Annotated in this window: 45 protein-coding genes (2 of these 45 cut by a window edge); 9 read left to right on the top strand and 36 right to left on the bottom strand. The window is 47.1% G+C overall.

The window, feature by feature from the left end:
- The 4 genes in view from B7991_RS12855 to B7991_RS12840 are tightly spaced (at most 18 nt apart) and all read left to right on the top strand, a layout consistent with a single transcriptional unit that may run on beyond the window.
- Positions 1 to 329, top strand: the end of a protein-coding gene (locus B7991_RS12855) for a TDP-N-acetylfucosamine:lipid II N-acetylfucosaminyltransferase (RefSeq protein WP_088631183.1). Its footprint begins 799 nt before the window's first position; the window shows 329 of its 1,128 coding nt (coding positions 800-1,128); its start codon lies beyond the left edge, outside the window; it ends in the stop codon at positions 327 to 329.
- A gap of 9 nt (positions 330 to 338) precedes the next feature.
- Positions 339 to 1,271 carry a glycosyltransferase family 2 protein gene (locus tag B7991_RS12850; RefSeq protein WP_088631182.1) on the top strand — a complete coding sequence of 311 codons (933 nt, stop codon included), beginning with the start codon at positions 339 to 341 and terminating at the stop codon, positions 1,269 to 1,271.
- 18 nt (positions 1,272 to 1,289) lie between these two features.
- Positions 1,290 to 2,414, top strand: a complete 1,125-nt coding sequence (glf, locus tag B7991_RS12845; protein ID WP_088631181.1) for a UDP-galactopyranose mutase — start codon at positions 1,290 to 1,292, stop codon at positions 2,412 to 2,414.
- Between the two features lie 17 nt (positions 2,415 to 2,431).
- Complete coding sequence (locus B7991_RS12840; RefSeq protein WP_088631180.1) at positions 2,432 to 3,304, top strand: DUF4422 domain-containing protein; 873 nt, start codon at positions 2,432 to 2,434, stop codon at positions 3,302 to 3,304.
- Between the two features lie 18 nt (positions 3,305 to 3,322).
- Here B7991_RS12840 and B7991_RS12835 read toward each other — a convergent pair whose 3' ends face one another.
- The 7 genes from B7991_RS12835 to B7991_RS12800 form a co-directional block, all read right to left on the bottom strand.
- Complete coding sequence (locus B7991_RS12835; RefSeq protein ID WP_088631179.1) at positions 3,323 to 5,362, bottom strand: polysaccharide lyase family 8 super-sandwich domain-containing protein; 2,040 nt, start codon at positions 5,360 to 5,362, stop codon at positions 3,323 to 3,325.
- Between the two features lie 29 nt (positions 5,363 to 5,391).
- Positions 5,392 to 6,330 (bottom strand): glycosyltransferase family 2 protein, encoded by a 939-nt coding sequence (locus B7991_RS12830; protein WP_088631178.1) that lies wholly within the window; start codon positions 6,328 to 6,330, stop codon positions 5,392 to 5,394.
- Entirely contained in the window at positions 6,324 to 7,397 is a 1,074-nt protein-coding gene (locus B7991_RS12825; protein ID WP_088631177.1) for a glycosyltransferase family 4 protein, read from the bottom strand. The genes B7991_RS12830 and B7991_RS12825 overlap by 7 nt, the downstream gene beginning before the upstream one ends.
- Positions 7,398 to 7,406: 9 nt before the next feature.
- Entirely contained in the window at positions 7,407 to 8,270 is an 864-nt protein-coding gene (locus B7991_RS12820; protein WP_088631176.1) for a glycosyltransferase, read from the bottom strand.
- On the bottom strand, positions 8,267 to 9,391 hold the full coding sequence (locus B7991_RS12815; RefSeq protein WP_217898065.1) for an O-antigen ligase: 1,125 nt from the start codon (positions 9,389 to 9,391) through the stop codon (positions 8,267 to 8,269). Before B7991_RS12815 ends, B7991_RS12820 begins: the two co-directional genes overlap by 4 nt.
- Before the next feature lie 226 nt (positions 9,392 to 9,617).
- Positions 9,618 to 10,682 (bottom strand): glycosyltransferase family 4 protein, encoded by a 1,065-nt coding sequence (locus B7991_RS12805; protein ID WP_088631173.1) that lies wholly within the window; start codon positions 10,680 to 10,682, stop codon positions 9,618 to 9,620.
- A gap of 25 nt (positions 10,683 to 10,707) precedes the next feature.
- A complete protein-coding gene (locus B7991_RS12800; protein WP_088631172.1) occupies positions 10,708 to 12,525 on the bottom strand; it encodes an alginate lyase family protein in 1,818 nt (605 codons plus the stop codon).
- A 148-nt stretch (positions 12,526 to 12,673) separates the two neighbouring features.
- On the opposite strand from B7991_RS12800, the gene B7991_RS12795 reads away from it, so the two are divergent.
- Together B7991_RS12795 and B7991_RS12790 are read left to right on the top strand one after the other, a co-directional pair.
- Positions 12,674 to 15,451, top strand: a complete 2,778-nt coding sequence (locus tag B7991_RS12795; RefSeq protein WP_088631171.1) for a TIGR02171 family protein — start codon at positions 12,674 to 12,676, stop codon at positions 15,449 to 15,451.
- Entirely contained in the window at positions 15,448 to 16,455 is a 1,008-nt protein-coding gene (locus tag B7991_RS12790; protein WP_088631170.1) for a CotH kinase family protein, read from the top strand. Before B7991_RS12795 ends, B7991_RS12790 begins: the two co-directional genes overlap by 4 nt.
- Before the next feature lie 419 nt (positions 16,456 to 16,874).
- On the opposite strand, the gene B7991_RS12785 is transcribed toward B7991_RS12790, so the two are convergent.
- The 13 genes from B7991_RS12785 to B7991_RS12725 all read right to left on the bottom strand — a co-directional run bounded on the left by B7991_RS12785 (position 16,875) and on the right by B7991_RS12725 (position 34,673).
- Positions 16,875 to 18,086: a glycosyltransferase family 4 protein gene (locus B7991_RS12785; protein ID WP_088631169.1), complete on the bottom strand. Its 1,212-nt coding sequence runs from the start codon at positions 18,084 to 18,086 to the stop codon at positions 16,875 to 16,877.
- Positions 18,087 to 18,091: 5 nt separating this feature from the next.
- A complete protein-coding gene (locus B7991_RS12780; protein ID WP_088631168.1) occupies positions 18,092 to 19,405 on the bottom strand; it encodes a nucleotide sugar dehydrogenase in 1,314 nt (437 codons plus the stop codon).
- 22 nt (positions 19,406 to 19,427) lie between these two features.
- Positions 19,428 to 20,798 carry a nucleotide sugar dehydrogenase gene (locus B7991_RS12775; protein WP_088631167.1) on the bottom strand — a complete coding sequence of 457 codons (1,371 nt, stop codon included), beginning with the start codon at positions 20,796 to 20,798 and terminating at the stop codon, positions 19,428 to 19,430.
- Positions 20,799 to 20,888: 90 nt separating this feature from the next.
- Positions 20,889 to 23,666 carry a CotH kinase family protein gene (locus tag B7991_RS12770; protein WP_235002884.1) on the bottom strand — a complete coding sequence of 926 codons (2,778 nt, stop codon included), beginning with the start codon at positions 23,664 to 23,666 and terminating at the stop codon, positions 20,889 to 20,891.
- Positions 23,667 to 23,784: 118 nt separating this feature from the next.
- A complete protein-coding gene (locus tag B7991_RS12765) occupies positions 23,785 to 24,618 on the bottom strand; it encodes an EamA family transporter (RefSeq protein ID WP_088631165.1) in 834 nt (277 codons plus the stop codon).
- Positions 24,619 to 24,621: 3 nt separating this feature from the next.
- The gene (locus B7991_RS12760) at positions 24,622 to 26,901 is read right to left on the bottom strand and encodes a transglycosylase SLT domain-containing protein (RefSeq protein WP_088631197.1); all 2,280 of its coding nucleotides are present in this window, start codon (positions 26,899 to 26,901) and stop codon (positions 24,622 to 24,624) included.
- 20 nt (positions 26,902 to 26,921) lie between these two features.
- Positions 26,922 to 28,754 (bottom strand): phosphoenolpyruvate--protein phosphotransferase, encoded by a 1,833-nt coding sequence (ptsP, locus tag B7991_RS12755; protein ID WP_088631164.1) that lies wholly within the window; start codon positions 28,752 to 28,754, stop codon positions 26,922 to 26,924.
- Positions 28,726 to 28,998: an HPr family phosphocarrier protein gene (locus tag B7991_RS12750; protein ID WP_088631196.1), complete on the bottom strand. Its 273-nt coding sequence runs from the start codon at positions 28,996 to 28,998 to the stop codon at positions 28,726 to 28,728. Before B7991_RS12750 ends, ptsP begins: the two co-directional genes overlap by 29 nt.
- Before the next feature lie 7 nt (positions 28,999 to 29,005).
- A complete protein-coding gene (locus B7991_RS12745; protein WP_088631163.1) occupies positions 29,006 to 29,926 on the bottom strand; it encodes an MlaD family protein in 921 nt (306 codons plus the stop codon).
- A 61-nt stretch (positions 29,927 to 29,987) separates the two neighbouring features.
- A complete protein-coding gene (locus B7991_RS12740; RefSeq protein ID WP_088631162.1) occupies positions 29,988 to 30,644 on the bottom strand; it encodes an RNA methyltransferase in 657 nt (218 codons plus the stop codon).
- Between the two features lie 3 nt (positions 30,645 to 30,647).
- Positions 30,648 to 31,730, bottom strand: a complete 1,083-nt coding sequence (locus B7991_RS12735) for a hypothetical protein (protein WP_088631161.1) — start codon at positions 31,728 to 31,730, stop codon at positions 30,648 to 30,650.
- A 20-nt stretch (positions 31,731 to 31,750) separates the two neighbouring features.
- The gene (locus tag B7991_RS12730; protein ID WP_088631160.1) at positions 31,751 to 33,271 is read right to left on the bottom strand and encodes a pitrilysin family protein; all 1,521 of its coding nucleotides are present in this window, start codon (positions 33,269 to 33,271) and stop codon (positions 31,751 to 31,753) included.
- A gap of 373 nt (positions 33,272 to 33,644) precedes the next feature.
- On the bottom strand, positions 33,645 to 34,673 hold the full coding sequence (locus tag B7991_RS12725; RefSeq protein WP_088631159.1) for a VWA domain-containing protein: 1,029 nt from the start codon (positions 34,671 to 34,673) through the stop codon (positions 33,645 to 33,647).
- A gap of 273 nt (positions 34,674 to 34,946) precedes the next feature.
- Between B7991_RS12725 and B7991_RS12720 the strand changes: the two genes are divergently transcribed.
- Complete coding sequence (locus tag B7991_RS12720) at positions 34,947 to 36,068, top strand: GGDEF domain-containing protein (protein WP_254917972.1); 1,122 nt, start codon at positions 34,947 to 34,949, stop codon at positions 36,066 to 36,068.
- 155 nt (positions 36,069 to 36,223) lie between these two features.
- On the opposite strand, the gene B7991_RS12715 is transcribed toward B7991_RS12720, so the two are convergent.
- The 4 genes from B7991_RS12715 to B7991_RS12700 all read right to left on the bottom strand — a co-directional run bounded on the left by B7991_RS12715 (position 36,224) and on the right by B7991_RS12700 (position 39,361).
- Positions 36,224 to 37,327 (bottom strand): VWA domain-containing protein, encoded by a 1,104-nt coding sequence (locus B7991_RS12715; protein ID WP_088631157.1) that lies wholly within the window; start codon positions 37,325 to 37,327, stop codon positions 36,224 to 36,226.
- Between the two features lie 397 nt (positions 37,328 to 37,724).
- The gene (locus B7991_RS12710; protein ID WP_088631156.1) at positions 37,725 to 38,045 is read right to left on the bottom strand and encodes an AzlD domain-containing protein; all 321 of its coding nucleotides are present in this window, start codon (positions 38,043 to 38,045) and stop codon (positions 37,725 to 37,727) included.
- The gene (locus tag B7991_RS12705; RefSeq protein WP_088631155.1) at positions 38,042 to 38,752 is read right to left on the bottom strand and encodes an AzlC family ABC transporter permease; all 711 of its coding nucleotides are present in this window, start codon (positions 38,750 to 38,752) and stop codon (positions 38,042 to 38,044) included. The genes B7991_RS12710 and B7991_RS12705 overlap by 4 nt, the downstream gene beginning before the upstream one ends.
- 165 nt (positions 38,753 to 38,917) lie before the next feature.
- Positions 38,918 to 39,361 carry a hypothetical protein gene (locus B7991_RS12700; RefSeq protein WP_088631154.1) on the bottom strand — a complete coding sequence of 148 codons (444 nt, stop codon included), beginning with the start codon at positions 39,359 to 39,361 and terminating at the stop codon, positions 38,918 to 38,920.
- Positions 39,362 to 39,394: 33 nt separating this feature from the next.
- On the opposite strand from B7991_RS12700, the gene mltG reads away from it, so the two are divergent.
- A complete protein-coding gene (mltG, locus tag B7991_RS12695) occupies positions 39,395 to 40,471 on the top strand; it encodes an endolytic transglycosylase MltG (RefSeq protein WP_088631153.1) in 1,077 nt (358 codons plus the stop codon).
- 277 nt (positions 40,472 to 40,748) lie between these two features.
- Here mltG and B7991_RS12690 read toward each other — a convergent pair whose 3' ends face one another.
- From B7991_RS12690 to B7991_RS12655, 8 genes are all read right to left on the bottom strand, one after another.
- Positions 40,749 to 43,004 (bottom strand): patatin-like phospholipase family protein, encoded by a 2,256-nt coding sequence (locus B7991_RS12690; RefSeq protein WP_088631152.1) that lies wholly within the window; start codon positions 43,002 to 43,004, stop codon positions 40,749 to 40,751.
- Positions 42,976 to 43,983 carry an ATPase, T2SS/T4P/T4SS family gene (locus B7991_RS12685; protein ID WP_088631151.1) on the bottom strand — a complete coding sequence of 336 codons (1,008 nt, stop codon included), beginning with the start codon at positions 43,981 to 43,983 and terminating at the stop codon, positions 42,976 to 42,978. The genes B7991_RS12690 and B7991_RS12685 overlap by 29 nt, the downstream gene beginning before the upstream one ends.
- Before the next feature lie 11 nt (positions 43,984 to 43,994).
- Positions 43,995 to 45,641: a type IV pilus twitching motility protein PilT gene (locus tag B7991_RS12680; RefSeq protein WP_088631150.1), complete on the bottom strand. Its 1,647-nt coding sequence runs from the start codon at positions 45,639 to 45,641 to the stop codon at positions 43,995 to 43,997.
- Positions 45,638 to 46,441, bottom strand: coding sequence for an ABC transporter permease (locus tag B7991_RS12675; protein WP_088631149.1), 804 nt, complete (start codon positions 46,439 to 46,441; stop codon positions 45,638 to 45,640). The genes B7991_RS12680 and B7991_RS12675 overlap by 4 nt, the downstream gene beginning before the upstream one ends.
- A complete protein-coding gene (locus B7991_RS12670; RefSeq protein WP_088631195.1) occupies positions 46,428 to 47,339 on the bottom strand; it encodes an ABC transporter ATP-binding protein in 912 nt (303 codons plus the stop codon). The genes B7991_RS12675 and B7991_RS12670 overlap by 14 nt, the downstream gene beginning before the upstream one ends.
- Before the next feature lie 20 nt (positions 47,340 to 47,359).
- Positions 47,360 to 47,677: a hypothetical protein gene (locus B7991_RS12665; protein ID WP_088631148.1), complete on the bottom strand. Its 318-nt coding sequence runs from the start codon at positions 47,675 to 47,677 to the stop codon at positions 47,360 to 47,362.
- Positions 47,678 to 47,887: 210 nt separating this feature from the next.
- The gene (locus tag B7991_RS12660) at positions 47,888 to 48,412 is read right to left on the bottom strand and encodes an FISUMP domain-containing protein (protein ID WP_073423721.1); all 525 of its coding nucleotides are present in this window, start codon (positions 48,410 to 48,412) and stop codon (positions 47,888 to 47,890) included.
- Positions 48,413 to 48,594: 182 nt separating this feature from the next.
- Entirely contained in the window at positions 48,595 to 49,956 is a 1,362-nt protein-coding gene (locus B7991_RS12655; protein WP_088631147.1) for an RNA-binding domain-containing protein, read from the bottom strand.
- Positions 49,957 to 50,499: 543 nt separating this feature from the next.
- Here B7991_RS12655 and B7991_RS14710 point away from each other — a divergent pair.
- Complete coding sequence (locus tag B7991_RS14710) at positions 50,500 to 52,068, top strand: FISUMP domain-containing protein (RefSeq protein ID WP_141099879.1); 1,569 nt, start codon at positions 50,500 to 50,502, stop codon at positions 52,066 to 52,068.
- Between the two features lie 130 nt (positions 52,069 to 52,198).
- Here the strand turns inward: B7991_RS14710 and B7991_RS12645 are convergent, their stop codons facing one another.
- The 4 genes from B7991_RS12645 to B7991_RS12630 all read right to left on the bottom strand — a co-directional run.
- Positions 52,199 to 52,954: a geranylgeranylglyceryl/heptaprenylglyceryl phosphate synthase gene (locus tag B7991_RS12645; RefSeq protein ID WP_088631146.1), complete on the bottom strand. Its 756-nt coding sequence runs from the start codon at positions 52,952 to 52,954 to the stop codon at positions 52,199 to 52,201.
- Positions 52,955 to 53,194: 240 nt separating this feature from the next.
- Positions 53,195 to 54,946 (bottom strand): FISUMP domain-containing protein, encoded by a 1,752-nt coding sequence (locus B7991_RS12640; RefSeq protein WP_088631145.1) that lies wholly within the window; start codon positions 54,944 to 54,946, stop codon positions 53,195 to 53,197.
- An 8-nt stretch (positions 54,947 to 54,954) separates the two neighbouring features.
- Positions 54,955 to 55,785 carry a TIGR02147 family protein gene (locus B7991_RS12635; protein WP_088631144.1) on the bottom strand — a complete coding sequence of 277 codons (831 nt, stop codon included), beginning with the start codon at positions 55,783 to 55,785 and terminating at the stop codon, positions 54,955 to 54,957.
- 399 nt (positions 55,786 to 56,184) lie between these two features.
- Positions 56,185 to 57,671, bottom strand: the 3' portion of a protein-coding gene (locus tag B7991_RS12630; RefSeq protein ID WP_088631143.1) for an FISUMP domain-containing protein. It continues 304 nt past the right edge of the window; the window shows 1,487 of its 1,791 coding nt (coding positions 305-1,791); the start codon falls outside the window, past its right edge — the gene reads right to left on this strand; it ends in the stop codon at positions 56,185 to 56,187.

Here is a 57,671-nt window from a genome sequence, read left to right as displayed (position 1 = left end):
TTCCAAAAGAAGAATACTTTAAAATCATTGACGAATGCAGTGTCGCCATATTCGGGCATATCCGCCAGCAAGCAGTCGGGAATATATTCAGGATGCTCTACACCGGAAAGAAAATCTTGATGTACAAGGACTCCGTTGGCTATAATTACTTTAAGCAGCACAATGTAAAAATTTTCAATATCGAAGATGACCTACATCAAGACTTTTTCGAAAAACCTCTCGATATTGAGTCTCAAAAAGCAAATTACACTTTTGTTCTTAATGATGAAAATTTCGAAACCTATATAAAATCGTTGCAAGGATTTTTCGACAACATCACCAAGGTTTAAACAGAGCTTATGCAATATAATTTTTCCATTATTATCCCGCACTACAACATCCCGCAGTTGCTAATGCGCTGTATAAGCTCCATTCCACAGCAAAACGATATACAGGTTCTCGTCGTTGACGATTGCAGCAATTCCGATTCCGTCGCAAAACTTAAAGAAATGGAATCGCAATTTCCGTGGATCCAGTTCATTTACCAAAACAAAAATCTTGGCGGGGGCGCCGCAAGAAACAAAGGGCTTTCTTTAGCCACAGGCAAGTACGTTCTTTTTATTGACGCCGACGATTATTTCAACTACTGCATCCGTGATGTTTTCCAGCAGTATAAAGACAGCGATAACGATATTATTTTCTTCAACGCCATTTCGATAGACTCTGATTTGTACACACAAACCTATCGGTGCAGCCACATCAACAAGATTTTCGAGCTCTACAAAAAAGACCCCGCCAAAGCAGAATTCCAAATGCGCTATGCATACGGGGAACCCTGGGGAAAACTGATCCGCCGAGATTTCATAGAAGAGCACGACATCAGATTTGAAGAAACAAAAATCCATAACGACACCCAGTTCTCGTACATGGCCGGCTATTACGCAAAGAAAATCGCCGTAGACATGCGAGCACTCAACTGCATTACAAGCCGCGAAGGAAGCGTTTCCAAACAAATTTCCAATGACCGCCTCGAAACAAGAGTTCAGGTTTTTGCAAAGCAATTCCAGTTCTTGCACCAGAACCATATTGAATATTTGGACGATCGCATATTCCTCACCTTTGATTACTGTGAACAAAACCACTTGAAAGACGAAGAACAGGCATGTTACAAGATTGCAGAGGAGTTCGGATTAAGCAAGAGCATTCTGCAAAAAAAGCACCGTCGCATAAAGCTCAAAAGGAAAATCAAATCCCTGAAAAAGCGACTGTCCAAAATAAAGAAAATCATTTAAAAAGCTATATTGCCTATTATGAATCATTTCGACTACCTCATTGTCGGTTCCGGTCTTTATGGCGCGACATTCGCCTACCGTGCCGCCAAAGCCGGGAAAAAAAGCCTTGTCATCGACAAACGCCCGCATTTGGGTGGGAATGTTTACTGCGAAAATATTGAAGGAATCAACGTACACAAGTACGGAGCCCACATTTTCCATACTTCAAATAAGCGCGTATGGGACTTCGTAAATTCCATTGTCGAGTTCAATCGATATACAAACAGCCCCGTCGCCAATTACAAAGGCAAGCTTTATAATCTGCCGTTCAACATGAACACTTTCTACCAGATGTGGGGTGTCACGACACCGGCAGAAGCTTTGGCAAAAATCGAGGAACAGAAAGCAGATGCCCTCGCCGCACTGAACGGCCGCGAGCCAGCCAATCTCGAAGAACAGGCGCTCACGCTTGTCGGCAAGGACATTTTTGAAAAGCTCATCAAGGAATATACCGAAAAACAGTGGGGCCGCAAATGCACGGACCTGCCCGCATTCATCATCAAGCGCCTTCCGGTCCGTTTAACATTCGACAACAATTACTTTAACGACAAATACCAGGGAATTCCCATCGGGGGCTACAACAAGCTCATTGACGGGATGCTCCAGGGAATCGAGACTCTTACTGGCGTAGACTTTTTCAAGGAATACAAGGACAACTGGCGAAACATCGCAGACAAGCTCGTCTTTACAGGAGCCATTGACGAATTCTTTGATTACAGATTCGGCAAGCTCGACTGGCGAACCGTTAGTTTCAAGACCCGTAGCGAAGACACGCCGAATTTTCAGGGAAATGCGGTTGTCAACTACACTTCGCATGACCAGCCCTACACACGCATCATAGAGCACAAGCATTTCGAAATGTTCGGTAACGACGTCTACGCTTGCCCCAAGACCGTCGTATCGGAAGAATATTCCACGGAATACAAAGAAGGCATGGAGCCATACTATCCCGTGAATGACGAGCGCAATAACAAGCTGGCTGAGGAATACCGCAAGCTTGCCGAAAAAGAACCGGATATCATTTTCGGTGGACGCCTCGGGCAATACAAATACTTTGACATGGCGCCCGTCATTGAACAGGTGCTGAATATCGAAAACATTTAATAATTGCAGAAAACCACATGACCCACGCAAATGTCAAAATTCTTGTCTGTTGCCACAAAAAAGATATCATGGCAACCGAAGCGCCCTATTTCCCGATCCACGTTGGAAAAGCTCTTTCTGACAAGGATTTAAGCATACAGCCCGACAATGAAGGCGAAAACATTAGCCACAAGAACCAAAGCTATTGCGAACTGACCGGGATGTACTGGGCTTGGAAAAATCTCAAGAATGTAGACGTCATTGGTCTTTGCCATTACCGCCGCTATTTCGACTTCCATAATCAATGTCGAAAAGGCTTTCCACAAACAAATTTCCCGACCGAAAAGTTTGAATCCCTGGACTTGTCAATTCCTCAAAAATACATCGACAAGGTAAGCGAAGGGAAAGTCATCGTTGCAAAGCCAAAACTTTACACCAGGACGCTTGTCGACGACTACTGTTTCAATCACATCAGTGAAGACTTGCGAACGCTAGAAAAAATAATCGTCGAAACGCAACCTGAAAATATCCGAAGAGCCTATTTCAATATCATGATTCAAGGCCATAAGCTAAGGCACTTCAACATGTTCATTATGAAATGGCAGGATTTCGATCAGTACTGTTCCTGGCTCTTTCCGCTTTTAAAATCCATCGAAGAAAAAACGGACATCAGCCATTACGACAGCGTTCAAAAAAGAATTTACGGCTACATTGCAGAAAGGCTTTTCAACGTATGGCTGGAAGCCCAGAAAAAAGATCTCGTTGAACAGCCCGTCATCTGGTTTACCGAAGCAAAAGACAATTTGCTCCACTACAACATCATCTCTTATAAGTTAAAGGAGTTGAAGAATTCCTTGGCATTCAAGTTGCTGTTGCCAAGGTTTCCGCCCAAATCCTTTAACCTAAAGTGATTTTCGTTCCGTCAAAAATTACAGTTCAAACCAAGCGTTTACGCTTTTCCCGGCCTCAAGATTTTGCGGGAAATTCACGATAACAGAGTAAGCCAAAGAAGGCTTGCTCTTTGTTATTTTTTCAACGGTAATCTTCATATTCTGCAGGTTCTTTGTCGGATCGGCCAATACAAAATGCATTTCCGAACCGTTCTGTCTCATCAAGAATGTGCAAGGAGCCGAGAAGCTGATACGATGCGATTTCAGTTCGATCGTCTGCGGTTCATACAAGGTGCCTGCGACATAAGATTTCGGAGTATAGCGAATCACTTGCGCTTTTGAATCATTGGCAAGAACTTCAATATCTTTCTTATTTATCCATTTCGGGAACTGTTTGCTTCCGACATTCATTTCGATGGCATAAGCGTAGCTCTCGTCCTTGGGCGTTACACCATGCACACGCACAATAGTAATAAGAGAATCGCTTTCATCACCCTTTTGCGTGCCAATGTTTTTCCAAGAGCCCTTTCGATTCTGAGTCTTTACGTAGATGGGCTTTCCATCCAAGCTCTTATAGCCAATGCTATCGTGCCACACCGCATTAAAACTATAGACAGAATCCGTGACCTTGGTCAATTTTTTATCGCCCAGGACCGCCGTTCTAAAATAGCGCTGGTCCAAGGTCGTCAAGACTTCATTGTCTAAATTGCTTTTGATGTCTGCACCAAGAGCCACGACTTTATTGTCCAAAAAGATCCAGCTTTTGCGCCCTTCCAGTCCCGGCCTTTTACTTTCCATCGATGCAACGCCAATGTTTTCATCGCCAAGACCGCCAACAAATTCAGACTTGTTCGTCAGCTGTTTATCTTTCTGCGCCGATACACCGTAGCTAGTCACTCCAGGAATTTTCGTCCAGTCCCAAAGCGGGTAGATATTGTCAAAATCATAGCCATGACGGTACAGGGAAAGAACACCCATTCCAAGCCAGAATCCCTGGCTATTTTCACGGTTGACAAATTCACTACCTACAGTTCTTCTCGAAGACATTTTAAGGGAGATATAATATCCATTCGAGCGGCAAACCATAAATTCACTGCGCCAAAAATATCGGCATCCGTTCAAAGAATTTGCGCCAGAAATTTCACGGTTCCAAGCATCATATTCCTTTTTATGGAGAGTGTCTGCAGCGCTCAGGTTTTCGATAATCGGCAAGAATCCAGACGCAATCTTGTTTTCGCCCTTACGAGAAATTTCACGACCCATCGTCATCGGGTCTACCATTCCCTTCCACATCATCCAGCGAGTCCCATCAAGGGCCAACGCCGACAACGCTTTCATTGATTCGCCGTTAAATGCAAACTTTGTTCCGCGGCATACAGAGGCCCAATGGGAGGCAATAGAAAGCGTCACCTTTCCATAACCACCGCTATACAAAAGGTTGCCATGCATATAATAAGAATGGTCAACTTGATGACCTTCTCGACCGGTCTCCTGAATCGTAGATACAATCTCGTTCACGCCCAATTCGATGAGAGAATCACGCTTTTCAAAGATGCCACGGATAGCCACCAATTCCGCAAGCCAAGTTCTATTAGTTCCATTGCCGCTCGGAGTTTCCGGGAACTGCGAAATCATCTGTTTTTTCAAGGATTCCGAAAGTTCATTCCACATCATAAAGAGTATCGGAGCTAATTCCTGCTGGATACCGATTTCGTTTGACCACCAGTTGTCACTGACATAGTCCTTGTTATTCGAGAACCAGTATTGCAGCGAGTTGACAACAGAACCTTTCAGATTATCGCAAAAGTCCTTTCGGCTTGCTTCTGAACAATAGCGGTTAAAGCCCTGCGACAAGTATCGCGTTTTTTTCAAGTGGTTTATAGGGACGCTCCCCTTTTTGTACTTCACATCGGGCCACGTGCCATCCTTACGCTGTTCCTGCATCAGTTCCTTTACGGACTCCATCGATTCTGTAAAAGCGTAACCGTTTTTCAATCGCTGGAACAGGGTATCCGTTTCATTAGCCATGGAACCGGCGACAGCCAAGAGAGTAATGAAAATAACCTTGCAATACTTCATATAACCCCTTTTAATTTTTTGTCTGAATTTTACTTAAGCAGAGATTTGATCTGCTTGACGATATTCTTTCGCAAAATATAAGATTTCACAATCATGCGGACAAGTGCAATGCGCCAAGAAGCAATGCCAACATAGTTCCTATAATAATACGCTTCCGATTCAAAGCGCAGCATAAGCCTCCGGCCATAATTATAGTTCTTGCCGATAATTTCAGAGTGGTTATGCAGCATGTGCACAGAAGGCAAATAATGCGTTTCGTAACCCCGATCATGGAGTTTTCGCGACAAGATCAGTTCTTCAGCAAACAAGAATGTATGCGGATCAAAGCCATCGACCTCTTCGAACTTGCTCCTAGAAATAATAAAGAAGGACCCCATAACCCGAAATACTGGATTTTCAACAAATTTTTCAACGAGGTCACTCGAGCTCCATTTTTTCGGCAGCAACCTAGCAAATGGATAACAGAGGTTTTCTAATCCCCAACGCAAGAAGAATGACTTTTCGAAATAGGGATTTTGCGGTTTGGAATCCTTCCCGACAATGGACGGCCCGACAATCGCCACATTCGAAATATTCGCTTCCGCGATTAAATTTTCTACAGAAAGTTCCTCGTCCAGCACCACAATATCATTGTTGGAAAAAATAAAATAGTCGCTGTTCAAAAATTTGGCACCAATTTGTGCGCCAGCATTATTGCCCTTGGCATAGCCCGCATTGCATGTATTTTTCCACAAAAAAAGGCGATACCCGTTAGCAACCTTTTCTTCTAAGACGGAATCGTCATACTCGCAGCAAGATACAGAAGGCCATGCAGCAGAAAGCTTTTCAAAGTTTTCAATGTCATCACTATTGTCAACGACAACAAACGAAATCGGTTCCTTTGAGCTCTTGCATTTCAAAGCATAATGAGAGACACAGTTGATGGTGGCCTCAGCAGATTTGTAATCCAGCAAAACAAACGTCAGCATGATTCGCCCTCATACAAAGAAATCCATTCATCCTTATGGGATTTCCAGGAATTGCGTTCCATATAAGCCATTGCATCGTGCTGTTTTTCCAAAAGTTTTCCCGACTTATAATCCGCATAAACCAGCATCAGCATTTCAGAAAGTTTCTCTATATGTTGAGCTTCTGAACTGTAATGGTAACTGTACAAGCAATCGTTCTCTTTAACAATATCCTTCACACACGGGATATCAGGACAAACAATCGTCTTTCCATACGAGAACGCCAGCGGAATCGTCCCGGAATTAAGAGAAGAACGATAGCTGTAAGGAGCCACTAAAACTGTAGCCGCCTTTATATAGGCCGCCAATTTTTCATCCGGGATAAATTGCGGATCAAAAATCACATCCTGTTCATCGTCCAATAATTTCTGAATAGAATCCTTATACGAAGAAGGTTCGACCTTGCCACAAATCAACAGGACCGGCTTACATTCCATTGCACTTTCGGAGTTCCAGTCTTTCTTGAAAGACTTTATCAGAACTTCGATATTTTTATAAGGCTGAATTGCACCCGAAAATAAGAATATCGGCCTACTTCTTTCTATGCCATAATGACCATAGACATCAAAATCGCTTTCGGGATACGAGCCATAATAATCTCCATGAGGAATGCGCTTTATCTTTTCCGCATACTTTTCTAAATGCGCAATTCGGACCGTATCCCCGCACATGATATGTATGGCATCAGAAAAACGGGCAAGCATCTTGAACAAAATCTTATTGTAAAAAGGAGTCTTCTCGTGCGACGTTATATTGTGAATCGTCCAGACAATCCTTTTGTGCTTCAACTTAAGCGCTACCAAAAAATACAGACGCTTGAGAAATGAAACCACATCTTTGCTTTGATCAAACCAGTTGATATGATAAACATCTGCAGAAAAAATCTTTCCCGGAGATTGTTTTTTCACATCCTTGTAGCCAATGCAATTAAACTTGCCAGAAGCATCCAAAAGCGTCGAAAGATTGAACAGAAAATGATTCGTTCTTTTTTGATTCGTCGGATAAAAGCAAACGGTTTTCACACTCATTTTTCAACCTCAAAAAAAATGCAAAATTCGGGAAGGAATAAATTCAACCACCAAGCGCATAAATCCGTAATAAAGCATTTTTATTTTTTTTCCGGCACGCATATGGCGGCGGAAAGCATCCTTCATCAAGGTCGCATGATAAGCCCAATTTTCCATAAAGGTCAAATCATCATATAACGCTTTATGCTTATTCCTAATATACGATACGTTCTCTTTCCAGTTCAAAACTTTATTCGAGACGCGCGACTTGACGCCGACTTCATCAAGGCAGACGACGAGCGGTTCCTCAACGCAATGGAATTCTGCAACTTGCGCCAAACGGATGCAAAGTTCATATTCCTGCCAAAAGGTCAAGCGTTCATCAAAATTTCCGACCTTTTCAAGCAAGGCCCGTGGGAAAAACAAGCACGATGTCGATGTGACATAAGTCATTCGAATCAATCGCGAAATATCGCCCGTAAACTTTTTCGGCGGAATCACCGTATGCAGTTGGACGTTTCCATCGATAACTTTTCTGAAAGTCCTTCCGCAAAAAATAACGGAACCGGGATGTTTTTGATACAGCGCCAGCTGTTTTTCTAGCTTATCAGAAGCCCAGGTATCATCGTCATCCAAAAATGTAAGGAACTCACCTGTTGCATGGGCAATCCCCTGATTGCGTGCATAATTGCCACCACGAGAATCCTTAGCATCAATGCGGACATAGACAATGCGCGGGTCCTTCTCGTAAGTTTCCTTAGTTCCGTCTTCAGATGCATCATCAACGACAACACATTCCACATCCTTCACCGTTTGCGATAGGACGCTTTCAATAGCTTTTTCCAAAAGCTCTTTGCGATTTCGAGTCGTTATAATGGCAGAAAAAAGGCTCATGCGCTCAAGGCCTCCGTTTCAGATTCTTCATCATCCGGAGACTTTTCGATTTCACGGGTTTCATCGTTTTCGTCTTCTTCTTCCCGACGAGATGCCCCCATGCAGTAGCCCATTAGCATATACGCAAAGGAGTTGTTGCCCCCGATTTCACCCGAAAGGCAAGCGAAGACAAAGAAACAGCACGTAATAAGCAGCCCCGCTTGGGCATGCGTAAACCGCCTGCGCCTAAAGAAGTAGATAAAAGCAAACAGGAACAAGAGAATATAAGAAACAAGACCGATCAGGCCGTAATCAATCAGCTGGAAGAAAATAACCGATTCCAAACCGCCAATTGACGAATCGACCACGCGATCATTATAAGTATCTCGCTCCATCACATACTTACTGATATAGCGGACACCATTGCCATAGATAGGGCTTTTCACAAAGTGCAAATAAGAGAACAGAAGCTGTTCTTCTCGCATGCTCATGGAGCTTCCCTGCCCTTCTACAGAAAACTCCTCTATGGCCCTAGGTAAAATAGCCGCCATCATAAACCCGACAAGGACCAGAATCATAATCCTAGCGCGGATACCGACCTTCATAAAGACATAAAGCCCCAAGCCCATCATGGCACAGACAACAGCCGTTCTAGACCCGGAAAGGCAAATAAGCAAGCAGAGCGAACCCCAGATAAGCCACATCTTATTTCGCGGAAGAGACAAGGACTTCATCCGGCAAGTGAAAAACATCAGGGCGCAGCACAAGATACTCCCAAAAGCCGTAGGATGTGTCGTCGTGAGAAAAATTCTGGAGCGATAAGTTCTGGAAGCCGTGACGGCATTCGTCAAGTCGTAGTACCCATCATAATAGGGGAACGCCTTGCAAATCAACGGGAAAACGATATTGGACTTCGAAATAAATTCAAGGATTCCCAAAATGCAAACGACAACAACCGGATAAAACCAGTGCTTGTCCAAATTGATCTTTTTGTAATTCAGGCCACCCACAAAGGCAACAATAAGATAAGCGTAGTTTTCCATGTAATAGCGGAATGCATTATAACCGCCCTTGATCCCTTCCCCATTCAAAAAGGCCGAGGCCATCAACGACATGGCAAGCATCGCTAAAGGAATCCGCAAGGGATGCTTAAAAATAGCTTCGACAAGGTCCTTGCGATTCCACAAAAAACAAACAATAAAGAATGTATAAAGAAGAAGTTGCTGAGGAGATACCTGCGGACTTTTAGTAAAATAAATACATGGAGGGAAAATCAAAAGGCTCAGAAAAACCCATATGTAGGATTGATCCTTACGGCCCAACAGCATTCCGCCTAAAAGTGCAAAAAAGATCAAGTAGATAACAGCACTAAGCATTTTTCAATTCCAATCTATCGTAACAATCTCTCAGCAATTTTAAAACGGTCACACCAGAAAAACGGTCTTTGCATCCATTCCAAGCATCACGCCCCATCTGGACGCGCATTTTTTCATCATCCACGAGACATTGCAATTTTTGGGACAAAGCCTGCACATCACCCGCATCGATCAAGTAGCCATCTTCGCCATCGCGCACCACAAAAGGAACGCCCCCCGAACGAGCAGCAACAACAGGAAGCCCAATTCCCATCGCTTCGACAAGGCTCATGCCAAAAGTTTCAGCATACGAGGGCAAGGCCAGCAAATCAAAGTTTGACAATTGTTTCAGATAGTCCCCATGCTTCAGCCAATCGGAAACATGAATGAGAGTCGTTTTAGGAGAGGCAGCCGCTTTCGCCTTGACTTGTTCCACCTCGCCGTCGCCAAACAAATAGAGTTCCACAGGCGTCTTGAACGTCGCTCTAGAAAACGCCTCAATCAAATCATACACGCCCTTTCGATGTCCATAGCGGCCAGAAAAAACAATCTTGACAGGCAAGCCATGCGATGTCAAATCAACAGGCGCAGCAGCGATAGTCGGGCACGGGTTTGGAATAACGACATAGCGGCAAGCGCCATTCCCGACAAAATCATCTAGGAATTCCTGCATATCGGGCGTAATGCAGATGACCATCGCTGAATGTTTAAAGTAACTGCGGATAAAGCATTTCACCAGAGCAGGCGATGTCGTACACATTCTTTTAAACTGGCTACCGTGAATATGGGCGATATATTTTTTCCTGCGCAAACGGAGACAGAGGCTTATCAGGAACTTACGAAAGAAGCTGCCGTTAAAAGAGGTGTGGATCTGAAAATAAGGAGCCTTGGGCGGATTCAGCAAAAGCTTTAAGCACAAGCAAAAAAACAAAGGCAAGGATTTGATAAACGAGCCGTTATAGCTAGAAATAAAGTTCTTTTCAGGAAGATCAAACAAATCCCTATAACTTACAAGTACAGAGCTAATGCCCCCCTGAACATTTAACGCAGGGCCAATGTGACAAACCTTTTCAAACATGCATGAAATCTAGAAAAATAAAAGACTACAGCACGCTTATCTTCGTCACGATTTCTACAGAATCCCTGCATTCAATTTTTGCATATAGGTATCGCGCCGGTTCCTTATCGCCAAAGTGCTCAGAATACCAGCCGTCTTCACGAATGGAATACGAAAGTTTCTCGTCAAGAGCAATCTGAACGCGACGGGCACCAGGCACATCAACCGTTGCCAAAGAACCCTTCAGCAGCACATCCGCTGTCGGATATAAATGGAACGGGATTTCTGCCGTAAACGGCGCGTGCCCATGCAATGTATCCGTAATCGTGAATTCATCCTTTTCGCGATTGTATTCGATTTTGCGGACATGCTTCACGCCATCCTTGCGGTAGCCATCGTGCGTTGCTTCGACAAAGTCCTCGACAACATTCAACGTTTTGCAATGGTAGTGCGAAAGCCACATGGTAGGGCCCGCCTGCAAAGCCTGATTTTTACCGTTCACGCAAACCGTATTGTGCGCAAGCGTACTTACAAAGTAACTACGCAAATCCTTATGCGTATGGTACGTAAACGTACCCGGGTCGACAATCACGGGTTTGCCATCGACATGCAGAATAAAGCTAAGCGCATCGGCATGGCCATGAGCGGCAATGCTTAAAAAGCCAAGCGGGGCCGCATCAAAATGCAGATACGTCTCGCGCACACCCGTAAAATTGCCTGCGCGTTTCACATCGTCACAAGATTTTACGGCCTTGCGGAAAATAAAATGTCCGCTTTCCGGGCAAAAATGATTGCGGCCAAGTGATTCTTGTTCATCCGCAACCATGAGCGATTCAAACTTTTCGCGACCTGTAGCACCGAACAGCAATTCATTCTTTTCATCCCAACCATTATTTGCGCGTTTGAGCGAAGCATCTTCAAAGTAAGTTGCAAACGAAACAAGCAACGACTTGAAGTTGTTGAAATGCCCCCCAACATCAGGGCGGAGTACAAAGCCGTCATCGCCATCACCGTACATCGGGTAATTGAAATTGCAATCTAAAAACGCATTCATGTAACGCGCCATTTCATGCAAACGCTCTTTGTAAGCTTTCGAAAATTCAGCACCAGCATGGCGCCCTGCGACAGCGGCAATCAAGAAGAAATCGTCTATAAACTGGATGTACTCGGCAGCCTCTTCGCGATTTACACCTTCTGCGGTATTCTGCAAAAGAATTTCGCGTTCAAGCCCAGCCTGCGCATACTTCAAGCGAGCATCCCGATTCGGGATGTTCCATTTGCAAGCAGCCACAAACAAGCCTGCATATTCCGAGATCAAATGGTTATTAGCCGAAGAGCAAAGCGACGGATGATTATACGAATATTCCGCATGTTCAAAAATGAGCGGCAGCCAGACAGAATCAACAAAATGCGAAAACACCGTATTCGATGCACAGAGATTTTCGACATCAAAAACCTCCCAGCAAAAATACCAGCAGATCAACCGCAGATTGGCTTCGATATTGCTATACCAGTTGACCCCCACCATGTACGGGTTTGCGTTTTTCCAGCTCAACAAATGATAGCAGAACAAATCCAAATACTTTGCATCACCGCTCTTTTTATAAAGCATCGCAATATGCAGCATAAACTGCATGCGGTTCACTTCCCACACATGTTTTGCGCTACCGTACTTGTCACTACGGATATCGATCTTATGCGCAAAAGACTTCGGGAATGTTCGCCCTGTCGAAACATCCATATGCCAGTCAATCGGTTTAAAAACATCGATTGACTTTTCAAATACCGGATAACGCAAATGCGCCGATGGGTCATCAATCACAGATGATTTTGGCAAGTTCACCGGGGCATTGGACAAACCCATTACACGCTTATCCCAAATGTGGGTTCTAATACGCTGACGAACGCGAAAAAGAATTTCACTGGCAGAAAATGTCTGCAATCTTCTAAGGTACCACTGTAGATTCACGGGGAAAAATATATATTAATTCAAAATCTCTTTTTGGTGCATTATGGAAAAAACGAGCTATCTATTTATTCTGTTTCTATTGCTAGTGGGGGGCTGCGAAAACCATACCCTAGACATATCCGAAGATAAGCAAGAAGCTATTGACGGCATGATATTTGTCCAAGGCGGCATGGCCACACTCGGCAGCAACGATCCTGAATTCAAGGCCTCGGAACGCCCAGCCATGAAGGTTAAGCTGGATTACGACTTTTATCTCGCCATTCATGAATTGACCTGCGGAGAATACCGCGCTTTAGCCAAAGAGCAAAAACTTAAAGATTTCGGCAAATGCGAAAACGACAGTCTACCACTTGCAAACGTCACCTACTACGACGCAGTTCTTTACGCCAACGCCAAAAGCAAATCTGAAAATCGCGACACATCATACACATACTCCAAAGCGACATACGATAGCGAAGGGCACTGCACGTATTTAGATGCATTCGTATTCCATCCAGAAATAAAAGCCTACCGACTTCCCACCGAAGCCGAATGGGTTCTAGCGGCATCAAAGGACTGGGCCCCAGCAAAGTTCAGTTGGAACGCAAACAACTCGGAATACCGCGCTCATGACGTATGCAGTGCGGGCGCAGACGCATTCGGGTTCTGCGACCTCGCCGGTAATGTAAAAGAATGGGTGAACGACTGGGCTGGGCATTTTCAAGACACGACCGTAACAAACTACGTCGGCTCCCTTGATGGAGGCGACCTAGGCGAGCGCGTACTCAAAGGCGGCTTTTATTCAGAGAAGCCTTCCGAAATGAATACCGTTGCCCGCGGCGATGACTACACCGTTGAAGCATCGACGCGCGCAGAACGCATCGGATTCAGACTTGCATTCGGTCAAATACCATCCCCAACTTGGCTTGACGCTAACGGCAAGGCAAAGACAAGCGTCGTATCCGCATTGGCAGACGCAGCCGCTCTCAAAAAATTAACCGGCACTTACAACGCAATTCTCGTCTTCCGCAATGATATCAGCGGAAACCTAGCCTACATCAACTACAATGCAGGAAACTTATCCGTAACAGAAATTTACGATTCCATCGAAGTCTATCATCCCGATATTTCTCCTGATGGAAAGCATGTCGCATTTTGCACCAAGCCCGAGGGAATCTCAGGAATATCAGAACTCTACGTGCGAGACCTGAACGCCAAAGGTACACATCGCATAAAACTGGATGTCAAAAGCGCCGCCATCCCGCGTTGGCGTATTCAAGACAACGGCGACACCGTTATTGTTTACGTCACCGACGCCGGCAACAACAAAGACGAATCCGCATTCAAGGAAACGTCCACATGGCAAGTTAAATTTGAAAACGGCAAATTCGGCACACCTAAAAAACTTTTCAACGGAGCCTATCACGGAGGCATCAGCGAAGACAACACTTTAGCCATTTCGGGGGCAAGGCTTCTCCGCGCACGCATTGCTAAAAAAGGCTCTACCATTACAGAAAAAGCACGCGATACAATTTGGTACGACAAACAGCAAGCATGCAATGCTTCACTCGCCCAAGACAGAAGCAAACGCACGGCATTCCTCGACTTTAGCGGAGAGCCTGGCGAAGATTTTGTCGGGGAAAGCTATGCCACACACGAGCGCATTTTCATCGCCGATAGCACAGGCAAATTAATCCAAAGCATTAAGTCCCCCAAGAGTTATACATTCGACCACAGCGAATGGGCAAGCAACGGAGAAACTTCCAACATCGTTGCCACACTCACTAACATAAACGGCGCCCACACAAAAATCGTACTTGCAAATCCTTCTGACAGTAGCATCCTTGAACTTGCTGAAGGAGAAGAACTTTGGCACCCATGCCTGTGGGTAGAACGCAAAACACAATCGTCCCAAGATGCAAGCAGCGAGTTCGTTCTTGACCCCGACAGCGCCGGCGTTTATTACACATCAAACGCAAGTGCTAGAGCCTTAAAATGGCGATATAAAATGGAGGTTCTATGGCAACATAAAGATTCCGCCAATATTGCTATTATGGGATCATCTCGTGCATACTACGGTCTCGACCCCACACTTTTCTCGGCTCCAATTTATGCAATTAATATCGCTATGGTAGAAAATACTATACAAGGAGTACTAAGTTTTGCCAATAATTATATCATTCCTCACATTAAAAAACTTAAATGCATCATTCTCAGCACTGATTTAGATAGATTCAACTCTCGTGGAGGGTTTTGGAATAAAGAAGCATGGACTTTGCCCGGATACGCGTACGATCGAAACCATGACTTTTGGTCAATTAATTTTCCTGAAAGCCTTCTAGAAAAAACAAAAAAAGGGTTAGGTGACGAGGAGTATGTAAAAAAGATGTTGCCTTATAAAGGGTATTGGCACCATGCAAGTTATGATTGGAATGAAAATCCATCGCCCTCCAATGATAGCAATTGGTTTGATTTAGATTCAACTCGTTTTTACAGCAATTTAAAAGATTTAGAATCCTTGATTGAGTTAGCTGAAGAACACAACATCTGGGTTATAGCCGTCGAGGTTCCACAGAATCCAAATTACAACAAAACAGGCGCGTATGGGAAATATGGACTTAGAAGAAGTATTGCGCCAAGATTACTCAAATCTATCAATAATTTATCAACGACCCACTCCAACTTTATTTTTATAGATGAATACAACATGGGCGAAAACGACTACACAAGCGGTGTTTCCAATGACGATGATCACCTGGGAGATAAAGGGGCAGAACTTTTAACTTTCCGTATAGATTCCCTTATCAAAACTCTAGACATAGAATTCAAAAGTTCAAAATGATCCATAGCAACATGCGCATCCACAGCCTTCATTCTTTTGGCGCAATCGTGCTGTTTCTTGGTCACAGCATTTTGAGCGGTTGCAGCGACAACGCTTTAGACAACGCTACAGAATACGACTTTTCTCAACTTAACGCCCCTAATCGAGAAACACCTCAGACCATACCAGAGCTATTCATTTACGCCAATCATATAAACAGCAGCGATTACACGGACGCCTACTTCTACCTTTTTGATGCAAGCACCCACTTTTCATATTTCTCCCCCACAGAGGACTTCGAAAGTTCGGGGCATATCAAAATACGCGGAAATTCAACATCACAAAGTCCAAAGAAACCTTACAATATCAAATTCGAAAAAAAGACAAACCTTTTCGGCATGGGCAAAACCAAAAAATGGGCTTTACTTTCCAACCCCTTCGACCCGACGCTAATCCGCAACAAGCTGATTTACGATCTCGCCAGCAACTTGTCATTCATTTATTCGCCAGAATCATACTTCATTGATGTTTGGGTCAATGACACGTTCATGGGCAACTACCAGATTGTCGAGAAAATCGAATTTCAAAAGAGCCGCATCCCCTACGATGTCGATAACGGCGATTATCTTTTTGAACTAGTCGATAGCGAGAAACGCAACAAGGCAGACGACGTCTATTTCCGCACTCCCGTGAACCATCTTCGCATCACCATGACAGAACCCGAAGACCCGTCCTCCAAGCAAATGTACGATTTTCAGGAGAAGATGGAACGCATTGAAAACGCCATCGCAACCCAAGACTTCTCGGAATACGTCAAATACGTAGACCTGAGATCCATGATTGATTACTACTGGATCGAAGAATTCGTCAACGACCCGGATTTACACACTGGCTCGCTATTCTTCACCATCCACAACGGAATCATGAGAGTCGGTCCCGTTTGGGATTTCGACTTAACCCTCGGAAACACCAAATCCGAGAAACACTTCTCTACGGAAGGAATCAACGCACAAAAATACTGGTAGCGAGAGCTCATTCGCGACCCCTCGTATCAAAAGATCGCTTACGAAAGATACCTGCAAATCGAACCTTATTTCGACAACCTTGCCAACGATCACGAACTTGGCAAGAACAAGATTGACTCCATTCTTGATTACTTCAACGAGTCCTTCCGCCGAAACTACTCCGATTCCGGGTGGGCCTATTGCGGCTCGCAAAAAGATAACGAAAAAAGGCAGCTCAGCTGCCCTTACAATCCCATTCCCCAGCCGACATTCGATGAGAACATCAAGGTTTTGAAAGAATGGATTACTGATAGAAACAAATACCTTAAAGCAACCGCATCTCGCAAATTAAAGAGCTTGAAAAATATAGAACTTACGCTAGACCGGGCGCTTGAAATTCAGGATTCCATCTTCTCAAGCCACTAGGTCCGTATAAAGTTCTACATTCCCAAAATCTTCTTGTAAGCGCTAATCAACTTCGGTTTTTCGTAATCCCAGCTGAGTTCGTTCTGCACGCGCTTGCGGCCAAAGTCGCCCATTTCAGTAGCCTTTTCAGGATTATCCAGGAGCCACAGGATCTTATCGGCAAAGTCGTCCGTATCGGTATTCTTTGCGTAAAGAGAAGCTTCCTGAGCCGAGAACCTGCCTTCCTTGAGCGTAAACTGCACAATCGGCTTTCCAAACGCCATGTACTCCATAATTTTGTTCATGGTGGACTTGTCATTCATCTCCGAAGGCAAATCCGGATTCACGCAAACATCGGCCGTATTCATCACGTCAGCGAGGTATTCATCACTCACGCGACCCGGGAATTCCACGTAATCGGTAAGCGCCATCGTCTTGTTCAATTCGCGAAGCTCTTCCAAAGACGGGCCTCCGCCCATGATGCAGAAACGGATGTCCTTGCGGCCTTTCTTGTTTACGATGTAATCGACAGACTTGAGCAAAAGATCAATGCCTTCCTGCTTGCCCATCACGCCGATATAACCCACCAAGTACTTAAAGCCATTCTTGACTTCCGGCTTGGCTGGGCCAATCTTCAACTTCGAAAGGTTCGGACCGCTGCGCACGATCGTTACGTCTTCTTCGCGCTTATGGCCACGGCGCATCGCAATTTCCTTGTACGATTCATTCGTGACAATGGCATGCTTTGCGAAATGGTACGTCAAGCGTTCCACAAGAATCATCGCACGGTAACCAAAGCCCTTCTTGCCAAACTTTGCAATCCAGAGTTCCGGATTGATATCGTGATGGTCAAAGAGGAATTTGCAACGAGTAAACGTAAAGAACAGGAACGCAGCAATGAAAATCAAGTCAGGCGGATTGCAGGCATGAATCACATCCTGCACACCCTGCTTTCGAAACACCTTGAACAGGAGGCGCGTTTCGTGATACAGAGCGCAAAAATATTCCTTGAAATAATCAAGCGTTCCCTTCGCTTCCGGCAAAGGATGGCGATAAATCTTGATGCCCTCGAGTTCCTCGTATTCCTGAGGATACTTTTTTGTCTTCGGGCAAATAACCGTCACTTCGGCACCAGCTTCATGCAAGGATGTCGCTTCCTGCCAAACACGGCGGTCAAAAGGCACCGGGAGATTTTCAACAACAATGCAAACTTTCTTGCCAGAAAGTTCCTTCAAAGACTGTTCCATAGAATTTACCAGCAAAAGCCTTCGTAATTAGGAAGCGTTTCTACAGACGAATCTTTCAAGCGCACCAAGTCCAAGAAATGGATTCCAGGATTCTTGCGAATAAGTTCTGGAATTTCCGGATTTCGAACCGTGATAATGACAAGCGAAGCCGATTCCACGACATTCTCGACATTCTGTACCAGAAGCGGTAACAAGTGCGGAATTCTCTTGTTGAGTTCGCGCAAGTTCGTTTCTTTTTCGCGGGCGATATTCAGATAGCGGTCGTAAATGCTCAAGGAGCAGCCCTTGCCAAGCACACCTTCGGCCAAGCGGATTGCAGCCGAATTGCGCAGGTCATCTGTCCCCGCCTTGAACGTAAGGCCGACAATACCCACAGAGCGCACGCCAATCTGCTGCACGCGTTCAAGCACGCGTTCAATATGCCTGTTATTGCTGCATTCAATCGAAGAAAGCACAGGAACTTCAACCTGGTTGGATTCAGCCAAAAAATTAAGGCCGCGCAAATCCTTCGGAAGGCAGGATCCACCATAAGCAAATCCCGGCTTGAAGTAATACGGCGAAATATTCAGCTGCGTATCCTTGCAGAACAAGTTCATCACGCTATGGCTATCGATATCGAGCTTTTTGCAAATGGCACCAATTTCGTTACCGAACGTCACCTTCAGAGCATGGTACGAGTTATTGACAAACTTGATGATTTCAGCAACCTTCGGTTCGACTTCGACAATTTCGCTACCAAGGGATTCGTATATACCTCTAAGGCTATCCAAAGCACGGCGGCTATTGCATCCAATCACGGTCAACGGCGGATTCAGATAATCAGCCACAGCCATGCCTTCGCGGAGGAATTCCGGGTTCGAGGCCACAGCAAAGTTAATGCCTTCGCGCTTGCCCGAAATCTTTTCGATCAAGGCCGTTGCAAGAGCGTTCGTTCCAGGCGGAACCGTACTGCGGATTACCACAATATGGAACGTCGACTTAGAACGGATAGCCTCGGCAATCGAACGCACGGCAGACATCAGATACGTTGTATCCAGGCGTCCATCTGGAGCATTAGGAGTGCCAACGCACAAGAACGAAATATCCGTTTTAGTAACAGCCTCGATAGCCGAAGAAGTCGCCGAAATGAGTCCAGCTTTATAGCCGTCCTGCATTACCTCATCAATATCGCGTTCAACAATAGTTGGGAGACCTGCTGCGATTCGGTTTACTTTACTTGCGTCAACATCGCAGCCAACAACCCGGTGTCCGAGCTTGGCCAAGCAAGCGATACCAACGCACCCTACATACCCCAACCCGAATACGCTAATAGAAGCCATAATCCATTTACTCTCTAATAAATTACTCTGCCTTACCCTTACCAATGCTAGTCACTTCAAACCCAATTTTGCGAAGTGCATCAGCATCAAGAATATTACGACCGTCAAATACAAATGCGGGCTTTGCCATCGAGCTGTAAATACGCTTCCAGTCAAGTTCGGCAAAGCACTTCCATTCCGTGCAGACGACAACGGCGTGTGCACCTTCTGCAGCCTTGTACGGGTCTTCTTCAAAAGAAACCTTTTCAATGACATCCTTCAAGTCGCGCTTGGCATCAGGAATAGCCTTCGGATCCGTCACGACAGGCAGCGCATGTTCGGCAAGCAAATCGCGCACAACGAGGTTTGCCGGGCTTTCGCGGGTATCACCCGTATTCGCCTTGAACGCAAAACCGAACACGGCAATCTTCTTGCCTGCAATCGTATTGAACATCGTTTCGAGCATGCGGTCCACAACACGGTGCGTCTGCCACTCGTTAATCTTCACGACGCTTTCCCAGTAAGCAGCCACTTCCGGCAGTCCGTAATATCCGCAAAGGTAAACGAGGTTCAAGATATCCTTCTTGAAGCAGCTACCACCAAAACCGATAGAAGCCTTGAGGAATTTGGAACCAATGCGGCGGTCCTTGCCCATCACGTAAGCCACTTCATCGACATCGGCACCGGTGCGTTCGCAAAGGGCACTGATGGAGTTAATGGAGCTGATGCGCTGTGCAAGGAAAGCATTAGCCGTAAGCTTCGTGAGTTCTGAACTCCAGAGGTTCGTCGTAAGGATGCGGTCACGCGGCACCCAGTGGGCGTACACGTCCACAAGCTTCTGGCAGGCAGCGAGGCCCGATTCCGTCTGATGGGAGCCAATGAGCACACGATCGGGCTCAAACAAGTCGTTGATGGCTGTACCTTCGGCGAGAAATTCCGGATTCGAAAGCACTTCAAAGTGAAGGCCCTTGTCGTTCGAATTCAAGATGCGTTCCATGGCAGCGGCCGTGCGTACCGGGAGCGTAGACTTTTCGACGATGATCTTTCCTTCGTCAGCAATTTCCAAAATGTTGCGTGCAGTCTTTTCCCAGTACTGCAAGTCAGAAGCCTTACCGGCACCGTGACCAAATGTTTTTGTCGGCGTATTCACCGAAACGAAGATGATATCCGCTTCCTTGATGGCAGCAGGGATATCCGTGCTAAAGAACAGATTACGGCCACGGGCACGCTTTACAACATCATCCAGGCCGGGTTCAAAAATCGGAAGGTTTTCGCTATTCCAGGCATCAATACGAGACTGGTTAATATCAACAACGGTGACCTTGACATCGGGGCACTTGTCGGCAATTACAGTCATGGTGGGGCCACCGACATAGCCAGCACCAATGCAAACGATTTTAGTATCAAAACTCATGATGTTACAAGATAGCAAATACCACTTGTAGGTTTTTTCGCATTCCGTAAAAAGTGCGTTTTTTGTAAGCTATAAGTATGCCCAAACGGCCTATTTAAAGAGCGCCGTGACCGTACTTGCGTATTCTGGCTGTATAATGCGCTTCGGACTTGTTTCGCCATCGCTCCAACCTACAAAAGTACTTCCTGTTTCGGCTTCTGCATACAGAGTCACCGGGAATCCTTCAAAGAAGTCCACCGTCAATTTCGACGATTCGACAGGGAGATTGTGAACGAGAATCCGTCCCGGGCCATCGACAGCCAAAGTTACAGGAGCCACCGCGCCCAATTCAAAATATTCCTGAAGTTCGCTAGTCAATGTCGACGCTCTATTTCGAATAAATTCCTTAATCTTTTCAAGTTGATCATCCATTTCAGATGCATCATGTTCCCATCTTTTTTGATCGTGCGGAATTTCCGATTCAATTTCAGACATCATCTTATCCACGCGAGCAAGGACTTTTGAGCTTTCAAAATTCATCTGCAGAAGTGTCGCCATGCGATTGATAAAGGCCGCCTTGAATCCTGGATTTTCAAGCAATCGGCGCAACAGCAAAGTATGTTCAGGGCCATTCGGCCATGAGTAACCATTTTCTTCCGTAATAAATTTAAAAATGTTGTACGTAAACATACTGTTTCCGCTGTCGAAACCAAAATCTAAGTCATAAAGGAACCATTTCCATTTTGTCTGTAAGCTTGTATTGCGCCACTTCTTGAGGTTATTCGCCGGCCAGTCGCGATTGTCGGCATACAGCTCCGTATGCACGTAATTGAGATAATTGTCAACATCCATTTGCGATGTCACATATGCATAATTTTCTTCATCATCCAGATTATTCGATTCAATCCAGTCCATTAAAGCGGCATAATCAATGGCATTCCCAGAAGACGCCTTATTATTCGCATCCAGCAGGTCGATTGCGTCAGGATCCATCCCGTAATGCGTTTCAAAATAATGTTCATTAGAACGCTCGCGGATATCATGGATGCCATAATATTCACCATTGTAATAGACCACGGCAAAGCGCCCACGCTGATAGTCCACGCCAAGACCCTCGCTTACAGAACTGGCAAGCCTATCGCGGATATAGTCCTTTCCAAAATTGTTGCCGTTATTGCGCAAAATAAAGCTCTTAAACTTTTTCAATCCCGGAAATTCGGGGAAAAGATTGTAATCCAGACGCTTGTCGCCATACTGTTCGCGGAAGGTAATCGCAACGGACTTTTTCTTTTTGATACGGCTGTAGTTTCCAAATATCTTGAGTCCGGCAGCTTTTGCAAAGGCTGGTTCACTTGCACCCGATTCCATCAATTCGATAAACACCGGGATTTCCTTATCCTGCCAATAATTGGAGCCGTAATAAGGCGAGACTTCATTTGCTCCGGGGCCCTTCACATAAATTCCGGAATCAGGATCGAAAAGCGAATTCGGATTTGCCGTCAGGAACACCGCCGGAACAGACGGAGCCTTTTCAAAGACATAAGTACGTACAAGCTCTTCTCCGGGAAGCATTTCAGAGACAAATGACGCACAACGAATCGTCATAGTAGAATTCACTTTTAACGAAGTCACCACAGAGCTTTCTGCCGTAGGAAGATCCCCCCCTTTTGCACAGCGTACAGCAGCGCTTTGCGGGAACGTCAACGTAAACGAGTTCGTATAAAAGCCCGAAGAAGGGGCTACCGTCAAGGAATCCAGCGCAGGCGAGCGCGTCGACACCACAGCCCCCACAGTAAAATCATAAGGAGTAGGTTCACTATAGCCAAAGCTTGCCGTAGTTCCATCATCCAAAGTTCCTAGCGACCACGACTTTTCAGACGGCAGATTGGGATAGTCGACAAAATCAAGGATCTCTCCATTACCATCCAGCAGATAAATGTTCCCACCGTTTTTTTCAAGCTTGAAATTTGCATGCGGTTCATGGCCACGATTTCTGGCGATGTACGAAAACGCCTTCATCTCGACTTCTTGCATTTCCATATCTTCGGGACTAAAACGAGTACCGTAGATATGCTCCAAGTCAGGGTACGAGCCCCCCTGCGGCAAGACCAACCGGTACACCGTCGAAGAATCCCCCGTTCCGGTAAGCACATACTCATAGCCCTTCCAGTCATCGACATTGGGCTGCGCAAGGCGCATAGAAACCTTGCGGTCCTTTGTAATGTAGGCGTTCAACAAGATTTCATTCGTACTCGAAATATCGATATCGTCCGTCTTATCCGAAGAACCCGTCCCAACAAAAGCAGAAATTGAAGACCAGCCGAGCAAGTCATTTTCCATCAAGCGCATTTTTGCGCCAAACATGGACTTACCTTTTTCCTCGAAGCAGAATTCATCCTTGCCTTCGAGCGGATCCGCATAGCTTTCACCCGGAGTCTCTTCATTTTGTGCATCCGTCCACACCCAGCAACCAGGGCCAACCATACTGATCGTATCATGCGGAGCCACGAAATCAGGCAAGTTCTTTCCAGACATGAATACAACCATAAACGAATTCGGGGCCATCAGCACATTGCCGAATTTCCACTTCAACGGATCCTTGGCATCATCCGTCAAGTACATACCCGACAGATTCACCGTATCAGAAGACCTGTTATAAAGTTCAATCCACCCGGCATCGCCACCTTCATGGTCTTCGTACACCAGGTTCACGGTATTAATTTCAGAAATGACAACTGGAGAATTCCCCGAAAACGGGGGCTTTGCCACCGGCAAATACTCCACTCCAGGTTCTTCAGATCCTGTGGTAATAACAGGGTTCGAATCTGTACACGCAGCTAAAAAGCCAAGCGTCCAGAACAGCAAAAATAAAGGGGAAATTTTTTGCACCACACACCTCAAACATCCGAATTTAAATATATATGCAGTTTAAGGTGGTATAACTTTTTAAATGAATACTTTTTAGGCGGTTTTTACATGCACAGGCCACTAAAACACTACACAAAGCTTACTTTTTCCTTCGCGGTCTGCGAACAATAAATAAGCACGCCCCAATCAGCACAAGCGACACAGAAATCACCTTGCCCATCGGAAAAGCCTCATAGAAAACGAGCGCCCCTGCAAGCGTAGGCACAGCAGCCCCGACCGCAGCGCTGAACGGGATAATGAACAATGCACGCCCGCGCGAGAACGACACCTGCGAATACAAGAATGCAATGCCGTAAGTTGCCACATAGCCAAGCGTCCTAAAATCCAAAATCAAGTTCGCCACCGACGAAAATTCGATATTGTCGAGGTCAAAGTCCATCGCGAGACTCTTGTAAAAAGCAGCCGAAAGACCAAAGCCAACGCCCATGATGAGCGAATCCACCATCTCGCGGTCCTTCACCCAGAGGTGAGCGATCAAAGTCGCAAAACTGAGTCCGCCCGCATACAGCCAAAGCGTCCCGACATTTTGCACCGCCGTCGATTCCCCGAGATTTTCGACCGAGTAAAGGAGGCCCGCCACGACAAAGCAAATCGCAACGACAATGCGCTTAGTCAAGATCTCTTTCAAAATGCAGAATCCCATCAGCGCCGTCAGCACCGGATTCAAGACCATCATCGGCTGCACCTGGCTCAAGTCATACTGGGCCATGGCAATGTAATAGCCAAGCGTTGCAAGCCCCGAGCAACCAATACCTAGCCACCAGAACTTATTTGTGACAACGCCCTTGAAGAATTCCCAAGGTCTAGAGGTGCCGCCCGTGCGCTTGCCAACAGCAGACACCCCGGATTTCTCCAGGATGTTTCCACAAGCAAATAAAAACGCAGGACCAATTGTCAAGAGCAGGAAAAGCATCCGCTAAATCCCGTCATAGATTTCTTTGTAGATCCAGTAGTTTCCCATGACGCGCTTGACGTAGTCGCGGGTTTCCCAGTAGCTGATTTCTTCGACGCGCAAATCCCACGGGAGGCCTTCGCTTTCAGACTGCCAGCGCTTCGTCGGCTTCGGGCCCGCATTGTAGTTGCAAAGCACGTACATGTAGTCGTTCTTGTATTCGTCCTTCAAGTCCACCAAGTAACGAATACCTAGGCGGATGTTCATGTAGGCGTTATACAAGCGTTTCGGATTAAAGCCCGAGATTTCTTCCTTGTCGGCAAGCATCTTGCCCGTCGCAGGCATAATCTGCAAGAGGCCGCAGGCGCCCGCAGGTGATGTAATCTGGAAATCGAAAATCGATTCCTGACGCATCACGCTATACACAAAGAACGGATCAATGCTCGTGCCCGAATAGTAAACCACCGGGTCAGCATACGGGACCGGGAAAAGGTAATGCAGCACATCAATCGGCGGCGACATAAACAAGCGCCTATCCATCTTTGCCTGGAACTGGCGAGCAAGCCTGTAACCGGCAGCCGTTTCGCCCATTTCATAGAACAGCTTTCCGTATTCGTACAAGAAGTCCATGCGCTTGAAGTTTTTCTTCTTGATTTCTTCATAGAGCCTAAAGGCTTCTTCTTCAAAGCCGTAGAGGAACAGCTTCTTGATGCGTTCGTAACGTTCCTTGCTATAGGAGGCGTCCGGCTTTCCGAGCTTGTTGACCGAACGGATCCAGTCCATCGTTGCGGCATGGGACATCGGCACGCCATGAGCGTACGGAATCTTGTCCGCAGGCAACAGCTTATTTTCCAAGAGCTTCATGCGGCTGCGGTGCGCGTAATACGAAAGCGGGAAATCCTTGATACAGTCGAGGTAAGCGGCACGGGCAAGAGAATCTTCACCCATCTTCTTGTACGTATCGCCAAGGAACATCCTGGATGCGCTACCGCTCCAGAGGAACGGATCCTTCGTCGCATCACGGAAATATGCAGCCGCTTCAACCCACATGCCACGCTTAAAGTAGCAGTAGCCAATGCGGAATCTCGCCCACTGACGCTTCAAATTATTCTTGAAACGCTTATGGAGGAGCTTTGTATAGCATTCAATAGCCTTGTCGTACATCAGCTTCTGTTCGAACTCAAAACCGCGCAACCAGAGGTTGTTGGCGTTTTCGGTACTGAACTGGCTTACATCCTGCAAAAGCGAATCGTAGCTGTGGATTTCTTCGTCAAACAGCCCTGCTGCTTCCTTGCGATAAAGCTTCAAGATTGCCTGAATCCAGGACGGACGCGGTTCCACATTCTCGATCAGGTAACGGTACTGTTCAATGGCGGCATCACTGCGGTTGAGCGCACGCAAGGCTGCAGCACGCTTTTCCCACAAGACTATGCGGGTGTTCAAATCAAGCGTACTCTTCTTTAAACGCGCATAAGCCGGATCGTCGAGCACCACAACTGAGGCCGGATTTTTCTGAGCCTGCTGTGCATCCATAATCTGGATGGAATCAAGCAGCACGAGGCAGTTTTTCATCTCGTCCTTCGTGCAGGCCATCTTGGCATAAGCGACCTTTTCGGCAAGCGATTCCGGGGCGCCAAGGACTTCTCTCAGGCGGCGGATTGAAGCATAAGCCGAATCCTTGTACGAAGTACGGCTCGTCAAAAGCTTCATGTACATGCGCTTCGCCTGCTTCAGCTGGTAGGAATCTTCCAAGTAGCGGGCATAGCGGTACTTCAGCGGGTCCACATCGTCGCCATCTGGGTTTCCATTGAGGAACACCATCAGGGAATCTGCACGGGCCACATCGTTCAACGAGAAATCCGCCATCGAGGCTTCAATTCTCAAGCGGTCCGCCGCATCGCGCCAAGCCCTGTCATTTTCCAGGCTCTTTTCGAGGCGGAGCGTTTCGCGCATCTTGGCATACTTTTCCTGCTTAAAGTTCGCCTTCGCCATGCGGAGCACGACCGTTCCAAGCAGTTCCGGTTCACGATGGCGCAAGGAATTATAAGCCGCATAGGCGCTATCCCACTGGCCACTGTAATAGTAATAAGCAGCACGCGCAAAATCACGGTGGTTCTGCGAAATCGAAATATCATTCATCGTTTTCTTGGCACGCGCAGCGCGGACAACGGCATCCTGGAACTGATCCGGAGCGATCATTTCCTGATCCGAGAACGGAGTCTTGTACAAAGAATACACCGAGCCATCCACCTGTGCACACACGGCGGCTGCACATGCAAGTAATAATGAATAAAATAATTTCATCGGCAAACCAACCAACTGTTTTATTTTTCAACCTGTCCCACAAAACCGGATATGCCAAGTTCCATAATCGTTTGAGCATACTTCTTATGCAAAAACTCATTCACACTCTCGGCATCATCCATTTGCAAAACAGTCAACGCAGCATCACGAACATCTTCAAAGTTGATGGAGCGGATAATCTTCTTCGTCGTCATCACGCTCCACGGAGTCATCGAAAGTTCATCAACACCAAGACCAACCAACAAAAGCACACTCATCGGGTCCGTACACATTTCACCGCAAACCGCCACCGGGATTCCTTCACGGTGTGCCGCCACCACAGTCTGGTAAATCATGCTGAGCACTGCCGGATGGTGCGGCTGGAACATGTCGGTAATAAGTTCGTTTGTACGGTCAACAGCAAGCGTAAACTGGATCAAGTCGTTTGTACCCAGGCTAAAGAAGTCCACTTCCTTAGCAAGCTTGTCTACAATCATCACAGCAGCTGGGACTTCGATCATCGAGCCAATCTTCACGACAGGGAGCTTATGCCCTTCGTCTTCGAGCTGTTTGCGGGCCTTGGCAATGCAGGCCTTCGCACGGCGCAGTTCCGTCATGCTCGAAATCATCGGCAAGAGGATGCGCAAATTGCCCTTTGTATTTGCAAGCAGCAGGGCGCGCAACTGCGTGATGAAAATATCTTCGCGGTCAAGGCACACGCGGATAGAACGCCAACCCATAAACGGGTTCGATTCGTTCACCGCAGAAACCCCCGAAACAAGCTTATCGCCACCGGCATCAAGCGTACGGATGACAACCGGATACGGATCCATTTTTTCGAGGATATGCCTATAGGCACTTTCCTGTTCCTTTTCAGTCGGAGTATCCTTCTTGAAGAACAAGAACTCCGAACGGTAAAGGCCGATACCCGTAGCACCAAAGTCCGTTACCTTGTCTGCTTCGGTCGGGATTTCGATATTCGCGTGCAGCACAATGTACTTGCCATCGCGAGTCATCGGCTCCAGCTGGCGCATCGTGAAAAGCTCACGGCGCTGGCGTTCGAACATTTCCTGGCGTTCGTGGAACTTGCGGATATCCTCATCGTTCGGGTTGATGATAACCTTACCATCAGCACCGTCAACAATAATCGTATCGCCACTCTTGACGAGGGCAGCAACATTTCTAAGGCCTGAGACTGCAGGGATCTGCAATGCTCTAGACAAGATGGCCACATGGCTTGTACGGCCACCCGTATCCATCACGATGGCGTTCACCTGACCAGGCTTGAGCGTCATCAAGAAACTTGGAACAAACTCATGGGCTACAAGGACAATGCCTTCTTCGTCAGACACATCCTCCAATACCGGTCCGGAGTCGTCCATCGCAGACATCAGGCGGTTATACAAGTCCCTGAGGTCTGCCGCCTTGTCACGCATGGCAGGCGAGTCGATCTTTTCAAACTTTTCGATGTAGGCGCCAAATACGACATGTACCGCCCACTTCGCATTCTTGTGTTTTTTCTTGATCTTGTCGAGAACTCCATTCACGAGTCCCGGATCCTGCAAGATCATCAGGTGGGTTGCAAAAATCAGGCTGTCCTTGACGCCAGCTCTGGTTTCCGAGATTTCCTTAATCTGGGCAATTTCCTTGGAGGTCTTACTGATGGCCTTCAGGAACATCTGTTCTTCTGCAGCAAGGCGGCTCTCCGGGAGAGTCTCATCGACCACAGAAAATTCACGGTTTGCAACAGGAAAAACCGTACCCATGGCAAAGCCAGGGGACGATGGCACACCAACGAGTTCAATCCTCTGGGACTTCACTTCATTGGCGGTCTTCGCTACAAAATCAGCAGGGTTCTTCGTTGAAGTGGTCATCAAAAAGCTTTTCCAACTGCTGAACGACTAACTCTTCATCCTCGCCATCGATTTCGAATTTCACTTCGGAACCAGCCGGGATAGCAAGCATCATCACGTTAAGGATGCTCTTCGCATTGGCCTTCGAACCATCAAATACAATGGACACATTGCTCTTTGCCTGGCCCGTGATATCAACTATCATACCGGCCGGACGAGCGTGAATGCCCAGTTTGTTGGAAACAGTAAGTAACTTTGTAATCATCAATTCCTCAGAAGAAATCCACATTAATGTCAAGACCATCCTGCAAGATAATCTTGAACAGGCTGTCCGCAGAACGCACCGTCTTGACCAAGTCGTCATGCAGCTGTCTGTCGTTCAGCAAAATGCCCACCGTATTGTCTTTTGAATCCATCTTGGACTGCACCTTGGCGATCAGGCCATCCAAGTGCTTGGTCACATCTTCCAGTTCGGAGATCAAATGGTTTGCATTTCCCATGACCTTGTCCGTTCCGGCAAAAAGACCATTGATCGGTTCCTTGACACCATCGACAAGTTCGTTCACCTTGACCGTCACCTTGTTCAAGTTCGCAAGGCTCTTCTTGAGCTGCGGATCGGTAGTCGTCACAAGGGACATCAATCGGTCTTCAAGATTTTCAGCCTTCACCAAAAGCGTCTTGAATCGGTCCTGGAAATCCGGATTTGCAATTGTCCCGTTCAAGGCAGTCTTGACCGCTTCCAAGAGCACCTTCGTGGAATCGCAAACTTCACCGGCAAGGCCAAGCGCTTCGGCAATGCCCGCATCGAACTGGCCAGTGATCGTATCGCCCGGCACGTAGTATTCTTCGGAATCGCCGAGAATCATGCCAATCTGGCGTTCACCCATGATGCCGATATTCTGCACGCGGATTTCGGAATCTTTCGGGATTTTCACGTTGGACTTGAGCCTGACCGTCACCACGACGCGGTGGCCAGCAAGTTCAATGGATTCCACACGGCCAAGCTTCACGCCATTGATTTTGACCGGGTCATCCAAAACAAGCGTACTCACCTGCGTAAAGCGCAAGTGGTACACGTCAAACGTTTCACGCAGATCCTTCTCGTTCAAGAAAAACATGCCAAAAATCAAGATGAAAATGGCAAGAAGAACGACAAGTCCGACGGAGAAGTATAAAGCGGTATTCTTTTTCATTCTAAAAACAATCTAGCATATTTTGCGATTGGCATTGGATGCCTCTCGAAAAATAAGAGGATTATCCCTCCACCCTCACGATGGGGCTGTTTGTTTCAATTCCGTTCACATGGCGGTCAAGCCAATCGAGCAACAAAGCGTCGCGTTCCGCCTGCGGCAAGGCAAACTTTTCGCGGCCCTGCTTCTGCATGAACACATCAAGGTAAGTCATCAGCACGCCACCGGCCACGGAGACGTTCATCGATTCGGTAATGCCATACTGCGGAAGCTTGAATTCATAGTCCGCATGGGCAAGCGTATCCGGATGGTTGCCATGGAATTCACTGCCCAGGTAGAATGCCATCGGCTGGCTCAAATCAAGGTCGAGCACGGAGTTCGTGGTATTCGTGCTTGCAACAGCAATCTTGTAGCCCTTGGCGCGGAGCTTTTCCATGCAGAGCATACGCTTCTTGTACAGATAAATGCTCATCCACTTGTAAGAGCCCTTCAAAATGGACTTGTTCACACTGTAGGCGTTGTCTTCTTCGATGACATGAACATCCTGGAGGCCAAAGACCTCGGCAGTACGGATAACAGCGGAAATGTTGTGCGGATCGAACAGGTCTTCAAGCACCATGCAGAAATGACGCGTACGGCGATTGACCACAGACGTCAAGAGTTCACGACGGCGTTCCGTCACACGTGCAAGCAAAGTTTCCAAATCCTTAGGTTCACTCATTTTCTAGTCCTTTTTGATAAAAGTATTTGCTTTGAAATCGGGAGAATCAATCGGTTCCTTAGGTTCTCTCGGTTCTGCCGGCCTAACGACCGGCTTCGGAGCGCTAAGTTCCATTTGACGACGTTCAATGCGTTCAGCATCCCCGAGTTTCCAAGTGGCGCCCGAAACAACCTTATCGAATTCCTCGATATGGCGGATATTTTCGGGAGTCCGCAATTTAGCATTTTCCTTAAGAGGTTTACGATTGCCCTTGTAGTACATCGATGCCGCCTTCTTGATATCGTTCACGACATCGTCAATCTTCGAATTCACGACGCTCTTGAAGACCCTCAACTGCATAATGGAATTGAGCACGGAATTTCCAGGGAACACGACTGCGGTGAGCTTATACTTCAGCGTCCTCGGAGCGACAAGGTCCATGTCCAGGAATGCGACAGCCGTTCCCTTGAGCGACCACTTCAAAATCTGCGCGTAGCCATAGCCAAAGAACATATTGCGAAGCATGGGCTTTACGCCGGCACTGTCCTGCAACGCCCAGTAAAAATCACCCGAGAGTCCATGACCGTTACCGCCCGAGAAATAGCGGCGGTTCGTACTGTTGTACTCCAGCGTGTATTCCGATTCCAAATACGCATTAATCAAGTCCGCCGTAAACGGCATATTATCAAACAGGAACGTAATTTCGTTGACCTCGAGCGGAAGAGTTCCTTCGCTTTCGTAAATCGCCCTGTACTGGCGGCCTAGACGCATGAACAAATCCGTCATCATGGGCGCCTTGATATCGGTCGAAAAGCCGCGCTTGACAATTTCCTTATAAGGAGCACAAAACTCGTTGTTGTACTCGATTTTCGGCCACGGCTTCATATCGACATCTGTACAGGCCTCGTACTTGATATCCAGGCACTTGTACATGCCCGAACAGAACGAGCGCATATTGTCGGCATTGTTCTTCATTTTCATCAAGAGCTGCCGACGGGAGACCTCCGATACCGAAACGCTTTTAGCGGCATAAGACAGAGAAGAGCCAAGCACCATCAAGACGCTAAAGCACATCAACAACGAAAAACGCAAACTCTTTCCCTGCATATAGACCTCGCTCCTTAAGGTTATCTAAATTCAAGACTATCTAGCGGAATCACCGTGAACGGTTTCAGAGAATCGAACATGGCGACAGGACCGACAATCGAAATAGTCATTTTTTCTCTATCAAAATACTTAGCGATCATCGCCTTGACCTGTTCAGCCGTCACCGCATTGATTTCCGTCACATAATCTATATAATGATTGTCCGATTTGCCAAGCAATTCGCCCTTTGCAAAGATCGAAGCCGTTGATGCCGGGGAATCAAAAAGGCTCGGCAGGCTCTCGACCAGGGATTTTTTAGCCTGGGAAAGTTCTTCGGCAGTCGGGCCGTCCTTTGCAAGCTTTTCCACTTCTTCAAAAATGAGCTTCATGGCATAATCCACCGTCTCCACCTTCGTCTGGAGAGCAATCGTCGTCATGGCCGTATCGCGGTAGTCATTGCCAACCGTGCTATAGACGCTATAGGCAAGGCCTTCATCGCTACGGACACGGTTCATGAGTCTAGAACTGAAGCTACCACCGCCCAAAATGAAGCTAGCCACAGCGGTCGGATAGTAATCCGGATGCGGGCGCTTCACAAATGGCTGGTTCATGGTGATGTTCGCCTGCGTGATATCCTTGTCGACGACATAGACACCCGGCTTGCGGGCAAAGGTAAGTGGCGTCGGCTTTGGCTTTTCGGTCTTCGCAGGTTCCACTTTCCAGTCCGCAAAGAACTTCTTGAGTGCCACAACAGCGGAATCCTTATCCACATCACCGGCAAGAGCAAACACAATGCGCTTGGACGAGAAGACGCCCTTTGCAAGTCGTTTCACATCGGCGGCAGTCACTGCCTTGTACTCAGCGGCGTTTGCATCCCAAAGTCTCGGGTTCGGCGCATAGTTCACCTTGGACTTGAGTGCCGAAAGCACCTTGGCAGGCGTTTCAAAGCGGCGTTCGTATGCCGTAACGTAATTCGCCTTTACGATTTCAAGCTGATTCTTGTCGAAAGACGGGTCCGTAAGAACCTTCTTTGAAAGCTCAAGCATAGACGGGAAATACGCAGAAAGGCAGTTGATGTCGAAAGCCGAGAGGAACGTACCGACGCTTGTCGAAATCGAGGCGCTTACAAATTCCAGGGAGTCTTCGAGCACGTGCGGAGTAATCCCGCCGCCTGAACCGCGACGGATCATGGAGCCCACCATTTCAAAGGCGGCTTCATCCTTCAAGACCTGCGGCAAGTTGCTTTCTTCAAAATAAACCGTAAAATCCACCAGCGGGAGCGAACGGTCGCTTACGATATAGCCCGTAATGCCATCAGCAATTTGCACACGGAAATCCTTCGGATACGGGGCCACGTACTTATATTCCGGAAACTCAATCTTGCTATAGTGTTCAGGCAAATTGCTCCCGGCAGGCAAAACAGAGCTCGAGCTCTCTGCAGCGGTGGCATACATATCCGGTGTATGTTTAACATGAGACGTTTTTTTAGGCATCATGGAACATGATGTCAAAGCCACTAAAGCCGCAAAAGCAGCGGCAGGAATCATATAATTCGTTTTCATCAAGTAGAAAATAGTAAACTAATCGGGAACATTCCAAAATAGACCAATCATTTTAAGGTTTATCGCTCCCCATTCTGTATTTAGACATATATTAATAATTGAGCCTTCCTAGTGGCCACAACACGCGTAGTAAGCCTACCTCCGGCTTCCGCACAGTTCTCCAGTCGAGACACAAGCCCCACCAGGAAGGCTTCTTCAATCCCTCCTATGAAAAAGACCCGACGCGAGCGCGCCGGGCCTTTTTTCATTCCATGTCATTCCCGCCCACTCTATGTCATTCCCGCCTTGAGCGGGAATCTCCATCTTGTAATAAAAATGCCCGCATGAATGCGGGCAAGACATATCCTAATAGCTAATGACCATTGACCAAAGACTAACTGAATCTTCCGTTGAGCTGCTTGCGGCGGCGGCCGCGTTCCGAAATGACAGCCTCGATCAAGAACAGGAGGGCTGCAAGCCCGAGGAAAATCTGGTAGCGGTCCTGATAATTTTCCATGCGGTCGCTGCTCTGGTCTTTCTTTTCGAGCGTTGCTATTTCGGTCAAGACCTTTTGCAGCTGGAACTCGCCCGGGCTCGCATAAAAGTAGAGCGCACCCGTCACGTTTGCGATTTCCTGAAGCGTCCCTTCTTCAAGGCGTGTCGTTACGATATTGCCTTGCATGTCCTTCTTGTAGACACTTCCGCCATTCTTGCTTTTGAGCGGTATAGGAACGCCTTCGCGAGAGCCGATACCAATCGTGTAAATCTTGATGCCAAGTTCAGCGGCTTCCTTGGCGGCATTGACGGCAGCATCTTCGAGTTCTTCGCCATCGCTCATGAGAATCATCACGGAATGCTGGCTAGCGCCACCGGAATTTTTGAACAAAGTCATTCCCTTACGGATTGCGCTTTCGAGATTCGTGCCCGGCATAAGCCAGCCCGGATTGAGTTCACGAAGCACCATCTGCACAGTACCGTAATCAAGCGTCAGAGGAACCATCACTTGCGCCTCGCCACTGAATGCCACAAGGCCAACGCGATCCCCCGTGAGAGATTCCAAAAATGCAGAAATTTCATGACGGCTACGCACCAGGCGGTTCGGCTTTACATCTTCGGCAAGCATCGAAAGCGAAATATCCTGCAACAGCACAAGGTCCTGACCGCGGCGTTCCACATGTTCCATCTTGCGGCCCCACTGCGGACGGGCAAGTGCCACAAACAAGAAAGCAATAGCAAGGAGCAAAAGCAGGACCTTCGTGAGGCGCCTCCACGGCGAGACGCTCGTCGAAAGTTTAGAAAGCATCGAAAGCGAGACAAAGCGGGCTGCTAATTTTTTACGACGATGATAAGCATAGACAAACAAAAGCGCAAATAGAGGCAGAGTAAAAAGGCCCCACAAAAAATTCGGTTCTGCAAATCTCATTATCTACTCCGATAAAATTCCTTGCATCAAACAAGCACCAAGAATATACAAAAGTCTACGAAAAAAAACTTCCTTTCACCAAATAACGCGAGGCTAGAAAACTAAAAACAAATCAAAAGAAATCGTCGAGAGAAATTTCAAAAATGGTTTTGTTTTCTTTTCATAAAGTCTTCATACGAAAAGCTTTCAAATAATTATATTTCTTTTCAAGGTTAGGTTGCGAAAATGTCTTATCCAAGCTTAATAGAAATCAATATCATTTGCATAGCAGTATTGCTCATTACACTGCTACAGTTCAGGGATAGCATTCTCAGGCACCTCGAAGAGCGCATTCTCGGTTTCACCATCATCGACACCATCATCTATATCGTGTTGAGTACCGTGACCAAGATGCTTTACTCGGTCCACATGCAAAGCGACCTGTACTCCAGTAACCAGAAAATTTGCGTCATATACGCCGTTCTTTACGCACTGAGCTTGAGTTCTTCGCTTTTACTTGCGCAATTGTGGTTCTCGTTCATCTTCCTCCGCATCCGCAAGAGCGTTTACTCTTACAAGCACCTGTTCCCGCTTTTTTCGACACCGAGCATTATTGGCATTTTCATTTGCATTGGCATCAGCATTTACGGTTTTACAAATGACTGCCACACGACGTCACTCCAGTTCAGGCGCCTTTTACCGTTCCTTATCGGGCTGAACTTCATTTACATCTTCGCCACAATGTTCCTCGGCATCCAACATGCCATTACGCAAAAGAACTCCACCAACCGAAAAGAAGCGTTCTACCTCTCGTTTATCGCCTTCGTGCCAAGTTGCGCTTGCATTATCCAGTATTTCATTCCAGACGTTCCGCTCACCGATCCGATTTTCGCCCTCACGCTCCTACACGTCTACGTTACACTTTTGAAGTACAGAATCACATCTGACCCGCTGACTGGCGTGAACAACAAAATTCGACTGGTCGATTACCTCCAGTACATCACGCAGCACCAGGACCCGAGCAAGCGACTCTTCCTTCTCGTTATGGATGTGGACTATTTCAAGGAAATCGTGCGCAACTTCGGCTACGAAATGTCTGACCGCGTGATTGCAGACCTCGCCTCTTTCTTCAAGCGCCAGTGCAGAGGGCAAAACGCCTTCCTCGCAAGGACTAGAGAGAACCAGTTTTCGATTGTCATGGAACGCGATGAAGTTTCTGAAATCGAAGCCTTCTGCCAAAAGCTCGTACGCGAATGCGACCGCGACAGCATGCAATCTGACATGACTTCGTGGAAGATTTCGTTTAGCCTGCACTACGCCGAAATTTCAAACATCTCTACGAGCAATATTTCGCAGATCTTTGCCGAAGCCAAGAAGAACTGCTACAAACCAGAAACACCCGCCCCGAAGGACTAAAAACTTAACTGGATTCTTCGGGCTATGCCCTCAGAATGACGAAGGCAAACATCGTCATTCTGAGCGATGAGACAAAGTCTCAAAAGCGAAGAATCCAGTCATTTCTTGAAACTAGACTTTACTGGATGGGGGCAAGCCCCATGACGAGCTGGCCCTTACGGGATTCTCACGAATCTTGTATTTGCGAGGATGAGTTCCAGCAAAATGAGGAGCGCCCCGACCAAAAGCCACGGGTAGAATTTTTCGGCATAGCGTGCGTAAGCGATCGTCTCGATTTCCGTCTTTTCGAGTTCATCAATTTCAGAGTAAATCTTTTCGAGTTCGGCCTTGTTTTCAGCACGGTAGAAACGTCCACCCGTCTTTGAAGCAATCGCCTTGAGCACGTCTTCGTCGATGCCTTCTTCAGGCGTAATGTCGCGTTCGCCCCAGGAGATTTCACCCGTCCACGGGTTCTGCTGGAACGCAAGAATCTTGCCATTCTTTTTGCCGACGCCAACCGTATAAACCTTCACGCCCAGAGACTTCGCCACTTCAGCGGCGCGCACCGGCGGAACGACACTTGCGTTATCGCGGCCATCGGTCAAGAGAATCACCACACGGGACTTGGCATCGGACATCTTGAGCCTTGCAAGCGCGTTCATCAAGCCATCGCCAATAGCGGTCCTATTATTCACAAGCGTATCGCGAGCGAGGTCGTCACTAGCCTTCAAGATTTCAAGCAATGAACCGTAATCCATCGTGAGCGGGCACTGCGTAAACGAACGGGCGCCAAAAGCCGAAAGGCCAATGCGGTCGCTATGGCGCTTGCCAATGAATTCGGCAATCACGTCCTGAGCGTAACCAAGACGACTGTATTTCCAATATTCACCGCGCTTCAAGATACGTTCGGCATTCATCACGCCAAGCTTTGCCTGTTCGGTACGGGTAAGCATGTCGAGAGTCCCCATAGAGCCCGAAACGTCAAGCGCAAGCATAATGTCGACACCATCCGTCGAAGTGTATTCGACTTCCATCGCGTTCTGCGGGCGGGCAAGCGCCACCACAAAGCAAACAAGGGCTGCCAAACGGAGCGCAGGGACAATATGCCTAAACTTCACACGACGGCTAGGAACCGCCTTCTTTGCAAGTGCAAGCGCCGGGAACTTGATCGTACTCTTACGACGCTGCTGGCGGTAAACATAAAGCGCAATCAACAGCGGAACAAACAACAACAGCCAAAAGGCTTCGGGATTTTGAAAATGAAGGGCTCCAATATCCATTTCAGCTCCAAAATAACGAAAAACGGTAAATTACACGCAAGAATATACAATTTAGTGGCTGTAGAAACATGCTTTTCACATTCAGAAAAAACGAAATTTTCCAAAAAGCCCCTTTTTTACGTGAATTTCTAATCAAATTCATCTTTTTTTCACGTAATTTCACAATGTTATATGTAATATATTCTGTATTTTCCCAAAGATTCCATTCTTTAGGAAGGCCATTTAGCCCCAAACAAGTATTCACGCACTCAAAAAACAGAAAAAAAGACTCACAAGCAGACATTTTTAAGCACATTCATTTATGTTGTCGTTAATTTTACGTGAAAAAATCACAAGCAAACCTCATTTTCACGTAAAAAACGGCAAAATTTCAGAATTTGCCTTTCAAATCCAAATTCTACAAGAGCATGAGCCCGTCGACGCCGAGCACGGTAAGGCAAGAGACCGCAGCAACAGTCACAAGGCCACCACCGAGGAGCGATGCGACCACAGCGGCAAGGAGCGCGCAGGCGCCCGTCAAACGGCTATCTGTTGCAAAGAAGATGGCAGGCACGGTCATCGCACTGAGCACCGTGTACGGCACGTAAGCGAGGAACGAGCTCCAGAACACGCTTTTGAGCTTCTTGCGCAGCAAAATGAACGGCACAGCACGCAAGAACAGCGTCACGCCAGCCATCACGAGCAAGTAAATCAGGTAAGTCTGCATGTCGATCTTCATTTGGCCTCCTCGTCATCTGCATTGACGTTTTGCATCGGGAAGAGCCACGCCGCAACAAAGGATGCTACAAGCGCGCAAATGATAATCGCAAAACCGACAGACACGTCGCTCAGCGGCGGGAAGAACTTAAATGCGCAACTGAGCGCTACAGCAATAACGACGGCAAAAACCGTCGGGCCATGCACCTTCATCTGCGGCACGACAATCGCCACAAACATGCCATAAAGCGCAACGCCAAGGGCGTTCGTCACCATCGCCGGGAGAATTTCACCACAAATGGCACCAACCATCGTTCCAAGCGACCAGCCAATGTAAGGGAGCGTCGAAAGTCCAAGGAAATATATCGGCGTCACGCGCTTCTGCGACATCGCCACTGCAAAAATTTCATCCGTAATGCCAGTCGCGAGCAAAAGGCGCTTCACCGTACCAAAGTCCGGCGAAACCTTCTGGGAAAGTGAAATAGCCATCAGCGAATAGCGGAGGTTGATAAAGAACGTCGCAAGCGCCATCTCGATAAACGTGCCCGCGGCATCAGCCATAATCTGAAGCCCGGCAAACTGACCTGCCGAGGTCAAGTTCGTCATGGATATAAGCGTCACAAGCGGCCACGAAAAAATTTTCGAGCCAGCGATACCAAACGAGAACGAGACCGCAAAGTAGCCAAGTCCAATCGGGGAACCGTCTTTTAAGCCCTTCAAATAACTCATGGGCGCAAAGATAGCATTTTTAAGAGACTTTCGGGGGATTTATGCAAATATTTAAATACATGCAATTTCTGTAGGTAGTTGGATTACGGGCAACCTGCAGAACTTAGGGAATAAAAAAAGCCCGCAGCGTTAAGCCACGGGTCAAACAAGCTTGAATGTCAACAACTAGTTTTCGTTGTTGCGGATTTCAATCTGTTCACGGTCCATCGTGTGCTGAAGGTATTCCTTGAAGTCACGGTCGATGTTCACACCGTCGAAGTCGATGTCGTCGTTTTCCAACACGAACACGGCGCTCGGGTTATCAAGCCAGCCCACGATGTCCACGTCTTCCAACTTCATGGACTTGTCGCCAGCCTTCTGGGCAACGTATTCAATCTTGGACTTCGGAACCCAGCCCTGACCGCAGCTGCCCTTCACGAGGACTTCGGTATCGCCTTCCTTCAAGACTGTCAGTTCGTCGTTAAAGCCAGCCGTGCAGACAACAGAGCCACCATCTTTTTCTTTGGTGAGTTCCACATCGCCAAGCTTGGACTTAACCTTCTTGGCTGCGAAGGAAGAAGCAACCAGCAAAGCGAAGGCGACAAACATAATTTTTTTCATCATTTTCATAGCGAATCCTCAAAACAAGGGAAATATTCAACAATGCAATACGAATATACCTTTTATTTTGCCAATCCGTTGCATTTTCTTTTAAATTTTTACGCAATGAAGAAGATTTTTTCAATTACCGCCATTATCCTCGTTTTAACCGCTGTTTTTGCGTATTTCCACGTAAATCAACGGTTGAGCGCCGTTTCACTCAACGAAAAAACCGTCATTTTGGAGATTCCAAAGGGCAGTTCCCCCACAAAAGTTTTACAAATTTTACACGAAAAAGGGGTCTGGACAGACGACCTGGCGTTCAATTTATGGTGCAAATTGAACAAACCGGCCCTCAAGGCCGGCTGGTACGAGGTTCCTGCCCACCAGACACTCGACGAGCTGACTGAACTCTTCGAAAGTGGCAAAAGTGCAGTCCGCAAGGTGACCATCCCCGAAGGTCGAGCCTCCTGGGAAATCCCCGCCTACCTTAAAAAGAGCTTCCCGGACCTCGACACGGCCCGTTGGAACAAACTAGTCCAGGACCCGAAGTTCGCCCATTCACTCGGCATCGAAGGGAACTCCCTTGAAGGCTACCTGTTGCCAGATACGTACCCATTCGCCATCAACTCCGACGAAGAATCCATACTGCGACAGATGGTCGCCGCCAACTTTAAGGTCCGCGACGAGATGAAACAGCGCAAAGGATCCAAGTGGGAAACGCTTGGCAACTGGCACCGCGTGTTGACACTTGCAAGCGTGGTCGAAGAAGAAACGGGCATTCCGGACGAACGTCCGCTCATTGCAGGCGTGTTCCACAACCGCCTCCGCATCGGCATGCCGCTCGGGGCAGACCCGACAGTGCGGTTCATCTTCAAGAACTTGACAGGCCCGATCTACAAAAGCCAGTTGAATAGCGACAGCCCCTACAACACCCGAAAGTTCCCGGGACTCATGCCGGGCCCTATTTCAAATCCGGGTCGCAAGGCCATCGAAGCAACGCTCTTCCCCGACAAGACCGAGGCACTTTACTTTGTTGCAAAGGACGACGGTTCGCACACGCACTTCTTCAGTACGAACCTCGCCGATCACAACAAGTATAAGGATGTCGCCGCCAAGAACCGCGGCGAGAAGAAGTAAGTTAAGTCAAAACAAGAATTGACTGGATGGGGCAAGCCCCAACTCCTTGGCTCGGTCATGCCCATGCAAGCATGGTCGCGACATTGACGCTTCGCGTCTTGCTAAACGGCTCAGCCATATTTGTGCAAGCACAACTGCGGCATAGATGCTTCGCATCATGCTATCGGCTCAGATATAAGATAGCAAGCTATCTTGCATCTCTCGCCTTAAGGCATTTTCGCCTTGGGGCATACTCGCCTTTTGAGTTGTCTTCGCTGCGCTCAGGATGACGTCTACACTAAAACAGATTGTAGTCGCCGATACGGATAAAGTACCTATAGTCCTTAAATCGTTTTAAATCGCCGAAGTTTTCCGTATCGACAACGCGGTTAAGACCGGCATAAACCGTGAAAGAGCGATACTTATAGCGGAGTGCCGGTTCAAAGACAAACTTATTTGGGTTCAGCTTTGCAGTCGCCTTGTCTTCGAAATCATGGACATAGGCAAACGAGAGCCAGGCACCAAAGCCATAACGCTGGACACCGCCGTTCATGCGCAACATCGCATAGCCATGCGTGGCAAGTTCCGGATCCAGATAATCTTCGGACCATGGTGTAGCCGCCACATGCAAACGATAGCGGTCTTCCATCACGGCATTTTCAAAAGTCGTGGGGAACTTGAAATGCCCATCACGATAAGCGTCAAAACCCACTGCCGCCCCAAAAGTCACTGAAGAGTTACGAGTCGGAGCGCAGGAAATCTTTCCATCAAAAGCGTAAATGCCGTGTATCGGCCCTCTCTGATGGAAGCCATAGCCAATCAAGTTCATGCCAACATAGGCGTTAGCCGAATAGCCATTAGACGCAAACCAAGGATTGTCATCACCCTTCAACAGAGAATACCGAATACTTTGCGTTGCCGGATTCGTTTCGTACTTGCTGACATATTTGAATAAATCTTCCTCTTCGTAGTACTGGTCACTAGGGAATGGAGGCATTTTAAAATCGCGGCTGCCAAAAAGGAACTTGACCTCGACAGACTGCATGTCATCCAACGCATATCTTGCCGACAAGAAGAGGTCATTGCGCTTTTCATACACAATCCGATTTTCGTCCAGGATGTAATCCTTTTCGAACGATTTTAAATATTGCAGCTTCATCAAGTCATAGCCAAAGCAGAACTTCCATCGGCGGCTAATCAGGTTAGAAATTTCAAGGCGCGGGCGGAATCCGTAAGACGCAGTACCATAAAAGCCCGCAAGTTTCAGATTTATTTCCATCTGATTTACGTAATTAAACGTCAATTCACCATAGGCGTTAGCGCCGTTTACATTAGAGCCAAAACCACCGGCCGCCACATCAAGCGTCGGATGAACGCCCACATCAATCAATAGCCCGCCATCCGGCTGCATATTGAACGAGACCGTATCGTATGGGACCTTGGAGGCGATGGCATAAGCAAAATTTCTCGGAGCATCAAAACCCGTATCTTGAGGATTCCAGTAAGAAAGGACAGACGAATGGAGTTCCGATGACAGGCTGTCAAAAACCGGATTAAACGCAAACCAGGCTTCGGACTTTTGCTTTTCGGTGTATTCCCTACGCCCATCGACGACCGGGATAATATCGCGCAAACGATGCTCCACCGCCGAGAACCCCGCCTGAATCATAGACTTTCGGGAAGTATCGCGGATGGAATGCGGCCTGATGAAAATGCCCTGAGCATTCAATTTCGACAAGGCGTTTTTCTTGAGCATCTGCATCTCGGGATTTCCATCAAGTTCATAACGGACGGGATCGGAGATCGCAATCAGCGAAGTCTCTTGCTGATTTTTAGATGATGGCACAGCCAAATACGGGCAAAGTTCCCCGGACTTACCGTTCCCCGCAAGCGGAAGCGATGCGACAATATCGGCATAAGACGGATTTTCAATCACGCTATCGCAAGTGAGAAGCGTAAAAGGGATACGAAAAGAACCGCGTTGGCGATAAAGAGATTCCTCAAAGCGGAGCCGCGAAAGCGAACGTTCAATGGAGGCGGTATCAGGGACAAGCGCATGCATGCTGCGATAGACATTCCCTGCCGTATCGGCATAGAACGAGAATCTTTGGCGAAGCGACGGGATTCCATCAACGGAAACAGGCAGGCCAAATGCATCGTGCTCTGTCTTTGCATTAATAGAATTCACCCCTAAATAATCTGCAACATGCGGGTCTAGCATCAGGCGCTGGATATCGTCAATCGAGACACCTAGCGACCACAAAGCCCCCATCCAGGCGCCCCACGATGTGGCGACAATGGAATCGACAGGAATCTTGTATTCTTCCAAAGCGTACAGGACACCCAAATGATACCACGGAGAATGTTCGCCACCGCCAAGGTAAAGCACCGATTTTGCTTTTTTAGCCTGTAACGAATCAGGCACCAGCTGCATAGCACTCAAAAGCGTTTCATCAGCGGAATGTGCCGCCTCTACAGGCGCCACATAAACAGAGGCAATAGCCGCCGTCAAAAGGAGCGTTTTTTTAAGCCAGCCGTGCGGGATTGGAAACATACCGACCTGCCTCTGCAGCAGTCACATAATTCGAGCGAACAAGTTCGGCCAAGCAATCATCCATCAAGAGCATGCCTTCGGATGCGGAGGACGCCATCACGGATGGGAGTTTGAATTGTTCGCCATTGCGAATGTGAGCTGCCACGTTTTGCGTGTTAAAAAGGATTTCCCAGGCCGAAACTGCGCCACCGCCTTCAGCTGCGGAAGGCAAAAGCCTTTGCACAACGACAGCCTTGAGTGCGGCCGCAAGCATCGTACGGACAAGGTCGCGATTTTCGGGAGTAGCTGCAGAAAGGAGAGCATCGACAACGCCAACGGCGTTACCCGCAGTCACGTTCATGACCACTAGAGCGCCCGATTCTGCGGCTCGCAAAATGGAAATCAATGACAAGCCGTCAAAATCGCCAAGCCAGAAAAGATCTGTTCCGCTGCGAAGGCCTTGTTCCAGCTTTTCTGAGGTCGAACCAACCGTATTCACAAGCTTTAAGCTTTCGCCCGTTTTCACAGGCAGTTCATGACTTTCGTCCAAATCGCAGAACCGCAAAATGCCAGAACTGCACAAAGCCGAAACATAAGACGTCGCCGAGACCGTTTTTCCAGAGCACGCTGGCCCTGCAAAAATCACGAGACCGGAACTAAGACCAAGCAGGCTATCGAGAGCCGCAGGCGCGCCAAGCGCTGTAAATTCCGGGCATTCGGCCATGAGCGGGCGGAAAATTGCCGCATTGCCAAGCGCTTCGCGGAAGTACTTTACGCGCCACTTGGAGTTCACCCAAGGCCCACCGACAAACGTTCCCGATTCGCCATCGAGAGCGCCCAAAAATTCAAGCAAAGAACCAAACGGGAGTGCAGAAGATTCAGGGACCGCACAGACGCGACCCGCAAAGCGGACCGCCGAAGGAGCGCCCTCAGTCACAATCAATTCGCTTGCCCCGATGTTCAAGGCGTATTCCAAAAGAGATTCAATTTCTGATGCCATGATGAACCTCGCTAAACCTTGCGGTAAGACGCAAAACGGCGGCTGTCGTTTGCACGTTTCCAGGCTTCGTTGCCTTCGATGTAACCGGATTCTACGCACATCTGCAAAGAATCGTCGAGCGTAATGCCTTGGTCTTTCTGGTTGCTAATCGCAGAGAGGATCTGCGACACATCGCATTTGCGGATCATGCCCGCAATCGTCGACGTGACTTTCATCGCTTCGGTGGCAAGCACAAGTCCCTGGTTTTGCACTGCAGGAATCAAGTGCTGCACGATAACGCCCTTGAGTTGTTCAGCAAGTGAGCATGCAAAGGCGCTGCGGTTCTCGCTCGGCACAGACATGAGGAGGCGCGAAAGAAGCGCGTTGATATTGTTACCGCTCGCGACAGCAAATACGAGAGCGCCCGCGTTCGAAGCCTGCATGAGCAGAGAAAGTTCTTCCATCGTTTCGAGATGGTCAAAGAGAATCACGTCGGCGCCGGTGCGAATGGCAAGTTCGATGCCAGCGGCACCGGAGCGCACATGCAAGCCCACTTCACGTTGGGCGATGGAACCGTTCGGATTCTGGAGCAAGCGTTCAATCGGCTTTTCGACCGTCTGGATGAACACCTGGCGATTCGCAGCAATGCATTCGGCAAAGGCGGTCATCGTCGTGGAGCGGCCGCTCGACGACGGGCCCGCAATGAGCACAAGCCCGCTATTGAGCGTCGCAAACTGCATGCTGAATTCGGGCAAGTAAAGATTCTCGAGCGCCACCGATTCCATCGGAATGATGCGGATGGAAATGCTCGGCGTGACGTCGTTCCACGTCACGGAAATGCGGGCACGACCAACACCGGGGAGGGCAAAAGTCTTACTGAAATTGCGACCGATTACAATCTTGTAGCCGTCCGCAAAACCTTCGGCAGCTTCGGCCAGGCGGTCCATCAAATGCGTTTTTTCGAGCACCTTTTCGGATGCGATAAAGAGCTTGCCGGACTGGCGCATGGTTATCTGGCGGTCGGCGTAGAGATAAACGTCCGTGACGTTAAACTTGCGAGCGTAAGCGATGATTTTTGCAAGCGGCGTAATCGGATGCAAGACATCGGGAGCTTCGACAGCTTCGCCTTCGCCGGTTGCAACGGCGAACTGCGACGGAAGTTCTTCGGTCGCAGTTTCTTCGGCGGGCGTTTCGCTTTCGACCGGAACTTGCACGCTCGCCATGCTCGTAGTTTCGAGACCTTCGACTTTTTCGATAACGACCGTCGAAGATGAGGCTTCGCCGTAAAGGCTGCTGTTGCCTTCAATTTTTATGGCAGGTTCTTCCGCCGGCTGCGGAGCAGGCGCGGCAGAAACTGCTGGAGCAGGCTGCACAGGGGGTGCAGAATGCGCCGGAGACGAAGGTTGCGCTGGCGTTGATGCGGAATGCGCGGGAGCTGCGGCAGACGCAGGTGCCGCGGGCTTTTCTGCAGGTTTTGCAGCGGGCTTCGCGTTTTTCGCTTCGAGGTTCTTCACAAACGCGAGAACCTTATCGTACATGGACTGTTTCAAGATTCCCGCACGAACAAGAACCTGACCGATATCCATCGAGTCGGAGATTTCGCCCCAGTGGGCCTTGACCTGGTCCTCGGACACAACCTTGTTGTGCACAAGGACCTTTGCCATGTACTGATTTCTCATAGGAAATCCCTCCGGCTAAACCACCAACTTGCGATGGCTAAGAACACGCCGATGTAACCGAGTGCATAAACGCTGTTCCAGAACACATACATGTCCGGGAGCGCAACCCCATGCACCACATAGTTCGTCACGTTAAAACGATAAAGTCCTGGGAATACGGCGTGAATCACGACCGCCGCCTTTTCAAGAATTGCAGAAGATGCTCCCTGCAGTTCGCCCATGCGGCTTGCAAACTTGACCTGTTCCATAAGCTGGTCGCTCAAGTGGCCCGCAAAATAAACGCCAAGCGTAAAGAGCGCCGAGAGCACCGTGCTACTGAAACTGCTGAACAGGAGTGCAACCGCAATCACAACCGCCATCTCACAGAAGATGAGGTAGATTGCCGTCAAGAGGCTAAGCGTCGGGCTAGAATTTGTAACCCACAGAATCGCATAATAGATTCCCGTGAGGAGCACGAGATGCACTGCGACAACCGCCAAAAGCCCAAAGTACTTGCCCACGATAAACGCTGCACGGCTAATGGGTTTTGACAAAAGCGTGAGCACCGTACGGCGCTGGATTTCCTTTTGCACAAGGCTAATGCCCACGAAGATGGAAATCAAAAGGCCCGAAAGGCTCATCACCGAAAGCGTCGTGGACTTGATGACATAAGCGCGATCAAACACCGACCACTCGCCAAGCACAATGCTAAAAAGCGTAAGTGCAATCGCCAAAAAGCCAATGTTATAAAGAATCTTGTCGCGAATGGATTCGCGGAACGTATTGAGGGCAATAATGCCGATATGCTTAAGCGTCTGCACGGGCAATTTCCTCCGTCAAAATATCTTCGAGACTCGGACGCTTGTGGTCCATCTTTTCTACGGCAATCCCGTTCGAGAGGCAGAAACCGAGCAAACGGTCACGGGCGACATCGTCAGCGCAGATGTATTCTTGCGGGTGACCGGTAAGCGTTACACCGCGCGGCAAGTCCGCTTCCAAAATTGCCTGACGCGTACGCACATGGTATTCCACGCCGCAGGATTCCGTGATTTCATCGACGGTCCCTTCGCGGACAATCTTGCCATCGACAATCATCGCCACGCGGTGGCTGATGCTTTCCACGTCGCTCAATAAATGGCTCGAATAGAAAATCGTCACGCCATCGCGGTTGAGCTGCTGGATAGCCTCGCGCACGTCGCGGCGACCCATCGGGTCCAGGCCGCTCATCGGTTCGTCAAGAATCAAAAGCTTCGGCTTGCCAAGAATCGCCTGGGCAATCCCCACGCGCTGCATCATGCCCTTGGAATACGAACGCAAGCGGCGGTCGATCCAGTCCTTGTTCGCGTGCAAAAGTTCAAGAGCCCAGCCAATGCGAGACTCGAGTTCGGCCCCCTTGAGGCCCACGAGCTTTCCGTAAAAGCGCAAAAGTTCACGGCCCGAGAGGTAATCGTAAAAATACGGCTGTTCCGGAGAATAACCGATGTACTGGCGACTCTTCACATCGCGCGGGCTGATGCCGTTCACAAGCACCTTGCCCGAATCAAAATTCAAAAGCCCCGTCAAAACCTTAATCGTTGTAGACTTGCCAGCGCCGTTAGGCCCAATAAATCCATACACCTTGCCCGCTTCGACTTTGAAGCTCACGTCCTTGAGCGCAAGCTTCGGCTTCATCGTAAAGCCACTGCGGTACGTCTTGTGCAGGTGCTCAATTTCAATCATCAAATCGCTCATACACGCAATCACTTGTTAGAATTTTCGTCGGAATCGCTAGCCGCATCTTCGCTAGACTCATTATCAGAATCGCCGAGGCCTGCCGCCTTATAGGATTCTTCAATTTCTCGACGGCGGCGGTCTGCCTTTTCCTTTTTATTGACAAAAAAGTAAATGACGGCACCGATCAAATACACGATAATGCCCGAATAGAAAATCGGGTTGATAGATCTGCCCTCAAGACCGGGGAAAACGTTCAAAATAATTTCGTGGCCAAAAAGCGAAAGCAGCACCAAGATAAAACCGAGCGCCCTAAGCACGTGAGTGACAATCACAATTTTTTGCATCGTAAACCTCTAAACGATGCCGTACAACCCGCACGGCATTCACATTTTGAATATATGTATTTATAGATGAAAAAGGCGAGCGAAATCGCGAATATCGTGCGATTTTAAGCGAAATACACGCAAAAAAGGCCTTGCGACGGGATGCCACAGGGCCTTCTTGTTATGATTCAGCTAAGAGGATTGTGTTTTAGCGCATTGCGGGCGCTGTAGTTATTTCGCCTTGACGCAACGGACGGAGGCGGCGATGGTCTTGTTGTAATGTTCATACGTTACTTTGTCCTGTACGCGGACCATCACAGCGCGGGATTCGTCGAATGCATCAGCAGTCCAGAAGCTTGCGCTCACGTTTTCGTCAGCGAACTTGCCATCGTAATAGCGGAAGCCATCCTTACCAATGTTGAGAGCCTTGAGATCGGCCTTTTCAAAGTCTGCCTGTTTTGGGAGTTCCCAGCCTGTGGGGCATGCGTCATTAGCGGATTTCCAATCGTAGAGGCGGCCATACTTTTTGCAGTTGTCGAGGTTATTGCCGTAGCAGTAACTGGAATCAAAATTCAGAAGGTTGGCGTTTTCAGCCATCCACACGCGGCCACCCGTTTCGACGGTGGAATAGGTCTGGCCTTGGCATTTGAGCGTCTTGGCGGATTCATCGTAGTGGCAGTTTTCAACTTTTTCGCATGCAGTAAATGCAATTGCGGTTACAAAAAGAGCCAATACGGCAACGAACTTGAACTTCATATGTTCAATCTCCTTAAGATTGTTTTGGGCACCTCCATTTCTAGAGGCTGCCATTAATGATTTTTTCAAGAGCTCTTTTTTTCGGGCACAAATGTAGATGGAATTAGCCGTTTTGACTAATACTTTCTTTCAATAAGATTCATAATTTTTATTGATGAATTAAGAAAATTCTATAAGACAATTTAAATCGTTTGGGATGTACTAAGGATTTCCCAATAGCCTTCCTTTTTTCCATTTCGTCGCGCAATAACATTGGCTTTCTTCATCTTGTTGATATGATAACGAATCCCATCAATTGTGATATTGCCAATAATTTCAGCCAATTCTTTATTTGTTACAGAAGGCCGCTCTCTGATAATTTCAAGAATCTGACGTGTTTTGTTATCGGTAGTCTTATCGGTAGTCTTATCGGTAGTCTTATCGGTAGTTCTCCGCGCGAAAACACTAACTTTTAGCCCACTCCCTACAATTTCGAATTTTGGAACACTAAGTCCAGCAGCACGGAACAATTCGATCACACGCGTAACACCCGATCCATACTTTTCAATTTCGCCTAACTGATGAAAATGATTGGCTATAGCCTTGTTGCGAAGAGTTGAAAGATACTGATTATTCAATAAATCTTCAACATTCATACCATCCAACAATCGACCAGGATTAAAAAATTCAATATGATCTGAAAACACCTTAACACATGATTCAGAAGGAGATCGATAATCTCGATGCACTACCATATTTAAAATCAGTTCACGTAGCGCATCTAAGGGATAATCCCAAACCAAATCATTTTCTGGCTTACCCGTAATCACAACAGCGCAATTTATATGTTTCTTAACAAAATTGAAAATTCGCTCAACCTGACTTACCAAATCGCCCTGCGCTTCATCTCGATCCTTAATAACCGTCGGAGTCTGAAAGAATCCCATTTGGACAGCAGTATTCATATGCCACTCTTTGGCGAAAAGCATCTCAGCCGCAAAGGTTAATTTACCGTTCCTTAACAATCGATTCTTTCGTAAAAAATCTAGAGGATCTTGAGAAACGTGATATCCACGTTGATTTATCCGTTGAATACTCTGTTCTACTTTTTCAAGCGAAATATCATTTAAAGAACTAGAATCATCCAATACATAATCCCAACTTGAATTTTGCGTCTGAAGCATGCAATCACCTATTTCCGCAGGAGTCATAATATGATTGCTGTTTTTATGACGCATAAAGCAACGCCCCTGAACTGCCACTGGTTTTACAGCACTTTCTCGAACAACTATAGCTATTAGATTTTTCCCTTTATATTTAAAGGACTCCACATCAGGAACTTGCACCGGCTCTGTTTTGCTTTTTATTTCATTAATCCATTGTTGCAAACTTTCTGCACCTAATTGTAAGCCATGAACTTTTTCACTCGATTTAAGCCCAATAATTATGGATCCACCATGCTTATTCGCAAACGCACATACGGATTCTATAACCTCTTGGTTAAAAGAAGACTTAAATTCTATTTTTTCATTTTCTCCTAACGTTATCAGCTCCTCAAAGTTCACTTAAAGCACCTCATTTTTTTCCAAACAGCCTGCCGTTGTCATCAATATAATAAAAGCATTTGCAACACAGCAAGAGGCCGCAAATACCGATTTTGCGAAATAAACTTCCTAATTAGAGTAGATAATTATTTTCTTTTTCGAAAAGAACACTTTCATCACTAAAAAAATATGGTATATTTATTTTGACGTTAAGTTTTTTTTCACAAAAGAAATTTAACGGTTATAGCAGATACCTTTTGCTGAAGGAATTCTTTAAGCGCATTAAGAAGGAGCGTTATAGGAAAACCCCAAATTGTATTTGCAAATAGATTTTAGAGTTCGCTCTTATTCTAGCAATTGGAAAACGACCAAAATTTCAATCCTCTAGGAATAAGGCAGAGCACTCACACCTCGTGGTGTGGGTCGTTTGTGCCTACTAGAAGGAAAAGGTTTCTTGGTCGTTACCTCAATTGCTGTGGGTGCTTGCGATTCCACACTTTTTTATTGGAATCAAGCACCCATTGTAAGGGGAACTCCGCGAGTTTTTTAACCACGGAGGTCAATATGAAGAAGACAAACCTAATCACACTAGTAAGAAACATCATTCTTACATTTCCACTATATTCCGCTGCATTTATTGGTTGTGGCGAAGAAGTTACCGAAGTCACAAATGTGACAAATGAAGTAACGGGAATGGAGCAAGTCAAAAAATATTCAGACTTGCCCAAATGCTCTTCTGATAATTTCGGTTTGATATACTACGTATCAGACTCTGCCAAAGTATTTTACTGCAACGAAAAGAAATGGCTAACACTAAACGGAAGCAACGGAAAAGATGGTTCAGACGGTAAAGACGGCAAGAACGGCACCAACGGAAAGGACGGCGTTTCTCCCGTATTGTTCGATTCAGCTGGGAATTATATCCCAGGAAACGGCGACTCAATTACCGTTGTGATAAAAAACTATGGTAAAACCGTTACGGGGCTAGGGGAATGCACTTCCAAACGCGAAGGCGAAGTTGCACATTTAGACTCTGTAGACAACCCCCTATATTACATCTGCAAGTCCAAATCATGGAAAACAGCGACACCGCTTGAATATGACACCTATAAATGGGCAGACACAACTGATGGTGCGTCAAAATTAGGAAAAGTCACCAAGAAAATGTACGTTTTCGACAAGACTAAATGGCGTGCAGCAATTGGTGCAGAAATCGAACTAGGACTATGCATTGAAAAACGTACTGGCGAAGTGTCTAAATATTACGAAGTTTATTTTACATGCAACAACAGGCAGTGGAGTCCTTCGACTCTGCTTGAGTATGATACTTACGGGAAAGACTGCCTAGAAAACGGATCTATTGATAGCGGTAAAATTTTTCCCTATAACAAGTATGTGTGTGATAGAGGAATGTTTAGATTCGCCATGCCAATGGAATTAGCTATAAAGCAAGGATGTTCTAGCTACAACAAGGGCGAAAAGGTCCAATATCAGTATTCGAATTATGTGTGTGACCCAGATTCGAGTATAGCATGGAATGTTTACTACAATACCGATTTGTGGTTTGCAGATAGAGATTCATCTGGGTGGAGTTTCGATTTTGACCATATAAACATGGGAACAATGAAAGACCCCCGTGATGGCAAGGTATACAAAACCGTAGGGCTGAAATCACAAATGTGGATGGCAGAAAATTTGAAATATGAACTGAAGGGGAGTTACTGCTATCACGATAGTTTGAAGTATTGTGATAAATATGGAGTATATTACAAAGAGTCTTCAATTTCGAAGGCATGCCCCGAAGGATGGCACGTTCCAACAGCAATAGAATGGGGAGTATTGTTTAGTTTACCAATTACGCAAAATCCGGATGGATTGTGGATAGACGGCGAATACAAATTTAATTATGACGCAACAGGTCCTTGCCGTTCAGAATCAACATACAACGGACATACCACAGTAAATTGGTATGATAACGACTGTGCTGATGGATATTGGACATCGAGTAAAGGTGGAGATTACTATTTAGTGACATCCATTAGTAGTGGTTATGGTTATTATGAGTATACGACTACAACGGTTTATGATAATAATGAAGTTCGTCAAATTCGTTGCATTAAAGATACGGAATAAGATACCGCCATTTTAAATAAATTCAAATCGCCCTGACTCTTGTTGGGACGATTTTATTCGTAAAGCCAAAGCCACCTATTTGAAAAGAAAAAAAACATGAGATCCTTCGACTTTGCTCAGGATGACAGCACTAACCCTTTACATGTATAGCCGAAGCAAATTCTTTCAAGAGTGCAGGATCGTTGACTTTTTCCCAGAGGGTGCCTGTCACAATGATCTGGGCGCCAGCGGCAACGCGGACGGCTGCAGTCTGCGGGTCCTTGATTCCACCACCGGTGATAATCGTCATTTCGGTCGCCTTGCGAGTGTAGGCGATGTGTTCGACCGGCACAGGTTCTTCTGCACCGCTACCGGCTTCGAGGTAAACGTAACGCATGCCCATGAGTTCTGCAGCGATGGAATTCACCATGCTGAGCTTCGGCTTGTTGGCCGGCACCGGCATCGTATTGCTGATGTATTCGACCGTCGTGCGCTTGCCACTGTTAATGAGCTGGTATGCCGTCGGGATTGCTTCCATGTTGAGCGCACGCACGAGGGCGCCACCGCGCACCTGTTCATCAATAAGGTAGTTCGGATTGCGACCGCTCACGAGCGTCATGAAAAGCATGGCATCAAAGCCAGGAACAACCTGAGAAGCGCCACCCGGGAAAAGGATTACCGGCAAGTCGACTGCGGCCTTAAGGGCTGCGACCTGTTTCGGGAGCGTAAAATTGCCGAGGTAAGAACCGCCGACCAAGAGCAAGTCCGCACCATTTTCTGCAGCCATCGAGCCAGCCTTGACAAAGGCGGCCTCGTCCGAAGTATCCGGATCCAAGAGCACCGCAAAAAGTGCGCCGCGCTTTTCGATATCAGCATTCAAACGGAGTTCAGTCTTACCAGGTTTCATAACAATTCCTTTTCACACATAATGCGCTAGATAGAGTAAAGATACAATATTTCCACAAGGAGATTCCTGTTCAGGCCAAGGTAACATCGCAAATCAAGATTTCACGGGATCCTTCAGGCTTTCGCCCTCAGGATGACGAGGCGCACGAGCATGACAAAGCAAAAAGAAGGCGGGCCTCAGCCCGCCTTCTGTCCCTCTATCCTCCTAACAACAACCCAAGCACTATTAGAGGGAGCAAATTCAATTTTTAACGCAACGGATCGAGAAATCTTGCATATAGAAGCCTTCCAGCACAGTCCAACTCACAAAATTTATTCCAAGCAATGTGTATTTGCCATCACCGTCCCGCGTCAAAGAGGGGTATGTTTCTACGGCCAAATCACCAAAACCGATTTGTGTCAAATTCCGCCCCATCCGACCATCTACACGGCAGATTTCACCGCACGACTCACGCACAAAGTCAAACAATTCATTCCATTCCTCGCCTTGCGGGATATGCCATCCGTCCGGACATAGGCCTTGATAATACCCGTTCGCCGTTTCAACAGAATCAACATAGGTAGCAAGCTTTGACGACCCGAAATATCCATCATCAAAATCAATAACATAACGGCAAACCAAAGTGTCCAAAACGTCCGCAGGTTGTTCCAGCCCCGTAAGGCAATCACTATAAAAAACAAGTGCTTGATTCGGATCCAGGCCCAAAACGTCTTCAACATTTTCATAACGAACCCAAGTGTTCCAATACGCAGAATCAAGCGTGTTGCGATATTCCAGAAAATCACGGTCACCCCCTTGATCGCGGGCAACTTCAGCAGAATCATACCCCACAGCAGGGACAATTCGTTCATCGCTGTAATTCAGATTTTCGGCCATCCAAGTCATCGGTTTTCCATTTATATTATACGTAACCGTACGGTAAGTTTTTCCGTCACGCGGATCCGTCATCGACCCCGTTTCGTAATCCACCTGTTCAGCAATCTTGTATCTATAAGTCTTACGCCACTGTTTAGCGTTGCAAGTCAAAACGGCCCAGCGCTCATAATCGATATCGATTTCCAAAGAGCGGCCATCATTACCGTCATCGCATTTACCGAGTCCATTTATGCCGGCCATCAACTGAGTCAAATATTCTTTTTCGCCTTCATTTCGGGCATAGACAAATTCAAAATCCAAGCGCCACGAGAATGTATTTTTCACGGAGTCGTTCGCTGCGAAAGATCCAGTCTGAGCAAAGGTTTTAAAAGAAGCCAAAGGCGTTTCCGAGTCACCCCAACCAACGACAAGCGAGCTCAAGTAGCGCAACGCCATCTGCTTGTAATCATCTTCCCAATAGTCAAGTTTGTCAAAATCAAATGTCGCATCAAAAAGACCAACAGCATCTAAAACCTCACGGTCGGCCTGTTGTTTTGCAGCGACAAAGCTCATCCCTTGCTTCACCAAGTACCGCACGCGAATCGCTTCGAGATAGGTCATCATGTTGATGCCGACATTTTTCGTTTCGCGCAGGTCCACAATAGCACTATACAGCACATCGTCATCAAACGACCAAGTACCATCCCACTCCCAATAAGCATTTTCTTGCCATGGAGAGAGTTCAAGCAAGACATACGGACTATGGACTGTCACGCTATCAAAACGGAACATCCCAGACGTATCCGTGCAGCGCGTCATATAAGAAGCACCAGTTGTATCCAAAGTAACAGAATCAAGTTCAGACATTCTTATTACGGATCCCAATTCGACATCGCTAATCAAGGCAAGAGGAGTACCACCAACAGAATCGGCAGCCAAGCGCACAGCCATCACATTCACGGATATATTTTTAAGCAGTGCAGTTTCTTCCGTGGAGCCACCATCATGCGCAAGCGGAGACCGATCAAGATCTTCGGAACAGCTCGAAAGAAACAAGAGAAGAAGCAGCGCTACAATCAGGCAAAACGCCGCTTCTACAAAATCACGCCACAGCGTGTTTTGATCTGATTTTTTCATATATCCTCCTAACCCTTTTTAACACTCTTTTTTGTCATCGGGAAAAACTGCACATTCAAACGGTAGACTTCATCCGTTTCATCATCGCGTGTTGCAATCGCAATAATTTTTTTGCGGAAGGCAGCAATTTCCTGAACAATTTCATCGTAAGCGCGACGCGTAACACCAAGCGTAAGGCCCGAAAAATGGCGCTCATCTTGCGAAACGCCTTCAATAGCATCAAGTGCAAACTCGCCCATCTGGCGGTGCATCCCGCGAACAGCCAAAGGAGTCACATCCATCGGCCCCGTCGTTATAGACTTTTCCGTCTGTACGTAATTTCCATTTTCATCTTTTTGCAAAAAATTCGACTTGAGCAAAAAATTCAGCGATTCGCTGACTTCGGCAGCCGTGACTTCCGGACGGCAGGCTTTAGCAAGGGCAAGCGGCTTTGCGCCAGGCATGGCAGGGGCGAGTTCACGGAGCACTGGATTTTTCCAGCTTTCAAAATAACGGAAGGAATCGCCTTCGATAATCCTCACCTTGTGAATATCAGCGATAGCGAGCATTTTATTAAAAATGGCTTTTTTCTCTTCATCCTTTTTTGCGTGGTCGAACTTAACCATTTCGCAAAAATAATCGAGCTCATAATTTTCAAGCCCCATTGCAGAAGCCACACGGGCAGCAGCATCTTCACTGAGATTGAAACGGCCTTCGCTTACATATTTAAGATAAACCGGCGACGAGAAACCCGCCGCACGCGTAAGCACTTGCCAGGTAAACGCAGATTTCGCCTTCTTTTCGGCGTAATAATCCGCTATATACTGGCGGTAGTTCGTGTATTCCAACACGTCCTTCATTCATCCTCCCAAAAAACACCCTTTACTTTTGTACGCCCGTATTGTTGTACGATATAAATATAAATGAATTTTTCGTAAATTCTTTAAAATCACGATAAAAAAGTGTTGTTTTCGTTGTAATTTTACAAATTTCTTTGATTTTTAGGAAATTTCATGAAATTTTATGATACATATAAATTAATTATCATCTAAACAAGATTTCACTGGATCCCTCGGGCTAACGCCCTCGGGATGACGAGGGGCAAGCCTCGGGATGACGAGATACAAGCCTCGGGATGACGAGGGGCAAGCCTTAAATGACGAGAGGCAGATTCAGGATGACGAGATATAACAAGAAAGGCGGGCCGAAGCCCGCCTTCCCTTTCCTCCTAACAAATATTTTTATTGCGTCTTGAATGCTTATTTCTTGATGCAGCGGACAGCGGCAGAAGTATTCGGTGCATAAGGGCTATTGTCATACCCCTCACTTTCTATTCTTTTCACAAAGACATGCATATCCGCCAACCCTAAACTAAAGCCAATGGGTTTCCAATTGAAAATCTCCAGTTTATACAAAGGCACATCCGCTAAAACAAACTCGTTAGTGTACCCAAAGGTTATGAAATACACAAGACGAAGTTCTTCCTCAATGCTAGCCTGAACCCAGCCATTCAAACCAAATCCCGTCGCAACAGCATCATAAAGCGCCGGCAAAACGTCATTTTGATCAACACCATATCGTTCACCCATATTTCGCAACAACGTTTGCCAATCTTCAAATGTCGGGATTCTCCACCCATCCGGGCAAACGCCCTGATACGCATTATGATTAGACGGTGTGATATAATCTGTATAATTCCAAGTCCAAGTTTTTTCAGAATTTTCTTCAGACGAATCCGACTTTGCAAAATACGTTGTATCCCCTAGAGCATCAACGGAATACACCTTCACATCATCGTCTCCAATATTCATTGCGGCTTTCCACTGATATTCATGCCCATACACACCACAATCCGCACTTCTAGAATCTTCCTTGCGGTAGCAGTCGATACTTCCAGACAAATTCGCTCTTAACGAACTATCAACGCTCAAAGATGTGGTATCCACAAAATCAAGATTTTCAGCCATCCATGTTTGCGAGACATCGCCCCAATTATACGTCACCGTCTTATAAGTTTTTCCATCTCGATTATCCGTCATAGAACCCATGGTATGTTCAATCGTTTTAAATCCCAAGGTCCACTTAGAGGAGCGGCAAACCACAGACACCTTACCATGAGCGACGTCAATTTCAGCGACCGCATTTTCACGAGCATCCGTGCACTTGCCAAGGTCATTCAATCGAGCCAAATAGCCAACCTTATAGTCTATCATTTTTTTCGAATTCAAATAATATTGTTCTCGAATTTCACCTCGTCCGACAAATAATTTCGGCGGCACGGCATAAACGAGCATAGGATCCATTCCTCGAAGATCTTTAAGCACATCTTTTTCGCACATTCGAATCAGTTCATTCACATAAGCCAATTCAGAATTTCCGTCTTTTAAATTTTCAAATCCACCGAAATCTTCATATATACCAAGATTTTCAAGGATTTCGCGCTCCGCCATTTCGCCCGCCTCCGCAAAGGATTTTCCTTCAGCGAAATACTTTTGCAACAACGGCATCTTGGAAGTAGTGAGAGAGCTTACACTTACTTTTTTCACATCTCTCAAATCCACAATAGCCTTCAACTCCTGCGAATACATACGACGGTCACGTGAACTATCTACCATGCTTGCCGGCCTAGACGCATTACGCCCATAGAAAGCTCCACGTTCTCGACAATCTTCTACATAGCACGAATCCAAAGTTTCAATCAGCACATATGGGCTATTTAGAGCCAACGACTCAAATGCAAAACGAC

The organism is Fibrobacter sp. UWB3 (assembly GCF_002210405.1).
GTDB lineage: Bacteria > Fibrobacterota > Fibrobacteria > Fibrobacterales > Fibrobacteraceae > Fibrobacter.
Note: the sequence above shows the minus strand (reverse complement) of the source record. Positions and strands in the feature narration are given on the sequence as shown.

Coding starts and splice junctions, on each gene's coding strand:
- B7991_RS12850 (WP_088631182.1), top strand. CDS start 339: ATGCAATATAATTTTTCCATTATTATCCCGCACTACAACATCCCGCAG.
- glf (WP_088631181.1), top strand. CDS start 1,290: ATGAATCATTTCGACTACCTCATTGTCGGTTCCGGTCTTTATGGCGCG.
- B7991_RS12840 (WP_088631180.1), top strand. CDS start 2,432: ATGACCCACGCAAATGTCAAAATTCTTGTCTGTTGCCACAAAAAAGAT.
- B7991_RS12835 (WP_088631179.1), bottom strand. CDS start 5,362: ATGAAGTATTGCAAGGTTATTTTCATTACTCTCTTGGCTGTCGCCGGT.
- B7991_RS12830 (WP_088631178.1), bottom strand. CDS start 6,330: ATGCTGACGTTTGTTTTGCTGGATTACAAATCTGCTGAGGCCACCATC.
- B7991_RS12825 (WP_088631177.1), bottom strand. CDS start 7,397: ATGAGTGTGAAAACCGTTTGCTTTTATCCGACGAATCAAAAAAGAACG.
- B7991_RS12820 (WP_088631176.1), bottom strand. CDS start 8,270: ATGAGCCTTTTTTCTGCCATTATAACGACTCGAAATCGCAAAGAGCTT.
- B7991_RS12805 (WP_088631173.1), bottom strand. CDS start 10,682: ATGTTTGAAAAGGTTTGTCACATTGGCCCTGCGTTAAATGTTCAGGGG.
- B7991_RS12800 (WP_088631172.1), bottom strand. CDS start 12,525: ATGGGTTTGTCCAATGCCCCGGTGAACTTGCCAAAATCATCTGTGATT.
- B7991_RS12795 (WP_088631171.1), top strand. CDS start 12,674: ATGGAAAAAACGAGCTATCTATTTATTCTGTTTCTATTGCTAGTGGGG.
- B7991_RS12790 (WP_088631170.1), top strand. CDS start 15,448: ATGATCCATAGCAACATGCGCATCCACAGCCTTCATTCTTTTGGCGCA.
- B7991_RS12785 (WP_088631169.1), bottom strand. CDS start 18,086: ATGGAACAGTCTTTGAAGGAACTTTCTGGCAAGAAAGTTTGCATTGTT.
- B7991_RS12780 (WP_088631168.1), bottom strand. CDS start 19,405: ATGGCTTCTATTAGCGTATTCGGGTTGGGGTATGTAGGGTGCGTTGGT.
- B7991_RS12775 (WP_088631167.1), bottom strand. CDS start 20,798: ATGAGTTTTGATACTAAAATCGTTTGCATTGGTGCTGGCTATGTCGGT.
- B7991_RS12765 (WP_088631165.1), bottom strand. CDS start 24,618: ATGCTTTTCCTGCTCTTGACAATTGGTCCTGCGTTTTTATTTGCTTGT.
- B7991_RS12760 (WP_088631197.1), bottom strand. CDS start 26,901: ATGAAATTATTTTATTCATTATTACTTGCATGTGCAGCCGCCGTGTGT.
- ptsP (WP_088631164.1), bottom strand. CDS start 28,754: ATGACCACTTCAACGAAGAACCCTGCTGATTTTGTAGCGAAGACCGCC.
- B7991_RS12750 (WP_088631196.1), bottom strand. CDS start 28,998: ATGATTACAAAGTTACTTACTGTTTCCAACAAACTGGGCATTCACGCT.
- B7991_RS12745 (WP_088631163.1), bottom strand. CDS start 29,926: ATGAAAAAGAATACCGCTTTATACTTCTCCGTCGGACTTGTCGTTCTT.
- B7991_RS12740 (WP_088631162.1), bottom strand. CDS start 30,644: ATGAGTGAACCTAAGGATTTGGAAACTTTGCTTGCACGTGTGACGGAA.
- B7991_RS12735 (WP_088631161.1), bottom strand. CDS start 31,730: ATGCAGGGAAAGAGTTTGCGTTTTTCGTTGTTGATGTGCTTTAGCGTC.
- B7991_RS12730 (WP_088631160.1), bottom strand. CDS start 33,271: ATGAAAACGAATTATATGATTCCTGCCGCTGCTTTTGCGGCTTTAGTG.
- B7991_RS12725 (WP_088631159.1), bottom strand. CDS start 34,673: ATGAGATTTGCAGAACCGAATTTTTTGTGGGGCCTTTTTACTCTGCCT.
- B7991_RS12715 (WP_088631157.1), bottom strand. CDS start 37,327: ATGGATATTGGAGCCCTTCATTTTCAAAATCCCGAAGCCTTTTGGCTG.
- B7991_RS12710 (WP_088631156.1), bottom strand. CDS start 38,045: ATGAAGATCGACATGCAGACTTACCTGATTTACTTGCTCGTGATGGCT.
- B7991_RS12705 (WP_088631155.1), bottom strand. CDS start 38,752: ATGAGTTATTTGAAGGGCTTAAAAGACGGTTCCCCGATTGGACTTGGC.
- B7991_RS12700 (WP_088631154.1), bottom strand. CDS start 39,361: ATGAAAATGATGAAAAAAATTATGTTTGTCGCCTTCGCTTTGCTGGTT.
- mltG (WP_088631153.1), top strand. CDS start 39,395: ATGCAATACGAATATACCTTTTATTTTGCCAATCCGTTGCATTTTCTT.
- B7991_RS12690 (WP_088631152.1), bottom strand. CDS start 43,004: ATGTTTCCAATCCCGCACGGCTGGCTTAAAAAAACGCTCCTTTTGACG.
- B7991_RS12685 (WP_088631151.1), bottom strand. CDS start 43,983: ATGGCATCAGAAATTGAATCTCTTTTGGAATACGCCTTGAACATCGGG.
- B7991_RS12680 (WP_088631150.1), bottom strand. CDS start 45,641: ATGAGAAATCAGTACATGGCAAAGGTCCTTGTGCACAACAAGGTTGTG.
- B7991_RS12670 (WP_088631195.1), bottom strand. CDS start 47,339: ATGATTGAAATTGAGCACCTGCACAAGACGTACCGCAGTGGCTTTACG.
- B7991_RS12665 (WP_088631148.1), bottom strand. CDS start 47,677: ATGCAAAAAATTGTGATTGTCACTCACGTGCTTAGGGCGCTCGGTTTT.
- B7991_RS12660 (WP_073423721.1), bottom strand. CDS start 48,412: ATGAAGTTCAAGTTCGTTGCCGTATTGGCTCTTTTTGTAACCGCAATT.
- B7991_RS14710 (WP_141099879.1), top strand. CDS start 50,500: ATGAAGAAGACAAACCTAATCACACTAGTAAGAAACATCATTCTTACA.
- B7991_RS12645 (WP_088631146.1), bottom strand. CDS start 52,954: ATGAAACCTGGTAAGACTGAACTCCGTTTGAATGCTGATATCGAAAAG.
- B7991_RS12640 (WP_088631145.1), bottom strand. CDS start 54,946: ATGAAAAAATCAGATCAAAACACGCTGTGGCGTGATTTTGTAGAAGCG.
- B7991_RS12635 (WP_088631144.1), bottom strand. CDS start 55,785: ATGAAGGACGTGTTGGAATACACGAACTACCGCCAGTATATAGCGGAT.